Below are 57,671 nucleotides of genomic sequence, written 5' to 3'. Positions count from 1 at the left end.
TCCTGCCCGAGCGCCACCTCATCCTGAACGAGGTCGCGATCATCGGCCTGTTCGCCCTGTCTCTGGACCTGATCCTCGGCTATGCGGGCATCGTATCTTTGGGTCATGCCGCGTTCTTCGGCCTGGGCGCCTATGCGGCCGGCATCCTCGCCAGGAACGGAATCGGCGATCCCCTCGTGGGCCTGGCCGTCGCGGCACTCGCCGCGGCGATCCTCGGGTTCGTCACCAGCTTCCTCGTCCTGCGCGGATCGGACCTGACCAAGCTCATGGTGACGCTCGGCGTCGCTCTCGTCCTCGGCGAACTCGCCAACCAGATGTCGTGGCTCACCGGCGGCGCGGACGGTCTCCAGGGCATCAGCATGGGGCCGATCCTCGGCCTGTTCGAGTTCGACATCTTCGGCACGGTCGCCTACACCTACAGCCTCGTGGTGACCTTCGTGCTGTTCGTCCTGGCACGCCGGATCGTCGTATCGCCCTATGGGCTGTCGCTGCGCTCGATCCGCGACAATCCCCTGCGGGCCAGGGCGGTCGGAATCCCCGTCAACCGCCGCCTCGTGGCGATCTACACGCTGGCAGCCGCCTATGCAGGGATTGCCGGCGCCCTGCTGGCGCAGACCACCCAGTTCGTGTCCCTCGACGTGCTCGCCTTCCACCGCTCGGCGGACGTGATGCTCGTGCTGGTGATCGGCGGCGTCGGTTATCTCTACGGCGGGCTCATCGGGGCCGTGTTCTTCAAGGTGCTGCAGGACGTCTTGTCCGCCTGGACGCCGCAATACTGGCAGTTCTGGATCGGCCTGATCCTCGTCCTTCTCGTGCTGGCAGGGCGCGAGCGGCTGACGGACCGCATCCGGGCCCTGTGGCCGCGCTCGAGGCGCAGCCTCGTGGCGGATGCTTCGCAGCCTCTGCCGACGACGAAAGCCCGGGAGGTCTGACATGGCGCCCGCTCTCGAAACCAGGGGCCTCATCAAGCGCTTCGGCGGCCTCGTGGCCACGGACAACGTGACGTTCAGGCTGGAGCAGGGCGCCCGCCACGCCCTCATCGGGCCGAACGGCGCCGGTAAGACCACGTTCATCAACCTCCTCACGGGAGTGCTCGCCCCCACATCGGGGCAGATCCTGCTGGAAGGTCAGGACATCACGCGCCTGCGGCCCGAACTGCGGGTCCAGCGCGGTCTTGCCCGAACGTTCCAGATCAACCAGCTTTTCCCGGCCATGACGCCCCTCGAAACGCTCGGCTTGGCGGTCTCCGAGCGCATGGGAGGAGGGCGCGACTGGTGGCGGGTGATCGGCAGCAAGCGCGAGATCGTCGACGAGATCGTCGAGATCGCGCAGCGCTTCCGCCTGACCGATGTGCTAGACGAGCGCACATCGAACCTGGCCTACGGTAAGCAGCGTCTGCTGGAGATCGCCGTCGCCTTCGCCTGCCGGCCGCGGGTGCTCCTGCTCGACGAGCCGGCCGCCGGCGTGCCGGAGGCCGAGCGGCACGAACTGCTCGCCACGGTGGCGGCTCTGCCGCGGGATGTGTCAGTTCTCCTGATCGAGCATGACATGGATCTGGTGTTCAGCTTCGCGGACAGGATCTCGGTCCTGGTCAACGGTGCGCTGTTCACCGAAGGCAGCGTCGACGAGGTCTCGACCGACCCGAGGGTTCGGGCGGTCTATCTCGGGGAGAGCATCGATGAGTGATCTTCTGCAACTCAGCCAGGTCTCCGCCGGCTACGGGGAGGCGGTCGTGATCTCGAACATCGACCTCCGGCTCAAACCAGGGGAATCCCTGGCGGTGCTCGGCCGCAACGGCACCGGCAAGACGACCCTGCTCAACACGATCATCGGCGTGACCCGGCTGCGCGGCGGCTCGATCCGGCTCGACGGCCGGGACGTCACGGCAATCCGCCCGGACAGGCGGGCGCTCGCCGGGATCGGCTGGGTGCCGCAGGAGCGCAACATCTTCAAGTCCCTGACCGTGGAGGAGAACATCACCGCGGTGGCGCTCCCCGGACCCTGGACGCTGGCCCGCGCCTACGAGATGTTTCCCCGCCTGAAGGAGCGTCGCTCCAATCTCGGCAACCAGCTCTCCGGCGGCGAGCAGCAGATGCTGGCCATCGCCCGCGCGCTCGTGCTCAATCCCAAGCTCATGCTGCTGGATGAGCCGACCGAGGGTCTCGCACCCATCATCATCGAGGAGCTGCTGGCGGCCCTGAACCGGATCATCCGTCAGGAGGGGATGTCCGCCATCGTGGTGGAGCAGCATGCCCAGAAGATCCTCGGCGTGACCGACAATGCCGTCATCCTCGACCGCGGCACCATCGTGCATGCCGGTACAAGCCGGTCGCTGATCGATGACCCGGCGGCTCTCGAACAGCATCTCGGGGTGACGGCCAAGAAGAAGCCGGCCCGGGTGGCCGCGCGTTAGATTTTTCATCTGGAGGAACGCCCATGCAACGCACCAAACCGCCTTTCCGCGCCGACATGGTCGGCAGCCTGCTCCGTACCGCTGCCTTGAAGGAAGCGCGCCACAAGCATCACGACGGCGAGATCTCGGACGAGGCCTTGAAGGAGGTCGAGGACCGCGAGATCCGGGCCCTGATCAAGCGTCAGGAGGAGATCGGCCTGCAGGCAGTGACGGACGGCGAGTTCCGCCGCGCCTTCTGGCACTTCGACTTTCTGGAGCATCTCGACGGCGTGACGTCCGTCGAGGCCGATTCCGGCATGAACTTCAAGGGAGGCGTCGGCATTTCGAAGGCGCTGCGGATCACCGGCAAGGTCGGCTTTTCCGGCCATCACCCGATGATCGACCATTTCCGCTTCGTGAAGGACAACACGGACCGGGTCGCCAAGATGACCATTCCGGGACCGAGCATGCTCCATTACCGCGGCGGGCGGAAGATGATGAACATGGGCGTCTACCCGAACATGGACGACTTCTACGCGGATGTCGGCCGGGCCTACAACAAGGCCGTTCACGCCTTCTATGATGCCGGCTGCCGCTATCTCCAGCTCGACGACATCTCGTTCGCCTATCTCTGCGATCCGGAGCAGCGCGAGATGCTGCGCCAGCGCGGGGACGATCCGGAAAAGCAGCCCGAGATCTATGCCGGCATGGTGCGCGAGGCGCTGAGGGACAAGCCGGAGGATCTGACGATCACCATGCACCTGTGCCGCGGCAACTTCCGCTCGACCTTTATCGCGTCGGGCGGCTACGAGCCGGTCGCGGAGGTGTTGTTCAACCGCATGCCGGTAGACGGCTACTTCATGGAATGGGACACGGACCGCGCCGGGGGCTTCGAGCCCCTGCGGTTCCTGCCGAAGGGCAAGTCCGTCGTTCTCGGCCTCGTGACCTCCAAGACCGGGATCCTCGAGAAGAAGGACGACATCAAGCGCCGGATCGACGAGGCGACGAAATATGTCGATCTCGATCAGCTCTGCCTCTCGCCTCAATGCGGCTTCGCCTCGACCGAGGAGGGCAACACCCTGGCCGAGGACGAGCAATGGGCCAAGCTGCGCATGATCGTCGAGATCGCCGAAGAGGTGTGGGGCAGCCCTGGCTCCGGAGCCCAGAAGGCGGCCTGATCGGGCAGGCGAGGGGACGGACCCTGCGTTCCCTCGCCATTCCCGTCACATGCGAGAGACATGCTGATGCAAGACGAACCGGTGCTCGACCTGGCCCATCTCGGCCACCTTGAACTGCTCACGCCGAAGCCCGAGGAGAGCCTGCGCTTCTTCGTCGACGTGCTCGGCATGACGGAGAGCGGGCGCCAGGGAGACTCCGTCTATCTCCGGGGCTGGGACGATTACGAGCGCCACTCGCTCAAGCTCACGGCGTCGAAGAAGCCCGGCATGGGCCACATGGCGTTCCGTGCCCGGAGCCCGCAGGCTCTGGAGCGTCGCGTGGCCGCCCTGAAAGGGTCGAGCTATGAGATCGGCTGGACGGATGGCGATCTCGGTCATGGGCCGGCCTTCCTCTGCCGCGATCCGGACGGGCATGTGGTCGAGCTCTATTACGAAACCGAGTGGTATCAGGCTCCGCCGGAACTGAAGCCGGCCCTGAAGAACCAGGCGCAGCGTTTTCCGGCCCGTGGCGTCAATGTCCGCCGGCTCGACCACCTGAACTGCCTTGCCTCGGACATCCGGGCGAACCGGGTTTTCTACGAGACTTATCTCGGGTGCCGCCTGACCGAGCAGATCGTCCTCGACGACGGCAACGAGGCCGGCATGTGGATGACGCTGACCAACAAGAGCTACGACTTCGCCTTCACGCGGGACCATACCGGCGCGAGGGGCCGCTTCCATCACCTGACCTATGCGCTCGACAGCCGCGAAGACGTCTTGAGAGCCGCCGACATCTTTCTGGAGGCCGGCGTCCCGATCGAGTCCGGGCCGCACAAGCACGCGGTGCAGCAGACCTTCTTCCTGTATGTGTACGAGCCGGGCGGCAACCGGGTCGAGGTCTGCAACGCCGGCGCCCGGCTCATCCTGGCCCCGGACTGGAAGCCGGTCGTCTGGACCGAGGAGGAGCGCAGGAAAGGCCAGGCCTGGGGCATGAAGACCGTCGAGTCGTTCCACACCTACGGGACGCCTCCAGTCGAGATCGACGACTAGGACGGATCCTTCCGGGACAACGGTCAGGCGTTTGCTGGATCTCAGGCTCGTGTTGGCGGCGCGAGCGGGACCCGGCGTTAACTTTACCGAAGCATTAACGCCGAACCCGTCACACCATTGCGTTGACTCATAAGAAAATATTTCCGAATTCTATTGTAGCTATATGTTGAAGCCCATGGCGGGTTGAGCTCTCACTCGGATGAGAACGGCTCAAAGGCATGATGCCGCCCCGCCATACCGGTGAGAGCCCGGTATATTTCACCAAAGACATCGTCCTTGTTCTTTCGGCCGAAAGGCCATTGGTAGCGTTATGGATCGGTCCGCCATTTCTACCGCGGCACCATCGATGGTGTCCGCCGGCCCCTGGCTGACGCGCCCGTTCAGAGGCCTGATCGGCCGCTTCGGGATCGGGTTCCTGATCCCGGTGATAGAGGCGACGCTGCTCATCACCCTGCTGGCGCTGGCGCTTCCCGTCGCGCTGCTTCAGGTCTACGACCGGATCCTGCCGAACAAGGCTATCGGGACCCTGGCGGTGCTTGCCACGACGGTGGCCATCGCGGTCCTTCTGGAGGCGCTGCTGCGCCACGTGCGCGGCCGGGTGCTCGCCCGTGTCGCGGCAACCTCGGAGGCCCAGGCCCATCGCCAGGCCATGCAATGCCTGCTGAATGCCCCTCTGTCCGAACTCGAGGCCCACGGCAACGGCTATTACGCCGAGCGCCTCTCGGCGATCGGCACCCTGCGCGAGGCCTGGTCCGGTCCCGCCCTGCAGGCGATGCTCGACCTTCCTTTCGCGCTGCTCTACCTCCTCGGCATCTGGTATCTGGCAGGTCCCCTGGTTCTGGTGCCCCTGACGCTTCTGGCCGGCGTCGGCCTTCTGGCTGCGCTGACCGGACACCGTGTTCGCCGCGCGGCACATGAGCTCGCGATGGCCGAGGAGCGTCGCTTCAATTTTCTCTTCGACACGCTGAACTGCATTCACTCCATGAAGGTGCTGGGCGCCGAGCCCTTGCTGGAGAGGCGCTACGAGCGCCTGCAGAACGGCTCCGCGCAACTGCGTCGGAAGCTGTCGCATCGGATTTCGTCCGGTCAGGAAGGCGGCATGCTGCTGGCCCAGGTCGCCACGGTGGGAGTCGCGGCCTTCGGGTGCCACATGGTTCTGAGCGGACAGCTCAGCGTCGGCGGGCTTGGCGCCTGCACCATGCTGGTCGGTCGCACGATGCAGCCTCTCCTCGGCGGCGTCGCCCTGTGGTCGCGCCTGCAATCGCTCAGAGAGAGCAAGCGGCGCGTCGCCGAGATCGGGGCGCTTCCGCAGGAACGCAGCGCCGGGCGGCCCGCCTTGCAGGTCCCTGCCGGTCACGTTCTTCTGCAGGACGTTCGGTTCCGGACCCCGCGCTATAGCGAATGGCTGTTCGACGGTCTCGACCTTGAAGCCCTGCCGGGCGAGATCGTCGGCATCACGGGCTCCAACGGATCCGGCCGTTCCGCATTGCTGCGCCTGATCGCGGGAGACCTCAAGGCGACGAGCGGACAGGTCCAGATCGACGGGCAGGATCTCGCCGAGGTCGATGTCGGGCCGGCACGGCGGCTCGTCGCTCTGGTGCCGCCGGATCCGGCACTGGTCCGGGGCACCCTGCTGCAGAACATGACCATGCATCAGCCGCAGCGCGAGGGTCTGGCCCTGCGCTTGGCGACGGAACTCGGTCTCGACCAGGTTGCCAGCGCCTTGCCGGGCGGCTGGCACACCCAGGTCGGTGTGGCCGCCACGCCCTTGCCGCGCGGCGCCGCCCAGCGCATCGGTGTCGTTCGTGCACTCGTCGAGGAACCGCGCATCCTGCTCCTGGACGACATCACGTCGCAGATCGACGGCGACAGCGATGCACGACTGGCCCGTCTCCTGGCGGACCTGCGGGGCAGGGTGACGGTGGTGATCGTCACGCATCGCCCCTCCACGTTGAACATCGCCGACAGGGTCTACGCGATCCGGGACAGCCGATTGGAGCGCGTGTCATGAACCTGGCCAAGGAAGACCGTTCGCGCTTTCCGCTGGAACTGCCGGAGGATCTGGTTGCGCCATCCGATCTCGCCCGCTGCCTGACGTCCATGCTGTGGCTGATGGAATGGTCCGGCAGCGCGGACGATCTGCTGTCGGCTCTGCCGCATGTCAAACCGGACCTCGACATCACGGACGTGCGGAACACTCTGGCCATCCTGGGCTATCCGACCCGCATGGAGCGCCTGTCGCGCGGGAGCCTCGACCCGAGGCGGCTGCCGGCGATCCTGCTCCCGACGGGCGGCGCAGCGGCAATCGTCTATCGCGACGAAGAGGGGAGAATCCTTCTCCTCGACGGGGCGACCGGCCACGTGGAGCCCTGCAGCCCGGAGACGCTTCGCGGGACCTTGATGCTCGTCATCGATGCGGATGTAGGAGCGTCGCGTCAGGGGTGGTTCAGCGGAATCGCCCGGCGGTTCCGCGGCGATCTGCCGGCGCTGCTCGGCATCAGCGGATTGATGGCGGTGCTCGGGCTCGCGGTGCCCGTATTCACCATGTCGGTGTTCGACACCGTGATCGCCGGCTATAGCCCGCAGACCCTGCCGATGCTGGTCGTTGGCGCGGCAATCGCCATCCTCCTTGAGGTCGCATTCCGGTCCATTCGCCAGCGGGCTCTGCTCAGCATCGCGGAACGGCTCGACCGGACCGTGCCGAGCGCCGTCTTCACGCAGCTCATGTCCCTGCCGACGGCCCTGGTGGAAAGAGCCGGAACCGCCTCCCAAGTCTCGCGGCTCCGCGATTTCGCGGCGATCCGTGAGTTTCTCACGGGCAGTTTCGCCGTCGCTCTTCTCGACATGCCTTTCACGCTGCTCGTCATCATCCTCATGGTGCTGCTGGGGGGCTGGATTGCGGTGGTTCCGGTGGGCACGGCCATCGGGTTCGTCGCCCTCTACCTCGTGTCCCGCGGCCCGATGCGACTGGCGATTGAGCAGGCCGCTCGGGCCAATCAGGCGCGGGAAGCGCTCGCTGTCGAAGCTCTCGAAACCGTCAGGACCCTGAAGCTCGTCGGGGCTGAGGAGCGCTGGATCGATCGCTATTCCGCCGCAGCGGCTGCCGCGGCCGTCGCCTCGGCCCGGGTCAGCACCTTGTCCGGGTCGGTTCTCGCCACGAGCCAAGCTCTCGTGACCCTGTCGGGTCTCGCCGCCGTCGTGATGGGAGTGCTCGCGGTTCTGGGCGGCTCGATGACCGCAGGTGCGCTGATTGCCGGGATGATGCTGATCTGGCGAATTCTCGGCCCGCTGCAGACCTGCTTCGTGATGCTGTCGCGCTGGGAGCAGACACAGGCCTCCATCCGGCAGGTCGACGGGCTGATGGCCCTGGAGACGGAACGGCCTCCGCCGCTCGAGGCGCGCATGGCGCCGCCGGAGCAGGGCGCCATCGTGTTCCAGCGCGTGACCCTGCGCTATCTTCCGCAATCCGAACCGGTTCTCGCCGGTGCCAGCTTCGCCATCCAGCCCGGTCAGGTCGTTGCCGTGACGGGTGCGGAAGGAAGTGGCAAATCGACCCTGCTTCTGCTGATCGCAGGGCTCTACAGGCCTCAGGGTGGACTCGTTCGGATCGACAGCCACGACGTGCGCTCCTTCAACCCCGCCGTGCTTCGTCGCAGCATCGGCTGGGTGCCGCAATCGCCCGGTCTTCTCTACGGCACGGTGGCGCAGAACCTGCGTCTCGCCCGCCCCAGCGCGTCGGACACGGAGCTCCGCGACGCGGCCGCGGAAGCCGGTGTCCTTGAGGCCATCGAGGCGCTGCCGCAGGGCTTCGACACCCGAGTGGGCGACAACCAGAGCGGCCGCCTGCCGCGCAGCATCCTGCAACGGATCGCCCTTGCGGGCGCCTTGCTGCGTAATGCGCCGATCCTGTTGCTCGATGAACCTGTCGCGGGTCTCGACGACGCCTGCGCGAAAGCCTTCACCGACGTCATCGCCTCGCGCCGCGGCCGTTGCACGATCCTGATGGCAACCCACCGGCCGAGCCACATCCGGCTGGCCGACCGCGTCCTGCGCCTGCGTGACGGTCAGGTGGAAGAACTCGACCAGCAGACGGCTCCTCCCGTCGGCCCCCGTCCGACGAGAGCTCCGATCGGCCCGTCCGTGGCGAACGCCGCCTTCGGTCATCTGTCTGCCGCCAACAACTCGAAAGTTGCATGATGAGCAAGACCGCACTCTCCGCCACGACCGGCGAAATCCTCCCGCCGATGGCGGACCGTCATGTCCTGCCGCGTGCAAGCCGCAAGCCGCGTCCCGACGGCCATGTGCTTGCCCTCGAAGAGCTGCGGGTGCATGGGCTCGAACGAACGGTCGTCCTCGGAACCGGGCTTCTGGTCGCCGCAGGACTGACCTGGGCGACGCTTGCCCATGTGCCGGAAGTCGCCGTCAGCGTGGGCGAGATCGCCCCGACCGTGGCGCCCGCGCCCGTTCAGCATCTCGAGGGCGGGATCGTCGCCGAGGTGCTCGTGAACGAGGGCGAATCCGTCGAGGAGGGGCAGGCTCTCATGCGCATGAACGATGCGATCGCGCAGTCGGAGCTGTCGCAGGCGCGTCATAGGCTCGAATCTCTCCAATTGCAGTCGGAGCGCCTTGCTGCAGCTGCCGAGGGCAACATGGTGGCTCTCGACCTTCGTGGGCGTCAGGGGCCGCTGGCCGGGGTCATTGCTCATGCGGGCGGAGAGGCTGAAACCTTGCCGCCCCTGGCCTCCGGGAAGTTCCTCGAGCCGCAGCGCGCGGCCCTGACCGCACGCCTGAAGGCCCTGGGCGACCGCGTTTCGGTTCTGCAGGAGCAGGTGGCGCAGCGGCGCGGCGATCTGGCAACGTTGGCGGGACAGATCACGTCCGTTCAGGAACAGATGGAGCTGCATTCCAAGGAGCTTGGAATTCGTGAGGACCTCGCCCGCAATGGCCTGACGACGCGTCTCTCGGTGCTGGAAGCGCAGCGCCTTTTCATGAGCGCCAAGGCCGAGCACGAGCGGCTGACCAGTCAGCGTGCCACAGCGCAGCGTAGTCTCGCCGAGGCCGAAGCCCGGGTCGTCGAGGCGCGGTCCGCGGCGGTCGACGAGGCGCGGCAGGAGGCGGCTCGCGTCGCCCTCGAGGTCGCCGAGACGAGTGACCTGGTCCACAAGCTGGAAGACAGGGCCGAGCGGATCGTGCTGCGCGCGCCGATCGGCGGCGTCGTGCGCGGGCTTGCCGTCCATCGCCCGGGAACGGTGCTGCCGCCCGGCGGACTGATCGCGGAAATCATGCCGCAGGACGCGCAGCTCGTGGCGGACGTCCGCCTGATGCCACGCGATATCGGTTTCATCGAGGTCGGCCAGCCGGTGCATGTGAAGGTTCAGGCCTTCGACTACGCGCGCTTCGGCTCCGTGGAAGGGACGGTGGAGCGCATCTCGGCCGGCACCTTCCTCGACGAGCAGCGGCAGCCGCACTACCGCGCCCGCATCGCCCTGAAGCAGCAGCATGTCGGCCATGACCCGCGTCACGCGCAGCTCGTCGCCGGCATGACCGTCCAGGCGGACATTACCACCGGCACCAAGACGGTGCTGCAGTATCTGCTGAAGCCGATCTACTCCGCCATCGCGGCATCCTTTCACGAGCGCTGAGCACATCCATGACCCAGCAACCTGATCTGACCATTCCATTCGATGCCAGCGTGGTCGACGAGGAGGCCCTGCGGGCCCTGCGCGCCGTGCAGCGGGCGGTTCCCGTCGGCGATGGCGGTGCCAGCGGCAATCTCGTTGGTGGAACGGAGGCGGTGGCGGCTTTCGGCATGGTGCCGGGAGCCCCGACGGGAGGCGGCTCCGCGGCAACCGCTGGGATCGCGCCGCTAGCAGAAACCCAGGCTGCCAGACCGATCGACGTGGCGCTCGGGAGGCTGGAGACGCCGTCTCTGTCCGGCTTGCCGATCGATATCCGGAGAGTCATTGCCGATGCTCCGGAGGTTGCTTCGACCCTCGTGCGATCGTCCGTCTCTGCGAAGGCGGGAGCGGTTGCAGGATCCTCCAGCACGCCGCCTTCCTCGACCGGGTCCTCATTTGAGCCTGGATTCGCAACCGTGGGTCCCTCCGAGCGTGAGGACCAGGCCGTCGTGGCGCCGCCTTCCGTAGACCAGCCGACGCCCGGGGAGCCTCAGCCCGAGGAGCCACGCGATACGATGGCCTCTCCTCCACGCGTCCAGGTCGCCGATGCGTCGGGCGAGGAGGATCAGCCGATCGCGCTCGACCTCACGGCCATCCTGGGCGACACGGACGGCTCGGAGGCGCTGTCGATCACGATCTTTGGCGTTCCCGAAGGCGCATCGCTGACCCATGGGACGCGCCAGCCGGACGGCAGCTGGACCGTGTCGCCGGCCGATCTGCAGCATCTCGGATTCGTTCCGCCGGAGAACTTCTCCGGCACCGTCAGCCTCACTCTGCGAGCCACATCGCAGGAGGTGAATGGCGGGACGTCGTTCGTCGATGCGCCGTTCCGGGTGCAGGTCCATGCAGTGGCCGACGCGCCGGCCGTGACGGTCGCCGACGCTCACGGACACGAGGACGTTCCCGTGAGCCTCGCTGGCCTCGGCGGCGCGTTGCGTGATACGGACGGTTCGGAGAGCCTCAGCTTCGTGCTCAGCGGAGTGCCCGAAGGAGCCACGCTCAGCGCCGGCACGGCGCTCGGTGGTGGCCGCTGGGCCCTGACGCCGGCACAACTCGAAGGCCTCACCTTCACTCCACCCCTGCAGGCATCCGGGTCGTTCACCCTGACTCTGACGGCTATCGCGACCGAAAGCGAGCCGGGCGTCCCGAGCGCCCGGACCTCGGCCACGTTCAACGTCGTCGTCGATCCGGTGGCGGATGCTGGCACGATCAGCGGGACGAGCATGGGATCGGAAGACGCCCCGATCCTGCTTCGCCCGACCTTCATGAGTCCGGATGCGGATGGATCCGAGAGCTGGGCCCAATTTACCCAGGTGGCGGGCCTCCCAGCCGGCGCCTCGCTCAACCGCGGCACCGAGATCGCGCCGGGCCTGTGGCAGGTCGCGACCGCGGATCTGCGGGCCGGGCTCGTGACCATCCGGCCCGCCGCCCACAGCGATGCCGATTTCACCCTGACGCTGACCGCGACCCTGATCGACAGCGCCAACGGCACGAGCGCCAGTCGCGTCGTGACCGGAACGCATTCCGTCACCGTCACAGCCGTCGCCGATGCCCCTTCGATCGCCGCCGCCGACGTATCGGGCGACGAGGACCAGCCGATTCCGCTCGACCTGTCCGCCCGGCTCGTCGACACCGACGGGTCGGAAGTTCTGTCTGTCAGCATTCTCGGTGTCCCGGACGGCGCCTCGCTGTCGCACGGCACGCGCCAGTCGGATGGCAGCTGGAGCGTGTCTCCGGCGGACCTCGGAGTCCTGTCGATCACGCCACCCAGGGATTTCTCCGGGACGATCCGCCTCACTCTCACGGCCGTCGCCACCGAGAGTGAGCCCGGCGTTCCGAGCGCTCGCAGCAGCACGACCTTCAACGTCATCGTCGATCCAGTCGCCGACGCCGGTACCGTTTCAGGCGCGAGCGCCGGACCGGAGGATACGGAGATCCTGCTCCAGCCGACCTTCGTCATTCCGGATGGGGACGGATCCGAGAGCTGGGCCGAATTTACCCAGGTGGCGGGTCTGCCGGCCGGCGCCTCGCTCAACCGCGGCACCGAGATCGCGCCGGGCGTGTGGCAGGTGTCGACGGCCGACCTGCAGGCCGGGCTCATCGCGGTTCGACCGGCCGAGCACAGCGACCAGGATTTCGCCCTGACCCTGACCGCGACGCTGATCGACAGTGTGGATGGCCGGAGCGCGAGCCGGGTCGTGACCGGAACACATACGGTTGCGGTGTCAGCCGTCGCCGATGCCCCCACGATCTCGGCGGCCAACGTGACCGGGGACGAGGATCGCCCGATCCCGCTGAAACTCTCGGCTGCTCTCGTCGATGCCGACGGGTCGGAAGTCCTGTCGGTCCGCATCCTCGGCGTGCCGGCGGACGCATCACTCTCGCACGGTGTACGCCAGGCCGACGGCAGCTGGAGCGTGCCGCCGACCGACCTCGCGCATCTCACCATCACGGCCCCGAAGGACTTTTCCGGCACGATCAATCTGACCCTCGAGGCAACCACCCGCGAGACGTCGAACGGCTCGATCGCAACCCGGAGCACCGGCTTCCAGGTGGAGGTCGACAACGTCTCCGACGCTCCGGCGGTCAGCGTCCAAGACGCGTCGGGACCCGAAGACCGATGGGCTGCCCTCGACCTCTCCGCCGCTCTGACCGATACAGACGGTTCCGAGACTCTGTCGGTCAGCATCCTCGGCGTTCCGCCTGGGGCTTCGCTGTCGCGCGGCAACCGCGCAGCGGACGGCAGCTGGCATGTGGATGTGGCGGATCTGTCGAACCTCTCCATCCTGCCGCCGGAGAACTTCTCCGGCACGATCAGCCTGACCCTGCGCGCGGTCTCGTTGAGCGAAAACGGCTCGACGGCGACGACCGATGCTCCTTTCCGGGTGCATGTGGAGGCCGTTGCCGACATCCCCCAGGCCGGCGCCCATGACGCGGCCACCAAGGAAGACCAGCCCGCGGGTCTCGACCTTTTGGGCGCTCTGACCGATATCGACGGTTCGGAAGTGCTGTCGTTCGTGATCGAAGGCCTGCCGCCGGGCGCCCAGCTGTCCGCTGGCAAGGACAACGGCGACGGCACCTGGAGCCTGTCTCCGGCACAGCTCACCGGACTCAAGATCACGCCGCCCGCCGACTGGAGCGGCACCATGGCCCTGACCCTGGTGGCTCAGTCGCGGGAAACGTCGAACGGATCGACCGCGACGACGCGGGTTCCCTTCAAGGTCGAGGTCGAGGCGGTCGCTGATGCTCCGCAAATCGTGGTTCACGACGTCAAGGGTCTCGAGGACACGCCGGTCGCGCTCGATCTGTCCGCGACTTTGAAGGATCGGGACGGATCTGAAGTGCTATCCGTCGCCATCTTCGGCGTGCCGGCTGATGTCGGCCTGTCCCACGGCATCCGGCAGCAGGACGGCAGCTGGAGCGTGTCTCCCGCCGATCTCCCGCACCTTTCGCTCATGCCGCAGAAAGACTTTTCGGGTGTGCTGACCCTGCGCATCGAGGCGACGGCGAAAGAAGGCAACGGCGATACGCGGACCAGCTCCGCCGCTTTCCGCGTCGAGGTCGGCGCGGTTGCCGATACGCCCGACGTCACCGTGGCGAACTTCTCCGGACGCGAGGATGAGCCTGTCGTCCTCAAGGGGCTCGGCGGAGCGCTGCGCGATCTCGATGGCTCGGAGAGCCTGAGCTTTCTCCTGACCGTTCCGGCCGGTGCAACCCTCAATGTAGGCGTCAAGCAGGCGGACGGACGCTGGCTTCTCACCCCGGCTCAGCTCGACGGGGTGATCCTCACGCCGCCGCCGAACGTCTCCGGCAGGATCACCTTGACGCTCACGGCCGTTGCGACCGAGAGCGACCCGAGCGCCCCGGCCGCTCAGAACTCGGCGCCGTTCACCGTGGATCTCGACCCGGTTCTCGACACGGGAACGATTGGCGGATCGGGCAGGGGCAACGAGGACACGTGGATCCGCCTGAAACCGTCATTCGGCACGCCCGATGTCGACGGATCGGAACAGTGGTCCGAAACGACTCAGATCATCGGAGTTCCGGCAGGCGCTACCCTCAGCCGAGGGACGCTCGCGGACGGCGTGTGGACCGTGTCCACGGCGGATCTGCAGGCCGGGCGGGTGTACGTCAAACCGCCAGTCAACAGCGATGAGGACTTCAGTCTGACTCTCAAGGCGACTCTGAGCGACACCGGCAACGGAAAGACTGTCCACGAGGAGGTGACGGGCACCTACGGCGTCAAGGTCCTGGCCGTGACGGACGCGCCGAACGTGAGCGCTTCGGACGTGTCCGGAAAGGAGGATCAGGCGATCGCGCTGGACCTCTCGGCCTCGCTGGTGGACACCGATGGCTCGGAAACCCTTGCGGTCAGGATCTATGGCGTCCCGAGCGGCGCCTCCCTGACGAAGGGCACACCTCAGTCCGACGGCTCCTGGCTCGTGGACGCAAAGGATCTCTCGAGCATTTCCCTGAAGCCTCCGGCGGACTTTTCGGGAACGATCGATCTGAGGCTCGAAGCGACCGCCAAGGAGACATCGACCGGCAGGACCGAAATGCGCGACGTGTCCTTCCAGGTCACGGTCGACGCCGTCGCGGATGCACCGGGGCTGCGGGTCGCGCCGGCCTTCGGCGACGAGGATACGGCCATTCCGTTGAACATGACGGCCTGGACCACCGATCGGGACGGTTCGGAAAAGATCGTCGAATTCAGGATCACGGGCATTCCGAATGGAGCGACCGTCCGCGCCGGTGGCATGGAACTGGTCGCGGTCGACGGGAGCGTGTTGGTCGATCCGGCGCAGGTGAACAGCCTGACCATCACGCCGCCTGCTCAATCGGACGCGGATTTCTCCGTGCGCGTGGTGGCGGTCTCGGCCGAGCCCAACGGCAGTACGGCCGAGAGCGAGCCGCGCGACATCCCGGTGACGGTGCGGGCGGTCGCGGACGCTCCGGTGATGGATGTCACCAGCGCCAGCGGCCTGGAGGATACTCCGATCGCCCTCAACCTCACGGCGACCCTTCCGGACAGCGACGGGTCCGAGGCGCTGAGCTTCGTGATCAGGGGCGTGCCGGATGGCGCGATCATGTCCCACGGTACCTATCGCGGCCCCGGCGTCTGGTCGCTGACGGCAGCGGAGGCCAAGGCGGTCACGCTGCTGCCGCCGGCCAATTTTTCCGGCACGATCAATCTGTCCGTGACGGCGGTCTCGCAGGAGGAGCGGGGAGGCGACGAGGCCAGGACGCCCGTCACGTTCCCGGTCGAGGTCAAAGCGGTGGTGGACGTACCCGCCGTCGGCGGTCTCGACGGGGTCTCTGGCAACTGGGGGGCCATGCACGGAACCGAGGATCGGCCCATCGCGCTGCGCCTCGATCCCGGCCTCACGGACAGCGACAATTCGGAGAAGGTCGTCGGCGACATTCTCATCAGCGGGGTTCCCGACGGAGCCGTTCTGCGCCTGGCGGATGACAGCGTCGTCACGCCGGACGAACACGGCGTCTACAGGATCGCCGCAAAGGACATGACCGGGATCACGCTCACGATGCCGCACGACAGCGACCGGGCGGCCACCCTCCACGTGACGATGATGATCGAGGACAGCGGCGGCGTGCGGGCGACGATCGGCGGTCAGATGGTGGTGGATCCGCTCGGCGATGCCGACACGCCGGTCCTGACTTTCGAACAATCGACCGGCACAGGCCATACCAGCATCAATCCCGACGACGGTCGGATCCCGCTTCACATTACGGCGCTCCCCGGCGACAACGACGGCTCGGAAACCTTGTATATCTGGGTCCGGAATGTGCCCGACGGCGCCGTTCTGTCCGCCGGCATCCCGGCGGGCGAAAAGCTGTGGCTGGTCCCGGTCGAGTCCCTGCCGACGCTGTCGATCCGTCCCCCGGCCGGGTTCACCGGGAGTTTCAATCTGACTGTGACCGCCGTCGGAGTGGAGCGCGAGGGCGATCAGGCCGACCGGACCGAAATCGTCCCGGTGACGGTCACCGCTCCTGTGGGTGGCGGCGAGGGCACCGGTGGCGGATCGGGCACCACGCCCGGCACCGCGCCGGTCGCGCAGGCTCCCGGCCTGACGGTGCACAATGCGGTCACGAACGAGGACAACGCGATTGTGTTGTCCATCGATGCCAATACCAACGACACGGATAGCGGTCGCGAGACCCTCGGCATCCGCATCGAGGGCGTTCCCGCCGGCGCGTACCTGTCGGCCGGCGTGCGGGACCCGGCGACCGGCGCGTGGGTGCTTCGCCCTGATCAGTTGACCGGACTGACCCTGACGCCCCCGGCCGACTTCTCGGGAACGATCACGCTCAAGGTCGCGGCCGTTTCCACCGAGGCCACAGGCAGCCAGACGAGCACGATCGCCGCGCTGAACGTCGACGTCACCCCCGTTGCGGACCATGCCGTCATCGGCGCCAATCCTCCCGCGGGCGTCGAGGACACGGGAGTCCCGCTCAACCTTTCCGTCACGGCGAGCGACCGCGACGGGAGCGAGAGCGTCACGTCGATCGTCATCTCCAATCTTCCGGCGGGCGCACGCCTGGAAGGCACGGGACTCATCGATCTCGGAGGGGGAAAGTGGCGGGTCGAAGCCGCCGATCTCGCGAGCCTGCGCTTCGTGCCGCCGCCGGACAAGTACGGGACCTTCGAACTGAAAGTCGAGGCGACGACTCAGGAAGGGAGCAACGGCGTCACGCAGAGCACGAGCCGGACGATTTCCGTTTCGGTCGCGCCTGCGGCCGATGCACCGACGATCGAAGTGCACAATGCGGCGGGGAACGAAGACGGGACCATCAGTCTCAACGTCTCGGCCCAGCTGACGGATACCGACGGCTCGGAGGTGCTTTCCGTGGTGATCGAGGGGCTGCCCGAAGGGGCGCGCCTGTCCACGGGCATCAACAACGGCGATGGCAGCTGGACGCTCACGCCCTCCCAGCTCGCCGGTCTCACCGTCACGCCGCCGGGCGACTGGAGCGGGACCATGAACCTGACCCTGCTGGCCCACGCGCGGGAGACGTCCAACGGCTCCGTGGCGACCACCCGCGGCACGTTCCAGGTGCAGGTGGATGCCGTGAGCGACGCGCCGGTCGTGAGCGCCCGCGATGCGTCCGGTCTCGAGGATCAGCCGATAGCGTTGAACCTCTCGGCAGCCCTGACGGACCGGGACGGCTCGGAGGTGCTGACGGTTGTCATCTCGGGCATGCCGGCCGGAGCTCGACTCTCCCATGGCTCGCCTCAGGGTGACGGCACATGGATCGTTTCGCCAGCCGACCTGCCGCACCTCGAAGTCACTCCGCCTGAGAACTACTCGGGGACGTTTTCGCTCACCATACGGGCCACGGCTCAGGAGAGCGCGGGTGTGCCCATTACGAGCGAGGCGAGCTTCCGCGTTCAGGTCGGTGCCGTTGCGGATGCTCCCGAGGTGATCGTGTCCGATGCCACCGGCAGTGAGGACACGACGGTCAGCCTTGCGGGCCTGGGCGGCTCCCTGCGCGATACGGACGGGTCCGAGACCCTGGAGTTCGTGCTCAGCGGCGTGCCTGCGGGGGCCAGCCTCAACGCAGGCATGAAGCAGGCAGACGGCAGCTGGCTGCTGACGCCCGCGCAGCTGACCGGTCTGACTCTGACCCCGCCTGCGCAGTTCTCGGGCGAGTTTACCCTCACGCTGACCGGGGTGGCCACGGAAAAAACCGGCGGGTCGACTGCCCGGACCTCGGCGGACTTCACGGTGAGCCTCAACCCTGTCGCGGATGCAGGGACGATCGGCGGCATGAGCGCGGGAGCCGAGGATACTTCGATCCTGATCAAGCCGACCTTCACCCTCCAGGACAACGACGGATCCGAGGCCTGGTCGGAGTTCACCCAGGTCTCGGGCCTTCCGACCGGCGCGAGCCTGACCGTGGGCTCCCAGCAGGCGCCCGGCACCTGGCTGGTCTCCACGTCCGACCTGCGGGCCGGTCTCGTATCGGTTCAGCTCTCGGGTCACAGCGATGCGGATTTCACCCTGACCCTCAAAGCGACCATCACCGACACGGGCAACGGCGTCACTTCGACCCGCGACGTCACCGGAACCCATCTGGTGACCGTTGCTGCGGTAGCCGACGCACCCGAGGTGACCGCCCGCGACGTGCTCGGGCAGGAGGATCATGCGATCGCACTGGACCTGTCCGCCGCCCTTGTGGACACCGACGGCTCCGAGACCCTCTCGGTGACCATTCTGGGAATTCCCGCGGACTGCAGGCTCTCGCAGGGCGAGGCGCTCGCCGGCGGCGCATGGCGGGTTCCTGCGGGGGCTCTGACGGGCCTCCAGCTCATCCCCGCCGACGACTGGCACGGGACGCTGCATCTCACCCTTCAGGCCACGAGCACCGAGGCGACCGGCGAGACCGCGACGACAACGACTCCCTTCACGGTGACCATCGAGCCGGTGAACGACGCTCCCGAGCTGACCCTGACCGCGCCGGCCCATGCGGGCGCGAGCGCGCATCAGGCCCACGCGATCGGGGCGGCCCAGGCGAGCGACATCGACAGCACCCAGCTCGGTGGCGCGACCATCACCTTGTCCGGCGGGCAGCCGAACGATCGTCTCGACTTCGACGGCTATGCCCTCCATGACCAGAACGGGCACCTGATGATCGGCGATACGGGCATCGAGGTGGTCGGCGGCGGCTATGTGGCCGGGGCCCTGACGCTGAGCGGCCACGCCAAGCCTGAGACCTATGCTGCGGTGCTTCAGTCTCTCGTCCTCGAGAGCAGCGATGCCGCGGGGCTCGCGGCCGGATCCAGGAGCATCTCGGTCACGTTGCACGACAGCGAGGGCGCGACCTCTACGCCGAGATCCGTCGAAATCGTCGTGGACGAGCCCCCGCCGGCAGCACCGGAGGTTCACGGCCTCGCCGCCGGGGCGGATTCCGGAACGACCCAGGAACTCTCCGGATCGGACATCCTCCTGCTGATGGCGGACGGGGTCCTCGATCCCGGCCACGACGCCTCGAGCGCCTGGACGGATCAGGTCAGTGCAGGCGATCCCCATCACGCCGGGCCTCATCCGTCGCCGGGGCTCGATCAGCCTGTCGCGGACACTATTCAGCCCATCGACGATCTTCACATCGATACGGCGCGCACGCATTGGTCGTGAGAAGGGTGTGCGAGGAGGGCTCACGCCCAGAGATCGGGCCATCTCGGTTGACGTATCCGGTCGAGCGGCCTTAGAGAAGGATGCGTGCCGGTGCGGATTTTTCCCGCATCCGGAGGGGTGGCCGAGTGGTTTAAGGCAGCGGTCTTGAAAACCGCCGTGGGTGCAAGCCCACCGTGGGTTCGAATCCCACCCCCTCCGCCATTCTCCGCGGGTCCTTCGGCGCCGCCTCACGCAATGGGAAGGGCTTTGTTAACCAATTCCTTGCAAATGTGGTCCGCTGTCTTCGGGAGAGTCGCGTCGTGACGTCTGTTGCGAGCATCATCGGCTAAGCTTCTGCGAATGGTGGAGAAATTGATTTTGCCGGTGCCGACGCTCGTCGATTCCATGCTCCTTGCCGCGTTGCCGGCTAAGGCTGCGTGGCATCGAGATCGCTAATCTGGTTGGGTAAGGATCGCGTCTATCGCCCTGCAAAGCAAAAGCTTTTTTCGATTTGTTTTAATGTTGCCGATATGGCAGCTTTGCCATTGACAAGCGGAGCGGTTTAACCTCCTTTTAAGGACTTGATAAGCACTTTGGCTTGATGTCCGCGCATGGGAGGAGACCCCATGGGCCGAACAGACGATAGGATGCGAGACGATATGGCTTGTGATCGCGCTGAAGCGAAGACCGGAGTGAAGGGACGGGCCTCGTCCTTCAATCAAAGGGCTCTCCTCCGCATCGCAGGTGTGACCGCGATCGCCCTGACGGCAGCCAACTGCTCCTCGAATGTTCGGGGCGGCATCGATCCCAAATACGGCGTGGCCCCGAGCCCGAAGGTCGTGGCCGACGGGCAGCCGATCCCGAAGGGCGGCGGCCGCGACATGGTCGGCAAGCCCTATGTGGTCGCGGGCCGCACCTACGTTCCGAACGAGACCCCACGCGCCAGCGAGGGACTTGCCTCCTGGTATGGTTCTAACTTCCACGGCCGCATGACGGCCAACGGCGAGGTCTTCGACCGCGATTCCATTGCCGCCGCCCATACGACCATGCCGTTGCCGAGCTACGCCCGCGTCACGAACCTGCAGAACGGCAACTCGATGATCGTTCGCGTGAATGACCGCGGACCCTTCCACGGTAACCGGGTCATCGACGTGTCCGAGCGGGCCGCCGCGGCCCTGGGCTTCCGGCAGTCGGGGACGGCGCGGGTTCGGGTCGAGTATGTCGGACGCGCCTCCACCAACGGCAGCGACGACCGCATTCTCCTGGCCAGCCTCAGGACGGACGGCACGCCGGCGACCCTGACCGGGTCGGCCCCGACCATGATCGCCCGGGCGGCGCCGCAGCCGAACGCACCCCGCCAGGCCATCGCCCTCCGCACCTACGAGCCTGACGACGAGGCTTATTCCACCCCAGCTCGTCCGGCCCAGGCTGCCGGTGCCGCAATGGCCAGCAACGTGCCGCTTCCGCCGGAGCGCCCGTTCGACCTCGGGACGATCCCGAGTGCGGCGAGCCCGGTCGCGCGGATCAGCTCGGCGGCTCCCGGGACCGTTCCTGCATCGCGTCCGGTGGTCGCGAGCCTTTATGAGGCGCCGGCCGGCAATGCGCAATCCGGTTTCCAGAGAGCAGGCGCCTATGCGCCCGCCAACCCGGAGAAGTTCGTGCTGCGGTAGCAGATCGCCTTCGACCGGCCTGATCCGCGTAACATGCCGCACAGAGCAGCGTAGCCGGACGTTGATTTGTTGTTGACGCGCCACAGATTCGGGGTCTCCTAAGGGAGGATCCTGGAGAATTTGACGATGCGTCACGTTAAGGTCGCCCGCTGCTTGGCGGCGATTGGTTTGGCATGGGGTGCCATCTCGCTCTCGGCCGCATGGCCGCAGGCCGCGAAAGCCCAGAATTTTCAGACCATGGCGCCTACGGCCATCCTCATGGATGCCGGCAGCCATGCGGTTCTCTTCGAGAAGAATGCCGATGAGGCGACTGTGCCGGCCAGCATGGCCAAGACCATGACGGCCGAGGTCGTCTTCAACGAGATCAAGAATGGCCGGCTGAATTTCGACAGCGAGTTCACGATCTCGGAGAATGCCTGGCGCAAAGGGGGAGGGGGATCGGGCGGCTCAGCCATGTTCGCCAGGGTGAACACCTCGATCCGACTCGAGGATCTGCTGCGCGGTCTCATCATCCAGTCCGGCAATGACGCGGCCATCGCGATCGCCGAGGGCGTTGCCGGTACGGAAGACAACTTTGCCCGCATGATGAACGAGCGGGCCAAGCAGATCGGACTGACCAAGACGACCTTCCGCAACGCGACGGGCTACGGGCATCCTGAGCAGAAGACCACCGTCCGGGACCTGGCGAAGCTCGCCCTCCACATCATCGAAACTTATCCCGATCTCTACAAGATCTTCGGAGAGCGCGAGTTCACCTGGAACAAGATCCGCCAGCAGAACCGCAATCCACTGCTGTTCCTCGATATCGGGGCCGATGGGCTGAAGACGGGCAATATCGATGAATCGGGTTTCGGTCTCATCGGCTCGGCCGTCCAGAACGACCAGCGTCTCATCGTTGTCGTGAACGGCCTCAAGACGGCCAAGGACCGGGCTGCGGAATCGCGCAAGCTCCTGGACTGGGGCTTCCGGGCCTTCGAAACCCAGCAACTGTTTGCCGAGGGACAGGTCGTTGGGGAAGCTCAGGTTTTCGGCGGGAGCCGGCGCTCGCTGCCGCTTGTGTCGCAGAAGCCGGTTCGTGTACTTGTGCCTCGTGGAGAGGGCGAACGGGTGACTGCGCGCATCATCTACACCGGCCCCCTGAAAGCCCCCGTTCAGAAAGGGGCCGAGGTGGCCCGGCTCCAGGTCAACCGCGGGGACATGCAGGCTCTCGACATGCCGCTTTACGCCAACGAGGACATTCAGGAAGGCACGCTGAGCCAGCGTGCCCTGGATGGCCTGCTGGAATTCAGCACCGGCTGGGTCCGCCGCGCATTCACGAGCGTGATCGAAGGCATTTGATGGCAGGCTGCTTCATCACCTTCGAAGGCGGGGAGGGCGCTGGCAAGTCGACACAGATCGAGAGGCTCAAGGCCCGGCTGTCGGAGATGGGACAGCCCGTTCTCGTGACCCGCGAGCCCGGCGGATCTCCCCATGCCGAGGAGATCCGCGCCTTCATCCTGGAAGGCCATGCCAAGCATCTTGGGCCGTTCGCGGAAGCCCTCCTGTTTGCCGCCGCCCGGATCGACCATCTCGACAAGACGATCGTGCCGGCACTCACGAGCGGAACCCACGTTCTGTGCGATCGCTTCGCCGATTCAACCCGGGCGTATCAGGGCTCCCTCGGCAATATCGACAAGGGGCTGATCGACCGGCTCGAGACCATCACTCTCCGGGGCGTGAAGCCCCACCTGACGCTCATTCTCGATCTGCCGGCGGAGACGGGGCTCGCCCGGGCGGGAGCGCGGCAGGCCGGTAAGGGTGAGGGCGCGGACCGGTTCGAGAAAGAGGATCTCTCCTTTCATCAGTCTCTCCGTCAGGCTTACCTGTCCATCGCCCGGGCCGCGCCGGAACGGTGCGCCGTGATCAACGCGGATCAGAATCCGGACGAGGTCGCGGCTGCGATCTGGGCAGCACTGCGCGAGCGCCTTCCCCAGGTGACGGAACCGCCTGCGAGGTCGCTCGATGTCGCGTGACGTTCAAGGGGGCGCTGAGCCCGATCAGCTCGAGGGAGCCCCTCATCCCCGGGAGCAGTTCGCGTTCTTCGGCCACAGGGAAGGTGAGGAGGACTTCCTGGAAGGGTTGCGCAGCGGCCGACTTCATCATGCCTGGCTCATCGGCGGCGCTCAGGGGATCGGCAAGGCCACTCTGGCCTACCGGGTCGCCCGCACCGTCCTCGATCCTCAGCGGAGCCGCGATCGCGCCATTGCGAGCCTGGACGTGCCCCATGGCACGCATGCGGCACGCCAGGTGGCGGCCCTGTCCCACCCGAACCTATCGGTTCTGAGAAGGGCGCCCGCCACGGACAAGAAGGGGCCGTCCGCGACCATCCCGGTCGACGCGGTCCGACGGGCGCTCGCCATGTTCGGCTCGACTGCGGCCGACGGAGGATACCGGGTCTGCATCGTCGACAGCGCCGAGGATCTGACGATCTCGAGTGCCAATGCACTGCTCAAGGTGATCGAGGAGCCGCCGCCGCGGTCGCTCTTCCTCATCGTCAGTCATGCGCCCCAGAGGGTGCTTCCCACCATTCGGTCCCGTTGCCGCCGGCTTCTCCTTCGCCCCCTGGAGGATCGCGACATCCGGGCGGCGATAGGGTCCCTTGGCTCGCCCTGGAGCGATATCCCGCAGGATCTGGTGGATCAGGCCCTGCCTTACGGCGAGGGCTCCGTCCGGCGCACCTTGGAGTTGCTCGACGCCGAGAAAGTCGCTTTCATCGACCAGGTCACCCGTCTCCTGAACGGATTGCCGACGACCGATGCCAGACAGGTCCTCGCGCTCGCGGAATCCCTCTCCCGCCGGGATGCGGACGACAGCTACGCGCTGGCCCTCGAAACAGTGGAGCGCTGGGTCTCCGAGCGCCTCCACGAGCAGGCGGGTCTCGGCGCGTCCCGCCTTGCGCCTTTGGTAGAGGTATGTGAGAAGATCGGCCGTTCGGCGCGGGAGATCGACGTGTTCAACCTCGACCGCCGGCCCTTCATCCTGACGATGTTCGACGATCTCGCCGATGCGGTTCGGCGAGCGGCTTGAAGCTTCGTTTCTCGAAGGTTTTTGATTTCAGGGCTTAGGATCCGACATGGCCGACAAGCAGAAATTCTACATCACCACGGCTATCTCGTACCCGAATGGGGCTCCCCATATCGGTCATGCCTACGAGGTCGTGGCGTCCGACGCGATCGCCCGCTTCAAGCGCATCGACGGCTATGATGTCTTCTTCATGACCGGTACGGACGAGCATGGCCTGAAGATCCAGCAGACGGCCGACAGGAACGGCACGACCCCGAAGGCCTTCGTCGACGAAATGGCCGCGAAGTTCAAGGCCATGGCCGACCGGCTGGACTGCTCCTACGACCGGTTCATCCGGACCACGGATTCCGATCACCTGCCCTCGACCCAGGAACTCTGGCGCCGGATGCAGGAGAAGGGCGACATCTATCTGTCGAAGTATTCCGGCTGGTACTCGGTGCGGGATGAAGCCTATTACGACGAGAGCGAGTTGACGAAGCAGCCGGACGGCAGCTGGCGCGCGCCGACCGGCACTCCGGTCGAATGGATCGAGGAGGAAAGTTACTTTTTCCGTCTCTCCGCGTATCAGGACAGGCTCCTCGCGCTCTACGAGGCCAGCCCGGATTTCATCAGTCCGGAGACCCGCCGTAACGAGATCACGAGCTTCGTGCGGTCTGGGCTGCAGGATCTCTCGATCAGCCGGACGACCTTCAACTGGGGTCTGCCGGTGCCGGGCGACCCGAAGCACGTCATGTACGTGTGGATCGATGCCCTGAACAACTACGTCACGGGCTGCGGATTCCCTGACGCGAGCGATCCGCGCTGGCACTACTGGCCGGCCGATGTTCATATCATCGGCAAGGACATCGTGCGCTTCCACACGGTCTATTGGCCGGCCTTCCTGATGTCGGCCGATTTGCCGTTGCCGAAGCGTGTCTTCGGGCACGGGTTCCTGCTCAACAAGGGCGAGAAGATGTCGAAATCGGTCGGCAACGTGGTCGATCCCTTCGACCTTGCCGACACTTACGGGGTCGACCAGATCCGCTATTTCTTCATGCGCGAGGTGCCCTTCGGGCAGGACGGGAACTACTCCCACGAGGCGATCGTCAACCGCATCAATGCGGACCTGGCGAACGATCTCGGGAATCTGGCGCAGCGATCGCTTTCGATGATCGCCAAAAACTGCGACGCCGCCGTCCCGCAGCCGGGCGAATTCACCCAGGCGGATCAGGATATTCTCTGGCTGGCCGACGCTTTGCCCGGAAAGGCTAGGGCGGCCATGAAGGATTTCTCCGTGCATACGACCCTGGCTGAGATCTGGGCCGTCGTGGCGGAGGCCAACCGGTATTTCGCGTCTCAGGAGCCCTGGGTTCTGCGCAAGAGCGATCCGGCGCGCATGAATACGGTGCTCTACGTGACGGCCGAGGTGCTCCGCGCCGTCGGCATCCTGGCTCAGCCTTTCGTTCCGACGGCCGCGGCAAAGCTGCTCGATCTGCTGGCGGTTCCACCGGAGGGCAGGGTGCTCGCGGCGGTCGGACCGGAGCACCGTCTGGCGGCCGGCATGGCCCTGCCGCAACCTGGGCCGATTTTCCCGCGTTATATCGAGGCGGAGGCGTCCTAACGCGTCCGTTTTGAACGGCCCTCCGAGGCCCTCAGCGGAAGCGCGCAATGTACACCAGCTTCATGTTCGCGACCGGGATCGAGAACAGCATCCCGACCATCAACAATGGCCGCACCCGCATCGACCAGATGGAGAAATGCGGCCATTACACCCACTGGCAGACGGATTTCGACCTTCTGAAGGATCTCGACATCCAGGTCCTGCGCTACGGTCCACCTCTGCACAAGACGTTCATCGGCCCGGGCCGCTACGACTGGTCCTTCGCCGACATGACCTTCGGCGAGATCTTCCGCCGCAACATCATTCCCATCGTGGATCTCTGCCACTTCGGCGTCCCAGACTGGATCGGCAACTTCCAGAATCCGGATTTTCCGGATCTCTTTGCAGCCTATGCGGAAGACTTCGCACACCGGTTCCCCTGGGTGCAGCTCTATACCCCGATCAACGAGATGTTCATCTGCGCCCAGTTCTCCGCCGCCTACGGCTGGTGGAACGAGCAGCTGACCACCGACCAAGCCTTCGTGACCGCCCTCAAGCATATCGTGAAGGCCAACGTCCTGGCCATGGAGCGGATCCTCAAGGTCCGGCCGGACGCGCTCTTCATCCAGAGCGAGTCGTCCGAGTACTTTCATGCCGAGAACCCGGCGGCGATCAAGCCGGCCGAGATCATGAACGCCCGGCGCTTCCTGTCCCTCGATCTGAACTATGGCCGCCGGATCGACTCCGAGATGTACGAGTTCCTGATGGATAGCGGCATGAGCCGGGACGAGTACCATTTCTTCCTCAGCCGCTCCTCGCTGCGTCATCACTGCATCATGGGGAACGACTATTACGTGACCAATGAGCACCGGGTCAGCGCCGACGGTCTGACGAGATCGGCTGGCGATGTCTTCGGCTACGACGAGATCACCCGCCAATATTACGAGCGCTACAGGCTGCCGGTCATGCATACGGAGACGAACCTGATGCAGGGGCCGAATGGCGACGAAGCCGTGAACTGGCTTTGGAAGCAATGGGCCAACGTTTTGAGGGTCCGCAACACCGGCGTGCCGATCGTCGGGTTCACCTGGTATTCGCTCACGGACCAGATGGACTGGGACACGGCGCTGCGCGAGGAGAACAACCGTGTCACGCCGGTTGGGTTGTACGACCTGGATCGCAACATCCGGCCCGTGGGACGCTGCTACAAGCAACTGATCCATGACTGGTGCAATGTTCTTCCGGCCCAGAGCGTGTGCCTGGCGGTCCCCGTGGTTCGGCCGCAGGAATGTGACGAGGCTCCCGTTTCCCGGCAGCAGGAGCGGCTGCGCCTGATGCGCCATAAGGAATCGAAGGAAGATGACGAGCCGGAGGCGACGGCCCAGGGGGTGCGTCGCTAGACGCCGGCTTTGAACCGATTTATGCAGCAAGCCACTATAGAGGAGGGCGCCTTCACCGATGCTGGTCGATAGCCATTGCCACCTGGACTTCCCGGACTTTCAGAGCCGCCTCCCCGAGGTTCTAGCGTCTGCCACGGCCGCCGGGGTCGGTCGCATGGTTACCATCTCGACCCATGTGGAGCGCTTCCAGACATACCGGACCTTGGCCGAATCCCATGACAGCATCTTCTGCACCGTCGGAACGCATCCCCATAATGCGGCCGCCGAGCCGGATGTCCCGGCCGAACGGCTGATCGAGCTGTCCGAACATCCGCGTTGCGTCGCCATCGGCGAAGCCGGACTCGATTATCATTACGACAAGAGCCCGCGCGACGTGCAGCAGCGGGTTTTCCGCACCCATATCGAGGCCGCGCAGCAAACCGGTTTGCCCCTGGTGATCCATGCGCGCAACGCCGACGAGGACATGATCCGGATCCTGACCGACGAGATGAGGCGAGGGCGCTTCGACGCTGTTCTCCACTGCTTCTCGTCGGGCGAGACGCTCGCCCAGGTCGGGGTCGAACTCGGCCTGTATGTTTCCTTCTCCGGTATCCTGACGTTCCGTAATTCGGAGGAGATCCGCCGGATCGCCGCTGCCGTTCCGCACGATCGCCTGCTCGTGGAGACGGATGCCCCCTATCTTGCTCCCGTGCCGCATCGTGGAAAGACCAACGAACCGGCCTTCGTGGCGCATACGGCCCGGGTTCTTGCCGAAGTCGTTGGTGTGAGCGAGCAGGAAGTCGCCTCGCTGACGACAGCCAACTTCTATCGCCTGTTCTCCAAGGCGGCCTCCGCCGATGCAGCATCCGGGCGGGCGCTCGCATCATGACATTGAGATTGACGATTCTCGGCTGCGGATCCTCGGCAGGCGTCCCACGCGTGGGAGTCGGCTGGGGAGCCTGTGACCCGAACAATCCGAGGAATCGGCGCAGGCGCTGCTCCGTTCTCGTCGAAAGAACCGGGCCGGATGGCGTCACGACCGTCCTGGTCGATACGGGTCCGGATCTGCGCGACCAGCTCCTTGGGGCCGACGTGCGGCACCTCGACGGCGTTCTGATCACCCACGAGCACGCGGACCACATCCACGGAATCGACGACCTGCGGCCGCTTGCGATCGTTCAGCATCAGCGGATCCCGGTCTACGCGGACCGGATGACCAGCGAGCTGCTCCAGATGCGATTCGGCTACTGCTTCGAAACGCCGGCCGGCAGCAGCTATCCGCCCATCCTAAAGATGCGGGGGCTGAAGCCCGGGATCCCGGTCGCGGTTCCGGGCGCCGGCGGCGCTGTCGAAGCCTTGCCGTTCCGGATGATCCATGGGGACATCGACGCCCTCGGATTCCGGTTCGGCGGCATCGCCTACGCGCCGGATGTGAGCCAGATGCCGGACGAGAGCCTGTCGGTCCTGGAGGGCCTGGAGGTTCTGATCCTGGACGCCTTGCGCTACACCCCGCATCCGACGCATTTCTCGCTCTCGGAAGCATTGGAGCTGATCGCGAGGGTTCGGCCGAAGCGGGCCATCCTGACGAACCTGCACACGGATCTGGATTACGAGACGCTCCGCCGCGAGCTGCCGCCGCACATCGAACCGGCCTATGACGGGCTCCAGATCGAGGCAGCGTGATGGTGGGGCTGCAAGGACGGAGGCTCGGCCCGTGACGACGGGACTGGCGGACTTCACCCTAGCTTCCCATGCTGCCAGCTCATTGGGGTGACCAGTGGGTCGTGCGCCATCAGACCCTCAGTATCCGCGAACTCCGGACGGTCGCTATTTCGTGGTTCGCGGCCGGTTGTGGCGGCTGAGCAATCCGGAACTGGAGCCTCAGGAGCGCGAACGCCTTGTCCGCGAGCTGATGACGGCGCGGCGGGCAGTCCGCAGCGTCAGGGGCGATCCAGTGGCATTGGCCGGCGTGCGTGCCCAGGTCGATGCCGCGAAGCGGGCACTCGGCGAGCGTGGTCCGGTGTGGTGGGATGACGGCGCGCCCGATTACAATCGCCAGCTGGTACGCGATACGCCATATGCTGAATGGTTTTTCTCCCTTGGCGCGAACTCACATACCGATCGGTAGTCGAGACCCGAGGAGCATCGTTGTTAGTTCCATAATATATCTTATGCGAATTACAGATGTGGGGTGACAGGCTCGTCGTCGCGTGCCCTTCCCTTGAGCCTAATGGTTGAGAATGGCCGGCTGGTCGGCGCTGGCTGAAGTGCGTGTCCTTATGCGTGTCCTCGGATCTATTCAGCGCCATTGGCTCGGAATGCGGCCATGAAAGCCGGCGCGGCCTCAGCCGCTGCGGTAAGCGAATATCCGCCCTCCTGGACGATCAGGGTCGGCAAATCGATTTTGCCCCAGATCTCTCCGATCCTGGCGAAGGCGTCCGTCGTGACGTCGAGCTTCGACAACGGGTCGTCCCGGTGGGCGTCCCAGCCGGCCGAGAGCACCAGCGCCTCCGCCCCATGGGCCTGAACGGCCAGCGCCAAGCGCTGGTTGGCATCGATGAAGGCTTCGTCATCGGCGCCGGGCGCGAGCGGCAGGTTGTGATTGGCGCCTTCGCCGGGCCCCGCTCCGGTTTCGTCCGCATAGCCCGCGTAATGCGGGTAGTAAGCCGTGGGATCGGTGTGGACGGAGCCGTAGAGGACGTCCGGGCGGGTATAGAAGATCGCCTGCGTCCCGTCGCCGTGGTGCGTATCGAAATCCACGATCGCGACCTTGGAGAAGTGGCCGCGCAGCAGCTTGGCCGCGATCGCGGCATTGTTGAAGAAGCAGAAGCCCGAGGCCCGGTCCGCATAGGCGTGGTGGCCGGGCGGGCGGCAGAGGGCGAAGGAAGCGCGCTCGCCGGCCAGCACCGCTTCCGCTGCGGCAATTGCCGCTTGGGCGGACGCGTAGGCCGCCTGGAAGGTACCTGCCATGATCGCGCAGGACATATCGCCCACATACCAGCCGGCCTGGCCGAGAATCCCGGTCGGGCGTGGCCTGCCGCGTTCTTCCAGGTCGCTGCCTGAGCCTCGATAGGGATGGACGTTCGGCAGCACCTCCGGACCATGATGCGGCAGTTCCAGGAAGCGATCATAAGCGCTCTGAAGGAAATCCACGTAATGGTCGGCATGAACGGCAAGAATCGGCTCCGGGCCGCGATCGCCCGGATCGGCCGGGATCAGGCCCTGCGCTGCCAGAACCTCGAGAAGCGTTGTCGCCCGGTCCGGATTTTCGAACGGCGCAACGATCCTCCCGTGCACCATGTATTGCCGGGGCTGATGAGCCAGTTGGGCTTCCGAGAAGAACAGCTTCATGTTCGTGGCTCGAATTAGGAGGGTTTCAGGAGGAGGCGGCTTGCATCTCCCCGACTTCCTCGATCGCCGTCCAGGAATAGCTGATCCTAGCGACGGCGCCGAGCATGATCGAGGCAGAGCAGTACTTCTCCTTGGAGAGTTCGATCGCCCTCTCGACCTTGGCCGGCGCAAGGTCCCTCCCCTTGACCCGATAATCGAGATGAATCGCCGTGAAGACCTTGGGGTCCGTCTCGGCACGCTCGGCGGTGACCTCGACGTCGCAATCCGTGACCTTCTCGCGGCCCTTCCTGAGGATCTGGACCACATCGAAAGCCGTGCAGCCTCCCAACCCGATCAGAAGCATCTCCATGGGGCGGATGCCGACATTGCGGCCGCCATATTCCGGCGCTCCGTCCATGACTACGGCGTGGCCGCTGCCGGATTCGCCCACGAACATCATCCCGTCGACCAGTTTGACCCGCGCTCTCATTGGGTTTTCGTCCTTGCTGTGCTTGAAGTGTCCTGCTCACCTTATACCGCTAACGCAGGGCAATGGGGCAATTCCAGCTAGCCGGGCGTTTTGTCCTCAGGCTATGACACGGCCGCAACGACCAGGGATTCCATCATGAAGCCTTCCACGGATATCACGCGGCTGATCGAGATCATGGCGGCCCTGCGCACGCCCGAGACCGGCTGTCCCTGGGATCTGGAGCAGGACTTCGCATCGATTGCCCCCTACACGCTCGAGGAAGCCTACGAGGTGGTCGACGCCATCGAGCGCGGCGATCTGGCCGATCTGCGGGATGAACTCGGCGATTTGCTGCTCCAGGTCGTCTTCCACGCCCGCATGGCGGAAGAGCAGGGTGCGTTCGCCTTTCCAGACGTAGTGGAAGCCATCACGCGAAAGCTCATCAGGCGTCATCCTCACGTTTTCGGAGACATCAAGGAGCTGTCGCCCGAGGATGTGAAACGCCTTTGGGACAGGATCAAGTCGGAAGAGAAGGCCGAGCGGCGCGCCGACCGTGAGGCAATGGGGCATTCGCCCGAGGCCCACGAGGCGGGCTTCCTCGGTGGAGTTCCCACGGCCCTGCCCGCTCTGACGCGAGCCCAGAAGCTGACGTCCAAGGCCGCCAAGGTCGGGTTCGATTGGCCCGAAGCCACGCAGGTGATCGACAAGATTCACGAGGAGCTGGAGGAGGTTAAGGACGCTTCTTCATCCGGCGACCGGGACAGGATCGAAGACGAAATTGGGGATCTGCTTTTCTCCGTGACCAACCTGGCTCGGCATTTCGGCATCGATTCCGAGCGCGCCCTGCGGCGGACCAACGCCAAGTTCGAGCGGCGCTTCAAGGCGATCGAGGAGGCCCTGGAGGCGCAGGAAAGGAGCCTCGATGAAGCCTCGCTCGACGAGATGGAGCGGCTCTGGGTGGCGGCGAAGCTCGCCGAGCGCAAATCCGGTCCGGCCTTATAGGACCCGCGCCTCGGGAAACCGGTTCAGGAACCGGGGTTCCTTGCCGGAAACAAGCCGCACCTGGAGGATGGTGTGCCCATTCTCCTTCGTCCGGCGCTCCAGGATCTCCGTGTTCTCGTGCAGCCAGGCAAGCCCCTGCCCGTCCTCCGGAGCCACGTCGACCTCGTAGGTCAGCCGCCCCAGGGCCAAGTGCTGCTCGATCGTGGCGAGGAGTTCGGGAATGCCGTCGCCGGTCAGAGCCGATATGAGGATCGGCCGCCTCTCCTCGTCCGTTCGGTGGGATGTGGCGGCCAGCCGCTCACGGTCCTCGGGCGACAGGAGATCCGCCTTGTTCCAGACCTCGACGACACGCTTCGTGTCATCCGGATCGATCCCGAGCTCTCGCAGGACGACGGCGACGTCCCCGGCCTGAGCCTCGGTCTCTCCGTGGGATACATCCCGGACGTGGAGCAGGACATCCGCTTCGACCACATCCTCCAGGGTGGCCCGGAAGGCGGCCACGAGCATCGTCGGCAGATCGGAGATGAAGCCGACGGTATCCGACAAAATGGCTTTCTCCCCGTGCGGCAGCTCGATGGCTCGAGAGGTCGGATCGAGGGTGGCGAACAGCATGTTCTCGGCCAGAACATCGGCTTGGGTCATGCGGTTGAACAGAGTCGATTTCCCCGCATTGGTGTAGCCGACCAGGGCGATGATCGGATAGGGGACCCGCCGCCGGCTCGTCCTGTGCAGGGAGCGTGTCTTCACGACGCTCTCCAGATCCCGCTCGATCCGGGTCATGCGCTCCTGGATCAGGCGCCGGTCGGCCTCGATCTGGGTCTCGCCCGGGCCACCCAGGAAGCCGAAGCCGCCGCGCTGGCGCTCGAGGTGGGTCCAGGAACGGACCAGACGTCCCTTCTGGTAGGACAGATGGGCCAGCTCGACCTGGAGGGTGCCCTCTTTCGTGCGGGCCCGCCGCCCGAAGATTTCAAGAATCAAGCCGGTCCGATCGATGACCTTGGCGCTCCAGGCCTTCTCGAGGTTGCGCTGCTGCACCGGGCTGAGGGCGCAGTCCATCACCACGAGCCCGATCTCTTCGGCCCGGATGAGACCGGCCAGTTCGTCGACCTTGCCGCTGCCGATGAACGTGGCGGGGCGCGGCGACGCAAGAGGCGCGATCAGCGACTGGACAATGGTCAGATCGATGGCAAGGGCGAGACCGGTGATCTCATCGAGGCGAGCCTCGGGAGGGCGTGGGTTGCCACCCTCCCCGTCCATCTCGACCGAAGCGCGCCGCCTGCGAGTCAGATACGGGCCGATCACAAGGGTTCTTGTGCCGGCTGCAACCTCTTTTTCAGGTTCGGCAAGCTGGGCGAGACGTTCTTCCCCCGGGCTGCGTGGTTCGGTCACCTCAAGCCTTCTCGCCAGCCTCGTCGATCTGGTCGAACAACTGCACGGGCTGTCCTGGCATGATGGTGGAAATGGCGTGTTTGTAAACCAGCTGCGAATGACCATCCCTGCGCAGAAGGACGCAGAAATTATCGAACCAGGTCACGACGCCCTGAAGCTTCACCCCGTTCACGAGAAAGATCGTCAGGGGAATTTTCTGCTTCCGAACATAGTTCAGAAATGTGTCCTGAAGATTCTGCGCGCGATCGCCCGCCATTGAAGTTGCCTCGCCAGCCCATCGCCGCCGGTCTTGGCTATGGGGCCGCCTGAATATGGTTGTCCGCTTTCGTGCGGTCGGTGACCGGCAGATCTATTACAGGGCGAACGGCAGCGTTCGGCAAGGGGGGCGCAACAGTTCTACCCCCTCGGAGCATATTTTCCCGTGGATTGTAGGTTTTGGTTCTTCTCGACCTCCGGGAGCCCGCCACACCCTGTAACAGTGAAGCCCGTCAGCTTCCGATCCCAAGGGATTTCAACTTCCTGTGCAGCGCCGAGCGCTCCATGCCGATGAACTCCGCCGTTCGCGAGATGTTGCCGCTGAAGCGGGCGATCTGCGCGAGGAGATACTCGCGCTCGAAGATCTCTCGTGCCTCGCGCAGAGGCAGGCTCATGAGCTTCTCGCCCCCGGCCCCGCCCGGGGTGCTCGGAACCAGGGCGCCGATTTCGGTTGGCAGCATGTCGGCCGTGATCTCGGCATCGGGGTCGCCGGAGGTGAGAATCATCAGACGTTCGACGTTGTTGCGGAGCTGGCGCACGTTGCCCGGCCAGTCGTGCGACTGCAGGACCGCCATGGCGTCCTCGGCAATGCGCCGTTTCGGGAGGCCGGTCGTGGACGAAATCTGCTCCATGAAGAACTCGATCAGCTCGGGAACGTCCTCGCGCCGTTCGGCGAGCGACGGCACGCGAATCGGGATCACGCCGAGCCGGTGGAAGAGGTCCTCGCGGAACTGGCCCGCCGCAATGGCTGCAGGCAGGTCACGGCTGGACGAGGACACGATGCGCACGTCCACATGAACCCGAGTCGTTCCGCCGACCCGTTGGAAGTTCTGATCGACCAGGACGCGCAGGATCCGGTTCTGCGTCTCGCGCGGCATGTCGGCGATTTCGTCGATGTAGAGGGTGCCGCCATGGGCCTCCTCGAGCGCGCCGACACGGCGTCCTCCGCCCTCGCCGCCTTCCGTACCGAAAAGCTCCGCTTCCATCGTATCGGGCGTGATCGTCGCGGCCGAGAGAACGACGAAGGGACCGTTGGCACGTGTGGACAGGCCGTGCACGGTCCTGGCCGTCAGCTCCTTGCCCGAGCCGGGTGCTCCGGTGATCAGAATGCGCGCATTGGTCGGCGCGGCTCGCTCCACCGCCTGGCGGAGCTGGTTAATGACAATCGATCGTCCGGCGATCCGGCTCGCCTGAACCGAGCGCGAGCGCAAATCGCGCACTTCGCGCTTCAGGCGCGAGGCCTCCAGCGCCCGCTCGGCAACGAGGACGAGCCGGTCCGCCTTGAAGGGCTTTTCGATGAAGTCATAGGCCCCGGCCTTGATGGCCGACACGGCCGTCTCGATGTTGCCGTGGCCGGAGATCATCACCACGGGCAGATCCGGGTGCTGGGACTTGATGATTTCCAGAACCTGCAACCCGTCGAGCCGGCTTCCCTGGAGCCAGATGTCCAGGAAGACCAGGTGAGGACGGCGAGTCTCGATGGCCGCCAGGGCGTCATCGGACGTGCCGGCAGTCCGGGTCCGGTGTCCTTCATCCTCGAGAATGCCGGCCACCAGCTCACGAATGTCGACTTCGTCGTCGACGACGAGAATATCAGCGCTCATTGGCTTGCCCTGCGAGAGTCATTTCGGCTGGAAGCGGCCGATGCCTCTTCTGATGCAACATGCTTCGTCTTGGGGATCCACATGCGAACCTGCCCGCCCCTGCCCTCGGGATTGTCGGCCAGTTCCATGCCACCTCCATGGTCTTCCAGAATCTTGGCAACGATCGGCAGCCCCAGTCCGGTTCCGCCCTCGCGCGTCGTCATGTAGGGCTCGAGAAGGCGCTGGCGGCCTTCCACGGGAAACCCCTTGCCGTTGTCCGTGATCGCCAGGATCAGATAATCCGGGTGGGTGTCGTCGAGCAGCACTGAGATCTGCCCCTGGCCTCGCTCATCCTCCGGCACCGCCGCAATCGCTTCCGTTGCATTCTTGACGATATTCGTCACCGCTTGCGACACGAGCCTCCGGTCGAAGGGAGCAATCAGGGAGCCGGCCGGAACCCGATCGATGAACGCGATCTCCGGATGGGCGATCTTCATCATGAAGACCACCTGTCGGATCGTCTCCGTCAGGTCCTCGTCGCCGATGGTGGGCTTCGGCATGCGGGCGAAGGACGAGAATTCGTCGACCATCCGCTTGATGTCGTCGACCTGCCGCACGATGGTATCCGTGCACTGATCGAACACTTCCCGGTCCGTCGTGATCACCTTGCCGTACTTGCGGCGGATGCGCTCCGCCGAGAGCTGGATGGGCGTCAGGGGATTCTTGATCTCATGCGCGATGCGCCGCGCCACGTCGGCCCAGGCAGAGGTGCGCTGCGCGACCACGAGATCCGTGATGTCGTCGAGAGTGATGACGAGATCCCTCAGGCCTCCGCGCGCCTGTTCGCTGGTCACGCGAACGTTGATGGTGCGCTCCCTGCCCTTCCGGGCGATGTGAATCTGCTGCTGCATCAGGCGCTGACGCCCCTGGTTCATCTCCTCGACCAGGGAGGCGACCTCCGGCAGTACCGCGGTGATCGGCTGGCCGAGCAATTCCTTGTGGGATGTGCCGAGCAGCGCCTCCGTCGACGGATTGACGATGGTGATCTGGCCCCGGGCGTTGACGCCGATCACGCCTGCGGAGACGCCTGCGAGAACCGCCTCCGTGAACCGCCGCCGGCGATCCATCAGGTCACTGGCGGCTGTCAGCCCGTCATGCTGGCGGCGCAACTCGGAGGTCATCTTGTTGAAGGTCTCGCCCAGATGGCCAAGATCGCCCTCGCCCCGGCGGACAGGAACCTGGACGTAGAAGTTGCCGGTCGCCACTTGGTCGGTCGCATGGATGAGGCGCCGGATGGGAGCGACGAGACGGTTGGCGAAGTTGAGCCCGAACCAGACCGCGGACAGCAGCACGATCAGCGCAATCAGCGTGAACATGGACGCGAAGGCGAACTGAAGCCCGGCCTTTCTCTGGTCGAGAGCCGCGTAAAAGGCCACGCCGTTTTCGGCGACCGCCGGGAACTCGATCGCCTGGCGGTCAACCTCCCGGGCCACGTATAGAGTTCGACCGCTTCCGTCGTTCAGCTTGAGGACCGAGCGCAGAATGTTGCCGGTCCCGGGGAGGAGGCAGAGAGCCTCTTGAGTATTGGCGTCCTCGATGTCCGCCTGGGTCGGCTCGGGAAGATCCGGAAGCGGTTTACCGAGGGCCCTCTCCAGAACTGTGCCGTTAGCCTCGACGACCATTGCGACAGGGAGTCCAAGAAAGCGGGCGCGCGAGCTCATGAAATCGCGGAAAAAGTTGCGGTCGGTATTATAGAACGCAATGGCGCGGCTCAAATCCGCGGCCAATAATTGTGTTTCGCGGGCAAGGGTCCGGCATTGGATCTCGCGGTACGAATAAGCAATCGCAACCGTGTTCGTCATCAAATCTTTGATGTTGCTCGTTAATCGCGAGTCGAGCCCTCGTTCGAACGACACCGACGCTGCGCCCGCGATGAGAATAGCCGGCACCCCAGCCACGAGGGTAAAAAGTCCGACGATCCTAACATGAAGTCCTGCAGCCGCCGCGCCCTGGATTCTTGCCCGAATCAGCTTCTGCGACTGCCAGGCAACGATCCCGAGCAGCAGGGCAATGAGAACTCCGTTCAGGATGAAAACCCATTGGACGATGCTGTTCGTGGGAGGGATCGGCGTCGCCCCGGCAAGGATCAGGAACGTGACCAGCGCCGACGCAAGGGCCGTCGGCACGGCGACATAACCGACCCAGATCAGCCAGTTATGGCCCGTTTCAGACGAACGGTGCTGTTCCATCGTGCTCTGGTCGGTCAAGATCCGAGGCCCCCAAGGGGGCGCTTTCCGTTCAGCACCCCGTCACTGGGTGATGCACCAACACAACACTGTGGTCAAATTATTACAGCCGGGAGCACTCAGCCCCGATTGGATCGGACCACCATGAGCTCGAGATCCCTGACCTTCTTGCGCAGGGTGTTGCGATTGACTCCGAGAAGTTCGGCCGCCCGGATCTGATTTCCTCGCGTGGCTGCGAGGGCCGCTCCGATCAGGGGACCTTCGATTTCGCGGAGGATGCGGTGATAGAGGCCCGGCGGCGGAAGGGTGTCCCGGAAGCCGGAGAAATATTCGTTCAGGTGCCGTTCCACGGCCTCCGACAGCCCCTCCGAACTCTGCTGGGATGTCTGGGACGGCTTCCCGGCAGGCTGCGGCGGCAGCAACGGCTGGGAATCGAGCTCCGCGTCGATGATGGCACCGGTGATCGTATCCTGAGGATAGAGGGCCGCCAGGCGCCGCACGAGGTTTTCGAGTTCCCGGACGTTGCCCGGCCAACGATAGCGCTTCAGCCGGTCCATGGCCTCCACGTCGAGCTGCTTGCGGGCGAGCCCCTCCTTCTCGATCAGCATGAAGAAGTGACGCGCCAGATCCGGGATGTCTTCGACGCGCTCGCGCAGGGGCGGAAGGCGCAGGGGAACCACGTTGAGGCGAAAATAGAGATCCTCCCGGAACAGGCCCTGCTGGATCAGCACGCGCAGGTCCTTGTTCGTGGCAGCCACGATCCGGACATTGGTCTTGATCGGCACCCTGCCGCCGACCGTCGTATATTCGCCCTGCTGAAGGACCCGCAGGAGCCGCGTCTGGGCCTCCATGGGCATGTCGCCGATCTCGTCGAGGAACAGAGTGCCGCCCTCGGCCTGCTCGAAGCGTCCGGTGCTGCGGGCGGTGGCCCCGGTGAAGGCGCCCTTCTCATGACCGAAAAGCTCGGATTCGATCAACTCGCGGGGAATGGCCGCCATGTTCACGGCCACGAACGGGCCCTGCCGGCGCTTGCCGTAATCGTGCAGCGCCTTCGCGACGAGTTCCTTACCCGTGCCCGACTCGCCCGTGATCATCACCGTCAGGTCGGTGGGCATCAGACGGGCGAGAGCGCGGTAGATCTCCTGCATCGCGTGCGAGCGGCCGACGAGCGGGATGTCCTCGTTCTCCGGCGACGGGTTCGCCCCGGTGGGAACGTTCCGGGGCCGGGACAGTGCCCGGCCGACCACCGCCACGAGCTCCTTGAGGTCGAAGGGCTTCGGCAGGTACTCGTAAGCTCCGCGTTCGGAGGCCTTGATGGCCGTCATGAAGGTATTCTGAGCGCTCATGACGATGATCGGCAAGTCCGGCCGCATCTTCTTGATGCGGGGCAGAAGGTCGAAGGCATTCTCGTCGGGCATCATCACGTCCGTGATGACGAGATCGCCCTCCCCCTGGGATACCCACCGCCAGAGAGTTGCGGCGTTGCTGGTGGAGCGAACCTCGTACCCTGCCCGGGAGAGGGCCTGGTTCAGGACGGTCCGGATGGCTGCATCGTCATCGGCGAGAAGGATCTGTCCGCTCGGCATCGCTTAATCTCACAAATCGGACCCGCGGCCGTCGCCGGCGCGGTGCATAGGCAGGAGAATTCTGAACGTGGTTCGTCTGGGTGCCGGTTCGCATTCGACGATGCCACCGTGATCCCCGACGATCTTCGCCACCAGTGCGAGACCAAGGCCGCTGCCCTGGACCTTCGTCGTGACGAAAGGATCGAAAAGGTCGCTCATCAGCTCCGGGGGAATGCCGGGACCATTGTCGATGACGCTCAGTTCGATAGGCAGGCTGACCCGCTCCTGGGAACCGGGGACCTGAAGCCGGACACCGGTCCGGAAGGCTGTCGACAACATGATCTCGCCGTCCGGGGTATCGATTCCGACCGCCTCGGCGGCGTTCTTCACCAGGTTCAGGATGACCTGGATCAGCTGATCCCTGTTGCCGAGCACCGGCGGAAGGGACGGGTCGTAATTCTCGACGAAACGGATGTGCCGGGCGAAGCCCGACTGCGCGAGGCGCTTCACGTGGTCGAGCACCCCGTGGATATTCACGGGTCCACGCTCGACCGGCCTCTCCTCGCCGAACAGCTCCATGCGCTCCACGAGCTTCACGATGCGGTCGGTCTCGTCGCAGATCAGGCGCGTCAGGAGGCGGTCGTCCTCGCTCGCCGATTGCTCGAGGAGCTGCGCCGCGCCCCGGATGCCGGAGAGCGGATTCTTGATCTCGTGCGCCAGCAGGGCCCCCAGCGCCGTGATCGACCGCGCGGCGCCGCGGTGGGTCAGCTGGCGGTTCATCTTGTCGGCGATCGTCCTTTCCTGGAGCATCAGGATGACGCTGTCGGCATCGTCGCCGAGTGGGCTGGCCGAGACGTCCACGATGCGTTCAGCTCCCAGGCGCGGACTGCCGATATCGACCCGGTGCTCGCTGACGCTGGAGCCCCGCTGGCGGACATCCTCCACCAGCGCCATAACGGGCGAGCCGAAGGGCAGCAGGTCGCTGAGCCTCTGGCGCAGCATCATGCGCAGGCTCATCTCGAAGAAGGACTCAGCTGCGGCATTGGCATGGACGATCCGGTGCTCCGGCCCGACGGTCAGAACCGGAATCGGGAGCGCGTTCATGATGAGGTCGTTGATGGCCATCACCGTCATGCCGCCTCCCGGCCCCGATGCTCATAGAGCGAGCGCAGCAGCGCGAGCACGGTCCGGGGCTCCTCGGAGGTCACTAGAGCTGTGCGAAGGTTCGCCGCGATGGGGAAGCCTGCGGCCGCAGCCACGTCGGCATAGGCAGCCAGGTGCTTGCGGGCGTGCCGAACGCCGACCTTCTCGCCATAGAGCGACAGCAACCCCTCGTAATGCTCGACGGCGATCTCCGTCATTGCCTCAGGGGATGGATCGGGGATGGTCACGCCCTGGAGGGCGGCGCCGATCTGGCCGACGAGCCAGGGCTTCCCGACCGCGGAGCGCCCTACCATCACGGCCGTGGCCCCCGAGGCCGACAGGCAATTCCTGGCGTCTTCGAACGACCCGATATCGCCATTGGCAATGACAGGAATGCTCACGGCATCGACGATGGCCGCGATGGCCTTCCAGTCGGCCCGCCCTTTGTAGAACTGCTGCCGCGTCCGGCCGTGCACTGTCACGGCTTTCACGCCCAGGGACTCAGCCCGACGGGCGAGGTCGGCGGCGTTGATCGTGTCCTGATCCCAGCCGAGTCGCATCTTGACGGTCACGGGAACGCTCGCCGCCGTCACGGTCGCCTCGATGAGCCGGGCGGCATGATCCAGATCCCGCATGAGGGCCGATCCCGCGAGGCCTCCGATCACCCGCTTGGCCGGGCAGCCCATGTTGATGTCGATGATCCGCGCACCTGCCCCCTCGGCCACCCGGGTGGCCTCCGCCATCCAGCGCGGCTCGCAGCCGGCCAGCTGGACTACGTGCGGCTCGATCCCGGCACCTTCCGCGCGCAGATGCGCCTCCTCCGAGCCCTGCACCAGCTCGTCCGACGCCACCATCTCCGACACGACCAGCCCGGCCCCCAGGCGCTTGGCGATGCGCCGGAAAGCGACATCCGTGACGCCCGACAAAGGTGCGAGAATGGCGGCCCGATCGATCCGGAGGGGACCGATGTGGAAACCTTTTGCGCCTAATTTTTGATCAAATTCCATTGTGCCTAATCAATAGCCATTTCGGCGGGCCGTGCAAGCCCCTCTCACGGGAATTTGCTTTCCTGTCCCCTCATGCTTAGGAGAACCTTCGTCGCGGAGAGCTCGCCCGGATGTCAGTTGCCGCCCTCATCGTTGCTGCAGGACGTGGATCGAGAGCGGGTGAGGGAATCCCGAAGCAGTACCGCTTGGTGCAAGGGCAATCCGTACTTGCACGAACGCTCTTCGCCTTTGCGTCTCATCCGCGGATCAGCCGGACCGTAGTTGTGATCCATCCTGACGACCGGGCGTTTTATGAGGCAGCGATTCGCGCGTTGCCATCCCCCGAATCGACAGTTCTGCCATGCGTCCATGGCGGCACGACGCGGCAGGATTCGGTTCGCAACGGACTGGACGCGCTGGCCGCCTCGAACCCCGAGATCGTTCTCGTTCATGACGCGGCCCGCCCCTTTGCAAGCTCCGACCTGATCGACAGAGCCATCGAGGCCGGCGATCTCTGGGGCGCGGCCGTTCCAGGGACGCCGGTGACGGATACGATCAAGATCGTCGGGGATCGGTCCGAGGTAGTCTCCACGCCGGATCGTTCAGCCCTCAGGGCGGTGCAGACCCCGCAATCCTTCAAGTTTCCGCTCCTCCTCGCGGCACACCGTGCTGCGGCCGATGCGGACCTTCACAGTTTTAGCGACGATGGTGCCCTGGCAGAATGGGCCGGGCTGAAGGTTCACGTCTTCGAGGGGGAACCCGGCAATATCAAGCTTACCCATCCGGGCGATTTCCAAGAGGCCGAGCGGCGCATGAGAAGCCGAGAGACGACATACCTGACCCGCCTTGGCACCGGTTTCGACGTGCATGCTTTCGGTGAGGGCGATCATGTCTGGCTTGGGGGAATCAAGGTTCCTCATGACCGCGGCGTCATCGCTCATTCCGATGGCGACGTGATCCTTCATGCTCTGACGGACGCCATCCTCGGGGCCCTGGCCGACGGTGACATCGGCACCCACTTTCCGCCGAGCCATCCGCAATGGCGCGGTGCCTCCTCCGACCGGTTCCTGGCTCATGCGGTGGAACTCGTCCGTCACCGGGGCGGGATGGTCGACCATCTCGACGCGACCCTTCTGTGCGAGAGGCCGCGGCTCGGTCCGCATCGGGAGGCGATGCGGCAGCGGATCGCGGAGATCGCCGGCCTCCGTCTCGACCAGGTCTCGCTCAAGGCGACGACCACCGAGAAACTTGGCTTCACGGGTCGCCGCGAGGGCATCGCCGCCCAGGCGGCCGCCACGATCCGCCTGCCGGAGGTGAACGCATGATCCCTGAGTTGATGAACCGCGCCGCTGCGCTCCTGCAGGCCTATCGCGGGAGGGGCCTTAAGATCGCGACGGCGGAATCCTGCACCGGCGGCCTCGTGGCGGCGCTGCTGACGGAGATCTCGGGCTCCTCCGCCGTAGTGGAGCGCGGATTCGTGACCTATTCCAACGAGGCGAAGACGGAGCTGATCGGTGTTCCGGCCGAAATGATCGCCTCGGAGGGCGCCGTGAGCGAGAAGGTCGCACGGGCCATGGCGGAGGGCGCCCTCGCCCATTCGCGGGCCGACGTGGCGGTGGGCATCACGGGTGTCGCCGGTCCGACCGGCGGGACGCTCACGAAGCCGGTGGGTCTCGTTCATTTCGGCCTTGCGCGGAAAGGCGCCGGGACGGTGCACCTCGAGCGCCGCTACGGCGATCTCGGCCGGGAGACCGTGCGTCGTCGGGCCGTCGAGGACGCCCTGTCCCTGCTGGAGCAGGCTCTGCGCTGATCAGGCGGACTTGGCGCCGGCCCGGGATGCGGACGGCGCCCCGTAGATCTCGTCCGCCCGCTCCTCGAAGGCTCCGGTGAACTTGCGGAACGCCTTGTCGAAGACGCTGCCCATGAGAAGCCCGAGCGCGAAGCTCTTGAACTCGTAGTTGATGTAGAAATCGACCTCGCATCCGCCCGGTGCCTCGCGGAAGGTCCAGCGGTTCTCGAGATACTTGAACGGTCCGTCCACGTATTCGACCGTGATCTTCCGGCGCGGGTCGTCCAGGGTCACGCGGGTGGTGAAGGTCTCATTGATGGCCTTGTATCCCACCGACATCGTGGCGACGAGCGACTCAATGCCCTCCCCGCTCTGGACCCGGCGCATGACCCGCAAATCTTCGCAGAGCGGGACGAATTCGGGGTAGCGCTCCACATCGGCCACGAGGGCGAACATCTGAGCCGGGGTATGCTGGACGGTGCGCGTGGTGCGAAAGGTCGGCATGCTCAGGCGGCCTCTTTGACGGTTGCAAGCGCGGCCTCGAGGGCCGGGATCTCGGAGCGGGAGCGCAGCACGTAAACCCGCTGATCGGGGCGCAGACGCTCCAGCATCCGGGCGGTTTTCGGCCGCATCGTCCGGGGATAGGACCAGATCCAGCGCATGAAAGACCAGTCGAACCGCTCGGGCCCGGCGTCGCCGAGATCGGCCCGGGAGCGGCCGTAGTTCCTCACGACGCGCCAGAGCACGCTCGACGCGCAGCGCCAGCGCGGCACGTCGAGCCAGACGATGGCGGTCGCCCGGGGAACACGGATGGCGAAGGTGCTGGCGTAGTTGCCGTCCATGACCCAGACCGGCCGGGCCGCAAGGGTTTTCACCCTCTCACGCCATTCAGCCCTAGGCGGTGTGGTCCAGCCGGGCCCGAAATATTCCCGATCGAGGTGGATCAGCGGCAGGTCGAGGCGCCTCGCGAGACGGCTCGCCAGGGTGCTCTTGCCCGCGCCCGGGCTGCCGATCACCAATATGCGCTGCATGCCAAGTCCGAATCGTGCCCGTCAGGTTTCAGCCGAGCTTCGCCAGACGAGCCGCCTTCAGCTTGGCAAAATCCTCTCCCGCGTGATGCGAGGAGCGCGTCAGCGGGGTCGAGGAGACGAGGAGGAAACCCTTGGCGTAGGCTGTGGTTTCAAAGGCTTTGAATTCGTCGGGCGTCACGAACCGGATCACCGGGTGGTGCTTCTTCGTGGGCTGGAGGTATTGGCCGATGGTCATGAAGTCCACATCGGCCGAACGAAGGTCGTCCATGAGCTGGAGCACCTCGTTCCGCTCCTCCCCCAGGCCGACCATGATGCCGGACTTGGTGAAGATCGTCGGATCGAGCTCCTTCACCTGCTGCAGCAGGCGGATGGAGTGAAAGTAGCGGGCCCCGGGCCGGACTTTCAGATACTTGGACGGCACGGTCTCGAGGTTGTGGTTGAACACGTCGGGCTTGGCCGCGACCACGACTTCGAGCGCGCCCGGCTTGCGGAGGAAGTCCGGGGTCAGGATCTCGATGGTGGTCTTCGGGCTGCGCGCCCGGATGGCCTGGATCACGTCGGCGAAATGCTGCGCGCCGCCGTCCGCCAGATCGTCCCGGTCCACGGACGTGATGACCACGTGCTCCAGTCCGAGCTTTTCCACGGCCTTGGCCACGCTCTCGGGCTCGTTCGGGTCAAGGGCCTGCGGCAGGCCGGTCTTCACGTTGCAGAACGCGCAGGCCCGGGTGCAGGTGTCGCCCATGATCATGAAGGTGGCGTGTTTCTTCTCCCAGCACTCCCCGATATTGGGGCAGCCGGCCTCCTCGCAGACGGTCACGAGCTTGTTCTCGCGCACGATCCGGTTTGTCTCGGCCCATTTCGGCGAACCGGGCGCCTTCACGCGGATCCACTCGGGCTTGCGCTGCTGGACGGGCTGATCCGGCCGATGCGCCTTTTCCGGATGGCGGGGGCGCTGGTCCTTGTTGAGAAGGTCGAGAACGACGGCCATGAAGCTACAATCCCTGGGCGAGGAAACCCTGCCCTTCCTGATATGCCGCTGATTTAAGGCGTCCGGCGGACATTCGCAAATGCTCAGATGGCAGGTCTGCCTGCATTGTTGGACCGTGACCGGCTTGCTGTTGATGCAGAGCGTGCAAAGGAGTGGCGGGTCCCATCCGTTTCCCGCCGTCACCGGGCTTGTCCGGGTGGTCGCGCTGCTGCGAGGCGGGTGCCTATCCGGATTGGAATGGCTGGCCCTGGCCCCCTCACGGTCATCACCGGGCTTGTCCCGGTGATCTCGATTGCTTGAGGTGCGGCACTTTTCCAATCGGGATGGCCGGCACAGGGCCGGCCATGACGGGCGCAGGGTGGCGGGACGGGGGAGCGTCACGCTGCGGTGCGGGTGCTTGATCTGTGCGCTGTCAAAGAGCCAGCACCTGCAGGCCCGCAGCTTGCGCTGCGAGCCTGCAGGATGATCGAGGGTGGCGCGAGTGGCAGCCCGGCTCGATGTCTGAGGTGATAAGCGAGAGCCAAGCTGCTCGTCGCGCACGGTTCTTTTCAGGCGGACCAGCTGGGCAGAGCCCAAGGTCGGCCTCCTGCGCGCCCAGGGGTGCGAAGCCTGTCGCAGGACCGTGCCGGCTCCCACACTTGCGACGCCTCGCGAGCGCGCCCCTCGAAGGAACCGATCTGCCCAATGATATAGCTTAGCTTGATGCATGTGTCAAGAACAAAGATGGAACATCATCGCACCCACACCTGTCCACCACTCCCACGTCATCACCGGCCCTGGGCCGGTGATCTCGATCCGTAAGGCACGGCGGGGATGGCCGGGACAAGCCCGGCCATGACGGGGTGGGTGTCAGGAAGGACGGAGGGTGGCGAGACGAGCGGGGTGGCGAGGAAGGGCGGAGGGTGACGGAACGACCTTAGGATGGCCGGGACAAGCCCGGCCATGACAGAAGGAGGTGGCCGTGACCAGGAGGGTTCGGGCCCGTCCGCCGGTTCACGACGGCGAGGGAGCGCCCCTGCCCGGTCTCAGGTCGTTTCGCGCCGCGAACTCTGCCATCAGCTCCGGATAGCGCTCCATCGGCGGCAGTGCCTCGAAGCTGTGCAGAGCCGGGGTCGTGGCCCATGGCAGCTTTTCTCTCGTGTGGGTTTCGATGAAGGGCGGGAACCGGCCCGGGTCTTCGAGCATGGTGGTGCGCACGTTGACGAACTCGTCCATTCCCTCCGGCCGGGTGAAGAGCCAGCTCATGCAGTGCGGACAGAAGAAGTGGCGCGTGGCGCCGTGCAGCCCGCCGATGACGGGCTCCCCCTGCAGCACGGCGAACCTGTCGCTCGGATAAAGGACGCTCAACGAGAACGCGCTCGCAGTCATGCGTTGGCAGCCCTCGCAGTGACAGGCCATGGTGACGATGGGTTCTCCCTCGACGCGGAACCTGACCCGACCGCACCGGCACCTGCCCTCGTGCCGATCATCCGAACCTGCCATGACCACCTCCTCATCAGGGCTGGACGGCAAGATTGCTGCGGGTTGATGGCAGGCGTCAACGCGATTGGACGAGAGCGCTCTCGCGGAACTCACGCCGATCGATACCGCCCATCAGAAGCGCGACGTCGTGCCGTTGCGCTTGATGAAGAAATAGACGCCGGCAGCCACGACGATGAGGGGAATCACCAAAAGGAGAAGCCAGCCGTCGCCCTCGGTGCCCGAGGCTGCCGGCGAGGGTGTCGTCGGTGCAACCGATCCGGTCTGAGCATGGGCCAATGTCGACAGCAGAAGACAGGCAAGGCTCGAGGCAAGGCGCTTCATGTCGCTCTCCACGTGCGTAGCGGGGAGAAAGACATGCCGGCCCGCAATGTTCCCCGACGCTTCGCCGCTGGGGGCATTTGACGGATGCGCTCAGGGTGTGGTCCGCATCGCCCTCTGGAGGACCTGGAACACGCGCTCATCCGTGCATTGGGCGACGTTGAACCGCATGAAATCGCCGGCGGATTGCGAGAGGCTGAAGACATTGCCGGGGGCGAGGACCACGCCGTCCTGAAGCGCTCGCCGCGCCACGTCGGCGGCGTTCAGGCCGTCCGGCAGGCGGCACCAGAGCAGCATGCCGGCCTCGGGTTCGAGCCATGGCTCGATGCCGAGCTCTCGCAGCCGCCGGACGGTGTCCGCCCTCGCCTTCGCAAGCCGAACTCGAAGTCCATCCAGGTACTTTCGGTAGGTGCTGCTGCCGAGGACGTTGAAGACGAGGTCCTGCGACAGCGGTGTGCTCGCGAAACCCGTGGCGATCCTGAGGTCGACCAGCCTGTCGATCCAGTCCGTCCTTGCAGCGATATAGCCGCACCGGAAGGAGGCCGACAGCGTCTTGGAGAAGCTCCCGATCCGCACCACCCGGTCGAGCCCGTCGAGGGCCGCAAGGCGCGGCGCCGCGTCCACCTCGAAATCGGCGAAGATGTCGTCCTCGACGATGAGGGCGCCATAGGCTTCCGCAAGCTTCAGAACCTTGTGGGCGGTCGCCGCCCTCACAGTGGCGCCGGTCGGGTTATGGAGACCGGAATTGGTGATGTAGAGACGGGGCCGGTGCTCGGCGAGCGCCGCCTCGAAGGCCAGGAGATCGGGCCCCTCCGACGTATAGGAGACGCCGACGATCTTCGCCTGATGGGCTCGCAGAAGGGCCAGGAAGTTGAAATAGCAGGGATCATCCACCAGGACCGCATCGCCCGGCTGCAGCAGGAGCCGGGACACGAGATCGATCGCCTGGGTGCCGGATTCCGTCAGCATGATCTGGTCCGGACCGGCATGAAAGCCCTGATCGGCCATGCGGCGCGACAGAAACTGACGCAAGGCCGGCAGACCGAGTGGCGTGCCGTAATCCGTCAGTCTCCCGTTGTCCCTGGTCCGTGCGAGATGACGAAGGGCGCGGCGGATGTCCTCGTCGGGCATCCATTCGGCGGGAAGCCATCCGCAGCCGGGCTTCAGCATGCCTGGCCCCGCTTCCAGGGATTGCCGGGACACCCAGAACGGGTCGATCGCCCGATCGAGACGGGGCGCGAGCTCCGCAAGGGACAGGGGAGCCGATGGCGCCGCGCTGAAGAAGCCGGAGCCCGGTCTCGACCTGATGACGCCTTCCGCCGCCAGCCGGTCATAGGCCTCGACGACCGTGGACTTGGACACGCGCATAGCCGTCGCGAGACCGCGGATCGACGGCAGCTTCGCGCCGGGATTCAGGGACCGGCTCGCAATCTTGGCGCGGACCGCCTGCATGACGTGCTCCACCCGCGTCCCCGGCGGGCGATTCGTTCCCAGTTCATCCACTGTACCGCCCCCATGACCATGACAGTTCGGAGGAACTGTATTGGACCGTATCTGGAAAAGCCATGCGATCGTGGCGAGAAGTTCATCACGCGGAGGCAAGGAAATGGACCGGGCGAAGTCAGGATGGGTCAGCGGGTTCGTCGGCGTGCTGATCTTCAGCGGCTCGCTGCCGGCAACCCGCGTCGCCGTGGCCGATTTCGATCCGCTGTTCCTGACCCTGGCGCGGGCCTGCATCGCCGGGATCCTCGGAGCGGCCCTGCTCCTGATCCTGCGCCAGAATCGCCCTGCCCGCGCCGACCTTGCCGCCCTCGGCATCGTCTCGATGGGAGTCGTGATCGGCTTTCCGCTCCTGACCGCCTTGGCGCTTCGGCACATCACGTCCGCCCACTCGATCGTGTTCATCGGCCTCCTGCCGCTGGCGACGGCCGTGTTCGGGGTGCTGCGGGGCGGCGAGCGGCCGCAGCCGGCCTTCTGGGTCTTCTCCACGCTCGGCGGAGCGATGGTGGCCGGGTTCTCGCTGCTCCAGGGCTTCTCGGCCTCGGCGGCCGGTGATCTGCTGATGGTAGGGGCGGTTCTACTCTGCGGCCTCGGCTACGCCGAGGGCGCGACGCTGGCGCGCCGGCTCGGCGGCTGGCAGGTCATTTCCTGGGCCCTTGTCCTGTCCGTGCCCGTCACGGGTCCGCTGACACTTCTCACTTGGCCCGATTCCCTGAGCGGCATCGGCACACCGGCATGGCTCGGACTCGCCTACGTGTCCCTGTTCTCCATGCTGATCGGATTCGTGTTCTGGTACCGTGGCCTTGCTTTGGGGGGCATTGCCGGCGTGGGGCAGCTGCAGCTGCTGCAGCCCTTCCTTGGCCTCCTCTGGGCGGCCGCCCTTCTGCACGAGACGGTCGGCTGGTCGATGATCGCCGCCACGCTCGCGGTGATCGGCTGCGTGGCCGGCGCCAAGAGGTTCGCAAAGCCCGAAAGGGCCGGCGTCCCGCTCGTTCCGGAGGTCCGAACGGGCACTCGCTCCTGAACCCCGGCGGTCAATCCGTCGTGACCGCGGTCTCGATGTCGGATGGGTCCACCTCCCGGTTGAGGCCCGCATTGAGCTTGCCGCGGTCCAGTTCCCCCTCCCACCAGGCGACGACGACGGCCGCGACACCGTTGCCGGTGATGTTGGTGAGGGCGCGCACCTCGCTCATGAACTTGTCGATGCCGAGGATGATCGCCATCCCCGGGACGAGCGCCGGGTTCACGACGGCCAGGGTCGCGGCGAGCGTGATGAAGCCCGCCCCGGTGACGCCGCTGGCCCCTTTCGAGGTGAGCAGCGCCACGAGCAGGATGGTGAGCTGCTGGCTGAGGGTGAGCTCGTAGCCCAGGGCCTGCGCGATGAACAGGGTCGCCAGCGTCATGTAGATGTTGGTGCCGTCGAGGTTGAACGAGTAGCCGGTGGGGACCACCAGGCCCACCACCGACTTGGAGCAGCCGAGCCGTTCGAGCTTCTCCATGAGCTGCGGCAGGGCGCTCTCCGACGAGCTCGTGCCGAGCACGATCAGCAGCTCGTCCTTGATGTAGCCGATGAACTTGAAGATGCTGAAGCCCGCGATCCGGGCAATCGCTCCCAGCACGACGAAGATGAACAGGGCCGCCGTGGCATAGAACGTCACGATCAGGCCGAAGAGGTTTCCCAGGGCCGAGGGGCCATAGCGTCCGACCGTGAAGGCCATGGCCCCGAAGGCTCCGATCGGGGCCGCCTTCATGATGATGGCGATGACCCCGAACATGCCATGGGCTACATCGTCGATGAGGTTGCGGACCGTCGCGCCCCGGTCGCCGAGCACCAGAAGGGCGAAACCAAAGAGGATCGCGAACAGCAGAACCTGGAGGATGTCACCCTGGGCGAAGGCCCCGACGACGCTGTCGGGGATGATGTGCAGGAGGAAATCGACCGGCTTCTGCTCCGCGGCCTGCTTGGCGTAGCCGGCGACCGCGGCTGGGTCAGGCGTACCGGCGAAGCCTGCACCCGGCTTCACGATATTGCCGACGAGAAGGCCGATGATGAGCGCGAAGGTCGACACCACTTCGAAATAGACGAGGGCCTTGATGCCGACGCGCCCCACCTTCTTGGCATCCTGGATGTGGGCGATCCCGGACACCACCGTGCAGAAGATGATCGGCGCGATGACCATCTTGATCAGCTTGATGAAGCCGTCGCCGAGGGCCTTGATCCAGTCGCTCTTGGCCAGATCGGGGAACAGCCAGCCGACGAGAATGCCGAGAAAGATGGCGATCAGAACCTGGATGTAGAGGACCTTGTACCAGGGCTTCCTGCGAGACCGCGAGGCCCCGACCTCGTCCCTTATTGCGACGCTTGTCATCGCCGCCTCCTCACGAACCGACGGTGTGGGCGGCCGTCTCCGTCGTGAGACGACACAGCCAGGGCCTCGTGGAGGTCCTGGCTGGTTAATTCCTTGAGCTCGCCTTGGGTCCACGCAAAGTTCGGGACCCGAGCGCGTCAGATGTGGATCACGCGGTCATAGGCGTCCATGACGCTCTCGTGCATGGTTTCGGACAGGGTCGGGTGCGGGAAGACGGCGTGGATCAGGTCTTCTTCCGTGGTCTCCAGGTTCATGGCGATCACGAAGCCCTGGATCAGCTCGGTCACTTCCGCGCCGACCAGGTGGGCGCCGAGCAGCTGGCCGGTCTTCTTGTCGAAAATCGTCTTCACCAAGCCGTCGGGCTCGCCGAGCGCGATCGCCTTGCCGTTGCCGATGAACGGGAAGCGGCCGACGCGAATGTCGTAGCCCTGCTCCTTCGCCTTGGCCTCGGTGAGCCCCACGGAGGCGATCTGCGGGTTGCAATAGGTGCAGCCCGGGATCTTCGCCTTGTCAATGGCATGGGCATGCAGGCCCTTGATGGTCTCGACGCAGATGACGCCCTCGTGCTCGGCCTTGTGGGCCAGCATCGGGGGGCCGGCCACGTCGCCGATGGCGTAGATGCCGGGCACGTTGGTGCGCCCGAGACCGTCCGTGACCACGACGCCCCGTTCGATCTTCACTCCGAGCTTCTCGAGACCGAGATTCTCGATGTTGCCGACCACGCCGACCGCCGAGATCATCCGCTCGGCGGTGATCGTCTGCGTGCCGCCCTTGCCGTCGTCGATGGTGGCCGTGATCGAGTTCGCGCCCTTCTCGACCTTCGTGACCTTGGCGCCGGAGAAGATCTTCATGCCCTGCTTCTCGAAGCGCTTGCGGGCGAGCGCGGCGATCTCCGCATCCTCCACCGGCAGGATCTGCGGCATGACCTCGACCACGGTCACGTCCACGCCCATGGTGCGGTAGAAGGAGGCGAACTCGATGCCGATGGCGCCCGAGCCCATGACGATGAGCGACTTCGGCATGGAAGGCGGCACCATGGCCTCGAAATAGGTCCAGATCAGCTTGCCGTCCGGTTCGATGCCCGGCAGCGCCCTGGGCCGTGCGCCGGTCGCCACGATGATGTTCTTGGCCTGGTAGGTGCCGGGCTCCAGCACGCCCTTCGGCACCGGGTTCTGCGGCTGCATGGCGGGCTTCTTCGGCGCGGTCACGACGACCTCGCCGACCTTTGAGATCGTCGCCTCGCCCCAGATCACGTCGACCTTGTTCTTCTTCAGCAGCATGCCGACGCCGCCGTTCAGGCGCCCGGAGACGCCCCGCGACCGGTTGACGATGGCGGCCGCATCGAAGCCGATGCCCTGAGCCGAGAGGCCGTAATCCTTGGCGTGCTCCATGTAATGGTAGATCTCGGCCGAACGCAGGAGCGCCTTGGTCGGGATGCAGCCCCAGTTGAGGCAGATGCCGCCGAGATGCTCGCGCTCGACGACCGCGGTCTTGAACCCGAGCTGGGCCGCGCGGATCGCCGCCACATAGCCCCCCGGCCCGCCGCCGATGACGATGATGTCGTACTGGTTTGCCATAGTGCTAGTTCCCCTGCGCGTATTGCGCGATGCCGTGACCGAAGGACCAGTTTTCCTTTTCGACTTCGATCAGGTTGATGAACACATCCTCGGGGCGAAGGCCGGGCTCCGCGCCCAGTTTCTCGACGATGCGCTTGAAAAGAGCCTTCTTCTGATCGACGGTCCGCGTGTTGCTGACGGTGAGCTGGATGATGACGAGATCGTCGCTCCGCTCGATGTCGAGATAGCTCGCCCCGTAGAAGAAATTGTCGCCCTCGTGCTCGCTGACGGTGACGAAGAGATCGTCCTCGGGGACGTTAAAGGTCTCACGAAGGGCGCGATAGACCCCGTCCGCCAGCGCCTTGCGATAGGCGGGCGACTTGCCGTTTCGGAGCGAAATGCGGATGAGCGGCATGGAGCTTCCCTATCGCCGACAGAGAATGGCCGGGACGAGCCCGGCCATGACGCCTTCTAGACCAGCATGCCCATCGGGCTCTCGATGAGCTGCTTGAACGCCGCCAGCAGCTCCGCTCCGAGCGCCCCGTCGACCACCCGGTGGTCGCAGGACAGCGTTACGGTCATGGCCTGCACGACCGCCGGTGCGCCGTTCTTCACCACCACACGCTGCTCGCCGGCGCCGACCGCGAGGATCGTCCCGTGGGGCGGGTTGATGACGGCCTGGAAGTCCTTGATGCCGTACATGCCGAGGTTCGACACTGCCGTCGAGCCGCCGGTGTATTCCTCCGGCTTCAGGCGGCGGTTGCGGGCCCGGCCCGCCATGTCCTTGACCTCGGCCGAGATGGCCGTGAGGGTCTTCTGCTCGGCCCTGCGCACGACCGGGGTGAACAGGCCGCCCTCGATCGCGACCGCCACGCCCACGTCCGAGTGCTTCATCTTCAGGATACGGTCCTCGGCCCAGACCGCATTGGCAGCCGGCACGCGCTGGAGCGCGATGGCGAGCGCCTTGATGACGAAGTCATTGACCGAGAGCTTGTAGGCGGGCTTGCCGTCCTTGTCCTTCCCGGCCGCGTTGTTGATCTGCTCGCGCAGGGCCATGAGCGCGTCGAGCTCGCAGTCGAGCGCCAGGTAGAAATGCGGCACCGTCTGCTTCGACTCGACGAGGCGCTTGGCGATGGTCTTGCGCATGCCGTCGAGCGGCACCTCCTCGTAGGTGCCCGCCTCGAACATGGCCTTGACCTGGTCGGCGCCCATGCTCGACGCGAGCTGCGGGGCCGCCGGCTTGGCCGCCGGCGCGGGCGCGGCGGCCGCAGCCGCCGGGGCGGCGGCAGGCTTCGCGCCTCCGCCCTGAAGCGCCGCGCGAACGTCCTTCTCGACGATGCGGCCATGCGGGCCCGAACCCCGGACCGAGGCGAGGTCGACACCGGCTTCCTTCGCGATGCGCTTGGCCAGCGGCGAGGCGAAGACGCGATTGCCGCCAGCCTGCTGCCCTGCCCCATCGGCCTTTGCAGCCTGCGCGGGACCGGTCGGCGCCTGGTCGACCCGGGCATAGGACATGTGAGCCGAGGCGTCGCCGGGAATGGCATTGGCCTGCGGCTGAGGCGCCGCCGCGGGAGCGGCCGGAGCCGGTGCGGCTTCCGCCTTGGGCGCGGGTGCCGGAGCGGAACCGCCCGTAGACGGAGCCGTGACGCTCTTCGGGTCCTCGCCCTCGCCGGCGATCAGGGCAATGAGCTGGTTGACCGGAACATCGGCCGTGCCTTCCGGAACGACGATCTTGGCGAGAATGCCTTCATCGACGGCTTCCACCTCCATGGTGGCCTTGTCGGTTTCGATCTCGGCGATGACATCGCCGGACTTCACCGTGTCGCCTTCCTTCTTCAGCCACTTGGCAAGGTTGCCCTTTTCCATGGTGGGAGACAGGGCGGGCATCAGGATATTGATGGGCATGGCGTTGATGGATCCTGATCTGGAAAGGTTTAATTGATCGCCTGCGTCGAGCCCGGATCGCTCGGATCGTCGAGCTCGGCCTGGATGCCAGCCGTGATCTCGGCGAGAGCCTCCTCCTCGGAGAACTCGGTTTCCATGGCGTAGACGCGCGCGGCGTGACGGGCGAGGTCCACCAGGAGAACGCCCCAGGTGAACGGATCGTCGAAGGCGCGGCGCAGCGCGATGCTCACCGCCCCGTCGACCACCGAAGCCCTCAGGATCTCGACACCCCCCTTTTCGAGGGCATCGGGCGGAACGTTGAGGGCTTCGAATTTCCGTTCGGTCATTTCATCACCTGTAGCAAACGGCCTTCGCCGCCTGCACCACTTCGGCCACCGACGGGAGCGCGAGCTTCTCGAGGTTGGCCGCGTAGGGCATGGGCACGTCCTTGCCGGTGACGCGGATCACGGGGGCGTCGAGATAGTCGAACGCATTTTCCATGATGCGCATGGCGATCTCGGCGCCGACGCCCGATTGCGGATAGCCCTCTTCCACCGTGACGCAGCGGCCGGTCTTCATGACCGATGCGACGATCGTATCGGTGTCCATCGGGCGGATCGTGCGCAGGTCGATGACCTCCGCCTCGATCCCTTCCTTGGCCAGTTCGTCGGCCGCCTTCAGCGCGTAGGTCATGCCGATGGAGAAGGACACGATGGTGACGTCCTTGCCCTGGCGGTGGATGCGCGCCTTGCCGATCGGAACCGTAAAGTCGTCAAGCTTCGGCACCGGAAAGGACTGGCCGTAAAGAATCTCGTTCTCCAGGAAGACCACCGGGTTCGGATCGCGGATGGCACTCTTGAGGAGACCCTTCGCATCCGAAGCCGAGTAAGGCGCCACGACCTTGAGGCCCGGAACCTGAGAATACCAGGCCGCGAAGTCCTGGCTGTGCTGGGCGGCCACGCGGGCGGCGGCCCCGTTGGGTCCGCGGAACACGATCGGTGCACCGAGCTGGCCGCCGGACATGTAGAGGGTCTTGGCGGCCGAGTTGATGATCTGGTCGATCGCCTGCATGGCGAAGTTGAAGGTCATGAACTCGACGACCGGGCGCAGGCCCGTGAAGGCGGCGCCGACCCCCACGCCGGCAAAGCCGTGTTCGGTGATCGGCGTGTCGATCACCCGCTTGGCGCCGAATTCCTGCAGGAGTCCCTGCGTGACCTTGTAGGCGCCCTGGTACTCGGCCACCTCTTCGCCCATGACGAACACTGTGTCGTCCTTGCGCATCTCCTCCGCCATGGCGTCGCGAAGCGCCTCGCGGACCGTCATGGAGACCATCTCGGTCCCTTCCGGGATCTCCGCCATGGCGTCGTGCGCCGTGCGGGTCTGGATCACGTAAGGAGCGGCCGGCTCTGCAACCGGTTTAGCGTCCGTACCCGGGATCGAGTCCGGCGATGGCCGGTCGGCCATGCCTTCGCGTTCCATGTCGGGCGTCGGTGCGGGCTGGGCTTCCGTGGCCGGACCGGCGGGGGCCTTCGCCGACGACGCGGCGGCGGACACATCCTCACCCTCGCCGGCCAGGATCGCGATGGGAGTGTTCACGGCCACATTGTCCGTGCCGTCGGAGATGAGGATCTTGGCGAGGACTCCCTCGTCGATCGCCTCGACCTCCATGGTGGCCTTGTCGGTCTCGATCTCGGCCAGCACGTCGCCGGGCTTGACCTGATCGCCTTCCTTTTTCAGCCATTTGGCCAATTTGCCCTGCTCCATGGTGGGCGAGAGGGCAGGCATGAGAATATCGATCGCCATTAAAAGACTCGTTTTGATTGTCGCAGCGGCGAGATTCGGGGGGAAGCGACGCCAACGCGCCGCTTAGAGAAGGATGTCCGTGTAGAGCTCGGATGGATCCGGCTCCGGATCGTGCGTGGCGAACTCGGCCGCCTCGTTGACGATCTCGCGCACCTTGCTGTCGATGGCCTTGAGCTCGTCTTCCGACAGCTTCCAGCTCTCCAGCAGACGACGACGGACCTGCTCGATCGGATCGTATTCCTCGCGCATGCGGGTCACCTCGTCCTTCGTGCGGTACTTCGCAGGATCGGACATGGAATGACCGCGATAGCGGTAGGTCTGCATCTCGAGGATGTACGGTCCCTTGCCCGTCCGGGCATGCTCGATGGCGCGCTGGCCGGCGGCGTAGACCGCACGGACATCCATGCCGTCCACCTGCTCTCCGGGGATGCCGAACGACAGGCCGCGCTTGGAGAAGTCCGTCTGGGCGGACGCACGCGTCACCGCCGTGCCCATCGCGTAGCGGTTGTTCTCGATCACGTAGACCACCGGCAGCTTCCAGAGCGCCGCCATGTTGAAGCTTTCGTAGACCTGGCCCTGGTTGGCCGCGCCGTCGCCGAAATAGGTCAGGCAGACATTGCCGTTCTCGCGATAATGGTTCGCGAACGCAATGCCGGTGCCGAGCGACACCTGAGCGCCCACGATGCCGTGACCGCCGTAAAAATGCTTCTCCTTGGAGAACATGTGCATGGAGCCGCCCTTGCCCTTCGACAGGCCGCCGCGACGGCCCGTCAGCTCGGCCATGACGCCCTTCGCGTCCATGCCGCAGGCGAGCATGTGACCGTGATCGCGGTAGCCCGTGATCACCTGGTCGCCGTCCGTCGTGGCCATCTGCATGCCGACGACGACGGCCTCCTGGCCGATATAGAGGTGGCAGAAGCCGCCGATCAGTCCCATGCCGTACATCTGGCCGGACTTTTCCTCGAAGCGGCGGATGAGCAGCATATCGTTATAAGCTGACAGATCCTGGCTCTTCTCGAATTGTGGGGAGTTGGGGGTCGCTCCGCTCTTGGAGCCTTTGCTGGGGGTAGTCTTGTTAGCCGCGCCTGCACCGGCACGGCCCGCCTTGCGGGCAGCAACAGCCATCGGGTCCTCCGAAGGGTTTCCTCGACGAAAGTTGTAGCGCAGTCGGAATCGGAAATCGAGTAGGGCAAAAGTTGTTTTGCGGTGCACAATGAAGTGTGCAAAAGCCTGAAATATCTATGCTATTTTCGATCAACTCGATTTCAGTTAAGCAGAACTTTTAAGTTATTGTTAATTATGGTCCGGTGATGATCACCAGGTCGTTCTTGTGCACGCGTCCAAGCATGACGCGCGCCCTCTCCTCGAGCAGATCGCGGTCGATCTGATCGCTCCGAAGCAGGGCAATGCGGCGCTCCCACTCGGAGCGCTGGGTCTTTAAACCATCGAGCTCCGCGGAAAGTTCGGCCACCTGCGCCTCATACTTTTGTTGCGCCTCGATCCCGCGTGCGCCGCTATGCGCGTGATGGACGAAATAGGCCGCCACCCCGGCCGAGATGCTGTAGAGCACCAGCGGAATCAGAAATCGTCGTGCGCGTCTGCGGATCACCATGGAGGTGAGTCATACACCGGCATGGTTAAGGAGGTGTTGAACATGCACAAGCCATGCCTTCCGGAGCGCGGGTCGCCACGCTGTCCGGAACGCGGGCCACACCACGCGGGTGTAAAACGATATCACGAAACAGCGAGAAGGCCGTCCCTGCTCGAATGCAGCACGGACGGGGCGATCAGATCACGAGAAAATCGCTTGCGGAAACCTTGAGTGGGTGCCCGGTCAGCATGGCGAACTGGATGGCCTGCTTTGCCCCCGTGCCATCCTTG

At 65.4% G+C, this 57,671-nt stretch carries 46 protein-coding genes and 1 tRNA gene (2 of these 47 only partly in view); 23 read left to right on the top strand and 24 right to left on the bottom strand.

Features of this window, described 5'->3' with window-relative positions; genetic code table 11:
* The 19 genes from HPT29_RS13185 to HPT29_RS13095 form a co-directional block, all read left to right on the top strand.
* Positions 1-932 carry the 3' portion of a branched-chain amino acid ABC transporter permease gene (locus tag HPT29_RS13185; RefSeq protein WP_173948280.1) on the top strand. It extends 106 nt beyond the left edge of the window, so only the last 932 of its 1,038 coding nucleotides appear in the window; its start codon lies beyond the left edge, outside the window; it ends in the stop codon at positions 930-932.
* Between the two features lies 1 nt (position 933).
* On the top strand, positions 934-1,686 hold the full coding sequence (locus tag HPT29_RS13180; protein WP_173948279.1) for an ABC transporter ATP-binding protein: 753 nt from the start codon (positions 934-936) through the stop codon (positions 1,684-1,686).
* Positions 1,679-2,413: an ABC transporter ATP-binding protein gene (locus HPT29_RS13175; protein ID WP_173948278.1), complete on the top strand. Its 735-nt coding sequence runs from the start codon at positions 1,679-1,681 to the stop codon at positions 2,411-2,413. Before HPT29_RS13180 ends, HPT29_RS13175 begins: the two co-directional genes overlap by 8 nt.
* Positions 2,414-2,436: 23 nt before the next feature.
* Positions 2,437-3,570: a 5-methyltetrahydropteroyltriglutamate--homocysteine S-methyltransferase gene (locus HPT29_RS13170; protein WP_173948277.1), complete on the top strand. Its 1,134-nt coding sequence runs from the start codon at positions 2,437-2,439 to the stop codon at positions 3,568-3,570.
* A gap of 66 nt (positions 3,571-3,636) precedes the next feature.
* Positions 3,637-4,599, top strand: coding sequence for a catechol 2,3-dioxygenase (locus HPT29_RS13165; RefSeq protein ID WP_173948276.1), 963 nt, complete (start codon positions 3,637-3,639; stop codon positions 4,597-4,599).
* A gap of 346 nt (positions 4,600-4,945) precedes the next feature.
* The gene (locus HPT29_RS13160) at positions 4,946-6,610 is read left to right on the top strand and encodes a peptidase domain-containing ABC transporter (RefSeq protein ID WP_173948275.1); all 1,665 of its coding nucleotides are present in this window, start codon (positions 4,946-4,948) and stop codon (positions 6,608-6,610) included.
* Entirely contained in the window at positions 6,607-8,796 is a 2,190-nt protein-coding gene (locus HPT29_RS13155; RefSeq protein WP_173948274.1) for a peptidase domain-containing ABC transporter, read from the top strand. Before HPT29_RS13160 ends, HPT29_RS13155 begins: the two co-directional genes overlap by 4 nt.
* Positions 8,793-10,241: an HlyD family type I secretion periplasmic adaptor subunit gene (locus tag HPT29_RS13150; RefSeq protein WP_173948273.1), complete on the top strand. Its 1,449-nt coding sequence runs from the start codon at positions 8,793-8,795 to the stop codon at positions 10,239-10,241. Before HPT29_RS13155 ends, HPT29_RS13150 begins: the two co-directional genes overlap by 4 nt.
* A gap of 8 nt (positions 10,242-10,249) precedes the next feature.
* A complete protein-coding gene (locus tag HPT29_RS13145) occupies positions 10,250-19,432 on the top strand; it encodes an Ig-like domain-containing protein (RefSeq protein ID WP_173948272.1) in 9,183 nt (3,060 codons plus the stop codon).
* A 111-nt stretch (positions 19,433-19,543) separates the two neighbouring features.
* A tRNA-Ser gene (locus HPT29_RS13140) sits at positions 19,544-19,633 on the top strand.
* A gap of 437 nt (positions 19,634-20,070) precedes the next feature.
* Positions 20,071-21,081, top strand: coding sequence for a septal ring lytic transglycosylase RlpA family protein (locus HPT29_RS28725; RefSeq protein WP_173948271.1), 1,011 nt, complete (start codon positions 20,071-20,073; stop codon positions 21,079-21,081).
* A 126-nt stretch (positions 21,082-21,207) separates the two neighbouring features.
* Positions 21,208-22,419, top strand: a complete 1,212-nt coding sequence (locus HPT29_RS13130) for a D-alanyl-D-alanine carboxypeptidase family protein (RefSeq protein ID WP_173948270.1) — start codon at positions 21,208-21,210, stop codon at positions 22,417-22,419.
* Positions 22,419-23,093: a dTMP kinase gene (gene tmk / locus HPT29_RS13125; RefSeq protein WP_173948269.1), complete on the top strand. Its 675-nt coding sequence runs from the start codon at positions 22,419-22,421 to the stop codon at positions 23,091-23,093. Before HPT29_RS13130 ends, tmk begins: the two co-directional genes overlap by 1 nt.
* Complete coding sequence (locus HPT29_RS13120; protein ID WP_173948268.1) at positions 23,083-24,147, top strand: DNA polymerase III subunit delta'; 1,065 nt, start codon at positions 23,083-23,085, stop codon at positions 24,145-24,147. The genes tmk and HPT29_RS13120 overlap by 11 nt, the downstream gene beginning before the upstream one ends.
* Positions 24,148-24,193: 46 nt before the next feature.
* Positions 24,194-25,744: a methionine--tRNA ligase gene (metG, locus tag HPT29_RS13115; RefSeq protein ID WP_173948267.1), complete on the top strand. Its 1,551-nt coding sequence runs from the start codon at positions 24,194-24,196 to the stop codon at positions 25,742-25,744.
* Between the two features lie 47 nt (positions 25,745-25,791).
* Entirely contained in the window at positions 25,792-27,123 is a 1,332-nt protein-coding gene (locus HPT29_RS13110) for a family 1 glycosylhydrolase (protein ID WP_173948266.1), read from the top strand.
* 58 nt (positions 27,124-27,181) lie between these two features.
* Positions 27,182-27,991: a TatD family hydrolase gene (locus tag HPT29_RS13105; protein WP_173948265.1), complete on the top strand. Its 810-nt coding sequence runs from the start codon at positions 27,182-27,184 to the stop codon at positions 27,989-27,991.
* Positions 27,988-28,785 (top strand): MBL fold metallo-hydrolase, encoded by a 798-nt coding sequence (locus HPT29_RS13100; protein ID WP_173948264.1) that lies wholly within the window; start codon positions 27,988-27,990, stop codon positions 28,783-28,785. The genes HPT29_RS13105 and HPT29_RS13100 overlap by 4 nt, the downstream gene beginning before the upstream one ends.
* A gap of 94 nt (positions 28,786-28,879) precedes the next feature.
* Positions 28,880-29,230, top strand: a complete 351-nt coding sequence (locus tag HPT29_RS13095; protein WP_173948263.1) for a hypothetical protein — start codon at positions 28,880-28,882, stop codon at positions 29,228-29,230.
* 167 nt (positions 29,231-29,397) lie between these two features.
* Here HPT29_RS13095 and HPT29_RS13090 read toward each other — a convergent pair whose 3' ends face one another.
* The gene (locus HPT29_RS13090) at positions 29,398-30,453 is read right to left on the bottom strand and encodes a histone deacetylase family protein (RefSeq protein WP_173948262.1); all 1,056 of its coding nucleotides are present in this window, start codon (positions 30,451-30,453) and stop codon (positions 29,398-29,400) included.
* A gap of 25 nt (positions 30,454-30,478) precedes the next feature.
* Complete coding sequence (locus tag HPT29_RS13085; RefSeq protein WP_173948261.1) at positions 30,479-30,922, bottom strand: OsmC family protein; 444 nt, start codon at positions 30,920-30,922, stop codon at positions 30,479-30,481.
* A gap of 135 nt (positions 30,923-31,057) precedes the next feature.
* On the opposite strand from HPT29_RS13085, the gene mazG reads away from it, so the two are divergent.
* On the top strand, positions 31,058-31,903 hold the full coding sequence (mazG, locus tag HPT29_RS13080; RefSeq protein ID WP_173948260.1) for a nucleoside triphosphate pyrophosphohydrolase: 846 nt from the start codon (positions 31,058-31,060) through the stop codon (positions 31,901-31,903).
* On the opposite strand, the gene hflX is transcribed toward mazG, so the two are convergent.
* The 7 genes from hflX to dusB all read right to left on the bottom strand — a co-directional run bounded on the left by hflX (position 31,898) and on the right by dusB (position 41,091).
* Positions 31,898-33,292: a GTPase HflX gene (hflX, locus tag HPT29_RS13075; RefSeq protein ID WP_173948259.1), complete on the bottom strand. Its 1,395-nt coding sequence runs from the start codon at positions 33,290-33,292 to the stop codon at positions 31,898-31,900. The genes mazG and hflX overlap by 6 nt on opposite strands.
* Before the next feature lies 1 nt (position 33,293).
* On the bottom strand, positions 33,294-33,548 hold the full coding sequence (gene hfq / locus HPT29_RS13070) for an RNA chaperone Hfq (protein WP_009491222.1): 255 nt from the start codon (positions 33,546-33,548) through the stop codon (positions 33,294-33,296).
* 232 nt (positions 33,549-33,780) lie between these two features.
* Positions 33,781-35,151, bottom strand: coding sequence for a nitrogen assimilation response regulator NtrX (gene ntrX / locus HPT29_RS13065; protein WP_173948258.1), 1,371 nt, complete (start codon positions 35,149-35,151; stop codon positions 33,781-33,783).
* The gene (locus tag HPT29_RS13060; protein ID WP_247654446.1) at positions 35,148-37,379 is read right to left on the bottom strand and encodes a sensor histidine kinase NtrY-like; all 2,232 of its coding nucleotides are present in this window, start codon (positions 37,377-37,379) and stop codon (positions 35,148-35,150) included. Before HPT29_RS13060 ends, ntrX begins: the two co-directional genes overlap by 4 nt.
* Before the next feature lie 116 nt (positions 37,380-37,495).
* A complete protein-coding gene (gene ntrC, locus HPT29_RS13055) occupies positions 37,496-38,962 on the bottom strand; it encodes a nitrogen regulation protein NR(I) (protein ID WP_173948256.1) in 1,467 nt (488 codons plus the stop codon).
* 9 nt (positions 38,963-38,971) lie between these two features.
* Positions 38,972-40,075 carry a two-component system sensor histidine kinase NtrB gene (locus HPT29_RS13050; RefSeq protein ID WP_173948255.1) on the bottom strand — a complete coding sequence of 368 codons (1,104 nt, stop codon included), beginning with the start codon at positions 40,073-40,075 and terminating at the stop codon, positions 38,972-38,974.
* Entirely contained in the window at positions 40,072-41,091 is a 1,020-nt protein-coding gene (dusB, locus tag HPT29_RS13045) for a tRNA dihydrouridine synthase DusB (protein ID WP_173948254.1), read from the bottom strand. The genes HPT29_RS13050 and dusB overlap by 4 nt, the downstream gene beginning before the upstream one ends.
* A gap of 110 nt (positions 41,092-41,201) precedes the next feature.
* Here dusB and HPT29_RS13040 point away from each other — a divergent pair, with 110 nt between their 5' ends.
* Positions 41,202-42,395 (top strand): bifunctional 2-C-methyl-D-erythritol 4-phosphate cytidylyltransferase/2-C-methyl-D-erythritol 2,4-cyclodiphosphate synthase, encoded by a 1,194-nt coding sequence (locus tag HPT29_RS13040; protein ID WP_173948253.1) that lies wholly within the window; start codon positions 41,202-41,204, stop codon positions 42,393-42,395.
* Positions 42,392-42,880 carry a CinA family protein gene (locus HPT29_RS13035; RefSeq protein WP_173948252.1) on the top strand — a complete coding sequence of 163 codons (489 nt, stop codon included), beginning with the start codon at positions 42,392-42,394 and terminating at the stop codon, positions 42,878-42,880. Before HPT29_RS13040 ends, HPT29_RS13035 begins: the two co-directional genes overlap by 4 nt.
* On the opposite strand, the gene HPT29_RS13030 is transcribed toward HPT29_RS13035, so the two are convergent.
* The 6 genes from HPT29_RS13030 to HPT29_RS13005 form a co-directional block, all read right to left on the bottom strand.
* Positions 42,881-43,363, bottom strand: a complete 483-nt coding sequence (locus HPT29_RS13030) for a type II toxin-antitoxin system RatA family toxin (protein WP_173948251.1) — start codon at positions 43,361-43,363, stop codon at positions 42,881-42,883.
* Between the two features lie 2 nt (positions 43,364-43,365).
* Positions 43,366-43,890, bottom strand: a complete 525-nt coding sequence (locus HPT29_RS13025; RefSeq protein ID WP_173948250.1) for a P-loop NTPase family protein — start codon at positions 43,888-43,890, stop codon at positions 43,366-43,368.
* Positions 43,891-43,918: 28 nt separating this feature from the next.
* Positions 43,919-44,878, bottom strand: a complete 960-nt coding sequence (lipA, locus tag HPT29_RS13020) for a lipoyl synthase (RefSeq protein WP_173948249.1) — start codon at positions 44,876-44,878, stop codon at positions 43,919-43,921.
* A 993-nt stretch (positions 44,879-45,871) separates the two neighbouring features.
* On the bottom strand, positions 45,872-46,360 hold the full coding sequence (locus HPT29_RS13015) for a GFA family protein (RefSeq protein WP_173950545.1): 489 nt from the start codon (positions 46,358-46,360) through the stop codon (positions 45,872-45,874).
* Between the two features lie 111 nt (positions 46,361-46,471).
* Positions 46,472-46,681 (bottom strand): hypothetical protein, encoded by a 210-nt coding sequence (locus tag HPT29_RS13010; protein WP_173950544.1) that lies wholly within the window; start codon positions 46,679-46,681, stop codon positions 46,472-46,474.
* 90 nt (positions 46,682-46,771) lie between these two features.
* Positions 46,772-48,130 (bottom strand): aminotransferase-like domain-containing protein, encoded by a 1,359-nt coding sequence (locus tag HPT29_RS13005; RefSeq protein ID WP_173950543.1) that lies wholly within the window; start codon positions 48,128-48,130, stop codon positions 46,772-46,774.
* A gap of 154 nt (positions 48,131-48,284) precedes the next feature.
* Between HPT29_RS13005 and HPT29_RS13000 the strand changes: the two genes are divergently transcribed.
* Positions 48,285-49,202 (top strand): DMT family transporter, encoded by a 918-nt coding sequence (locus HPT29_RS13000; protein WP_173950542.1) that lies wholly within the window; start codon positions 48,285-48,287, stop codon positions 49,200-49,202.
* 10 nt (positions 49,203-49,212) lie between these two features.
* On the opposite strand, the gene HPT29_RS12995 is transcribed toward HPT29_RS13000, so the two are convergent.
* From HPT29_RS12995 to HPT29_RS12955, 9 genes are all read right to left on the bottom strand, one after another.
* Positions 49,213-50,547, bottom strand: coding sequence for a dicarboxylate/amino acid:cation symporter (locus HPT29_RS12995; protein WP_173950541.1), 1,335 nt, complete (start codon positions 50,545-50,547; stop codon positions 49,213-49,215).
* A 137-nt stretch (positions 50,548-50,684) separates the two neighbouring features.
* Complete coding sequence (gene lpdA / locus HPT29_RS12990) at positions 50,685-52,124, bottom strand: dihydrolipoyl dehydrogenase (protein ID WP_173950540.1); 1,440 nt, start codon at positions 52,122-52,124, stop codon at positions 50,685-50,687.
* A 4-nt stretch (positions 52,125-52,128) separates the two neighbouring features.
* On the bottom strand, positions 52,129-52,518 hold the full coding sequence (locus HPT29_RS12985) for a tautomerase family protein (RefSeq protein WP_173950539.1): 390 nt from the start codon (positions 52,516-52,518) through the stop codon (positions 52,129-52,131).
* Positions 52,519-52,574: 56 nt separating this feature from the next.
* A complete protein-coding gene (locus HPT29_RS12980) occupies positions 52,575-54,008 on the bottom strand; it encodes a pyruvate dehydrogenase complex dihydrolipoamide acetyltransferase (protein WP_173950538.1) in 1,434 nt (477 codons plus the stop codon).
* A gap of 29 nt (positions 54,009-54,037) precedes the next feature.
* Positions 54,038-54,334 (bottom strand): DUF5076 domain-containing protein, encoded by a 297-nt coding sequence (locus tag HPT29_RS12975; RefSeq protein ID WP_009491179.1) that lies wholly within the window; start codon positions 54,332-54,334, stop codon positions 54,038-54,040.
* A gap of 4 nt (positions 54,335-54,338) precedes the next feature.
* Positions 54,339-55,790, bottom strand: coding sequence for a pyruvate dehydrogenase complex E1 component subunit beta (locus HPT29_RS12970; protein WP_173950537.1), 1,452 nt, complete (start codon positions 55,788-55,790; stop codon positions 54,339-54,341).
* Between the two features lie 63 nt (positions 55,791-55,853).
* Entirely contained in the window at positions 55,854-56,915 is a 1,062-nt protein-coding gene (gene pdhA, locus HPT29_RS12965) for a pyruvate dehydrogenase (acetyl-transferring) E1 component subunit alpha (protein ID WP_173950536.1), read from the bottom strand.
* A 172-nt stretch (positions 56,916-57,087) separates the two neighbouring features.
* Positions 57,088-57,402, bottom strand: coding sequence for an FtsB family cell division protein (locus HPT29_RS12960; RefSeq protein ID WP_173950535.1), 315 nt, complete (start codon positions 57,400-57,402; stop codon positions 57,088-57,090).
* Positions 57,403-57,577: 175 nt separating this feature from the next.
* Positions 57,578-57,671: the 3' end of a cadherin domain-containing protein gene (locus HPT29_RS12955; protein ID WP_173950534.1), read on the bottom strand. It continues 2,441 nt past the right edge of the window; 94 of the gene's 2,535 nt are visible here — the last part of the coding sequence; its start codon lies off the right edge, out of view; the stop codon is at positions 57,578-57,580.

This window comes from Microvirga terrae, assembly GCF_013307435.2.
GTDB classification, from domain to species: domain Bacteria; phylum Pseudomonadota; class Alphaproteobacteria; order Rhizobiales; family Beijerinckiaceae; genus Microvirga; species Microvirga terrae.
This window is presented reverse-complemented; position numbering and strand designations above follow the sequence as displayed.

Bases quoted from the DNA above. Each gene is read 5' to 3' on its own strand.
- HPT29_RS13180 (WP_173948279.1), top strand. From the start codon at position 934: ATGGCGCCCGCTCTCGAAACCAGGGGCCTCATCAAGCGCTTCGGCGGC.
- HPT29_RS13175 (WP_173948278.1), top strand. From the start codon at position 1,679: ATGAGTGATCTTCTGCAACTCAGCCAGGTCTCCGCCGGCTACGGGGAG.
- HPT29_RS13170 (WP_173948277.1), top strand. From the start codon at position 2,437: ATGCAACGCACCAAACCGCCTTTCCGCGCCGACATGGTCGGCAGCCTG.
- HPT29_RS13165 (WP_173948276.1), top strand. From the start codon at position 3,637: ATGCAAGACGAACCGGTGCTCGACCTGGCCCATCTCGGCCACCTTGAA.
- HPT29_RS13160 (WP_173948275.1), top strand. From the start codon at position 4,946: ATGGTGTCCGCCGGCCCCTGGCTGACGCGCCCGTTCAGAGGCCTGATC.
- HPT29_RS13155 (WP_173948274.1), top strand. From the start codon at position 6,607: ATGAACCTGGCCAAGGAAGACCGTTCGCGCTTTCCGCTGGAACTGCCG.
- HPT29_RS13150 (WP_173948273.1), top strand. From the start codon at position 8,793: ATGATGAGCAAGACCGCACTCTCCGCCACGACCGGCGAAATCCTCCCG.
- HPT29_RS13145 (WP_173948272.1), top strand. From the start codon at position 10,250: ATGACCCAGCAACCTGATCTGACCATTCCATTCGATGCCAGCGTGGTC.
- HPT29_RS28725 (WP_173948271.1), top strand. From the start codon at position 20,071: ATGGCTTGTGATCGCGCTGAAGCGAAGACCGGAGTGAAGGGACGGGCC.
- HPT29_RS13130 (WP_173948270.1), top strand. From the start codon at position 21,208: ATGCGTCACGTTAAGGTCGCCCGCTGCTTGGCGGCGATTGGTTTGGCA.
- tmk (WP_173948269.1), top strand. From the start codon at position 22,419: ATGGCAGGCTGCTTCATCACCTTCGAAGGCGGGGAGGGCGCTGGCAAG.
- HPT29_RS13120 (WP_173948268.1), top strand. From the start codon at position 23,083: ATGTCGCGTGACGTTCAAGGGGGCGCTGAGCCCGATCAGCTCGAGGGA.
- metG (WP_173948267.1), top strand. From the start codon at position 24,194: ATGGCCGACAAGCAGAAATTCTACATCACCACGGCTATCTCGTACCCG.
- HPT29_RS13110 (WP_173948266.1), top strand. From the start codon at position 25,792: ATGTACACCAGCTTCATGTTCGCGACCGGGATCGAGAACAGCATCCCG.
- HPT29_RS13105 (WP_173948265.1), top strand. From the start codon at position 27,182: ATGCTGGTCGATAGCCATTGCCACCTGGACTTCCCGGACTTTCAGAGC.
- HPT29_RS13100 (WP_173948264.1), top strand. From the start codon at position 27,988: ATGACATTGAGATTGACGATTCTCGGCTGCGGATCCTCGGCAGGCGTC.
- HPT29_RS13090 (WP_173948262.1), bottom strand. From the start codon at position 30,453: ATGAAGCTGTTCTTCTCGGAAGCCCAACTGGCTCATCAGCCCCGGCAA.
- HPT29_RS13085 (WP_173948261.1), bottom strand. From the start codon at position 30,922: ATGAGAGCGCGGGTCAAACTGGTCGACGGGATGATGTTCGTGGGCGAA.
- mazG (WP_173948260.1), top strand. From the start codon at position 31,058: ATGAAGCCTTCCACGGATATCACGCGGCTGATCGAGATCATGGCGGCC.
- hfq (WP_009491222.1), bottom strand. From the start codon at position 33,548: ATGGCGGGCGATCGCGCGCAGAATCTTCAGGACACATTTCTGAACTAT.
- ntrX (WP_173948258.1), bottom strand. From the start codon at position 35,151: ATGAGCGCTGATATTCTCGTCGTCGACGACGAAGTCGACATTCGTGAG.
- HPT29_RS13060 (WP_247654446.1), bottom strand. From the start codon at position 37,379: ATGGAACAGCACCGTTCGTCTGAAACGGGCCATAACTGGCTGATCTGG.
- ntrC (WP_173948256.1), bottom strand. From the start codon at position 38,962: ATGCCGAGCGGACAGATCCTTCTCGCCGATGACGATGCAGCCATCCGG.
- HPT29_RS13050 (WP_173948255.1), bottom strand. From the start codon at position 40,075: ATGACGGTGATGGCCATCAACGACCTCATCATGAACGCGCTCCCGATT.
- dusB (WP_173948254.1), bottom strand. From the start codon at position 41,091: ATGGAATTTGATCAAAAATTAGGCGCAAAAGGTTTCCACATCGGTCCC.
- HPT29_RS13040 (WP_173948253.1), top strand. From the start codon at position 41,202: ATGTCAGTTGCCGCCCTCATCGTTGCTGCAGGACGTGGATCGAGAGCG.
- HPT29_RS13035 (WP_173948252.1), top strand. From the start codon at position 42,392: ATGATCCCTGAGTTGATGAACCGCGCCGCTGCGCTCCTGCAGGCCTAT.
- HPT29_RS13030 (WP_173948251.1), bottom strand. From the start codon at position 43,363: ATGCCGACCTTTCGCACCACGCGCACCGTCCAGCATACCCCGGCTCAG.
- HPT29_RS13025 (WP_173948250.1), bottom strand. From the start codon at position 43,890: ATGCAGCGCATATTGGTGATCGGCAGCCCGGGCGCGGGCAAGAGCACC.
- lipA (WP_173948249.1), bottom strand. From the start codon at position 44,878: ATGGCCGTCGTTCTCGACCTTCTCAACAAGGACCAGCGCCCCCGCCAT.
- HPT29_RS13015 (WP_173950545.1), bottom strand. From the start codon at position 46,360: ATGGCAGGTTCGGATGATCGGCACGAGGGCAGGTGCCGGTGCGGTCGG.
- HPT29_RS13010 (WP_173950544.1), bottom strand. From the start codon at position 46,681: ATGAAGCGCCTTGCCTCGAGCCTTGCCTGTCTTCTGCTGTCGACATTG.
- HPT29_RS13005 (WP_173950543.1), bottom strand. From the start codon at position 48,130: ATGCAGGCGGTCCGCGCCAAGATTGCGAGCCGGTCCCTGAATCCCGGC.
- HPT29_RS13000 (WP_173950542.1), top strand. From the start codon at position 48,285: ATGGACCGGGCGAAGTCAGGATGGGTCAGCGGGTTCGTCGGCGTGCTG.
- HPT29_RS12995 (WP_173950541.1), bottom strand. From the start codon at position 50,547: ATGACAAGCGTCGCAATAAGGGACGAGGTCGGGGCCTCGCGGTCTCGC.
- lpdA (WP_173950540.1), bottom strand. From the start codon at position 52,124: ATGGCAAACCAGTACGACATCATCGTCATCGGCGGCGGGCCGGGGGGC.
- HPT29_RS12985 (WP_173950539.1), bottom strand. From the start codon at position 52,518: ATGCCGCTCATCCGCATTTCGCTCCGAAACGGCAAGTCGCCCGCCTAT.
- HPT29_RS12980 (WP_173950538.1), bottom strand. From the start codon at position 54,008: ATGCCCATCAATATCCTGATGCCCGCCCTGTCTCCCACCATGGAAAAG.
- HPT29_RS12975 (WP_009491179.1), bottom strand. From the start codon at position 54,334: ATGACCGAACGGAAATTCGAAGCCCTCAACGTTCCGCCCGATGCCCTC.
- HPT29_RS12970 (WP_173950537.1), bottom strand. From the start codon at position 55,790: ATGGCGATCGATATTCTCATGCCTGCCCTCTCGCCCACCATGGAGCAG.
- pdhA (WP_173950536.1), bottom strand. From the start codon at position 56,915: ATGGCTGTTGCTGCCCGCAAGGCGGGCCGTGCCGGTGCAGGCGCGGCT.
- HPT29_RS12960 (WP_173950535.1), bottom strand. From the start codon at position 57,402: ATGGTGATCCGCAGACGCGCACGACGATTTCTGATTCCGCTGGTGCTC.